This is a genomic window from Nocardioides sp. GXQ0305 (assembly GCF_050880345.1).
Taxonomy (GTDB): domain Bacteria; phylum Actinomycetota; class Actinomycetes; order Propionibacteriales; family Nocardioidaceae; genus Nocardioides.
On record NZ_JBNYXG010000007.1, the window covers coordinates 1 to 56693 of the forward strand.

General features: G+C 72.4%; 56 protein-coding genes (1 of these 56 running past the window's edge). 38 read left to right on the plus strand and 18 right to left on the minus strand.

Features of this window, described 5'->3' with window-relative positions; translation table 11 throughout:
• Window positions 1-211 precede the first annotated feature (211 nt).
• From ACQ1X7_RS16740 to secA, 10 genes are all read left to right on the plus strand, one after another.
• A complete protein-coding gene (locus ACQ1X7_RS16740) occupies window positions 212-1189 on the plus strand; it encodes a DUF808 domain-containing protein (RefSeq protein ID WP_432479365.1) in 978 nt (325 codons plus the stop codon).
• Window positions 1190-1276: 87 nt separating this feature from the next.
• Window positions 1277-2749: an adenosylhomocysteinase gene (ahcY, locus tag ACQ1X7_RS16745; RefSeq protein ID WP_432479366.1), complete on the plus strand. Its 1473-nt coding sequence runs from the start codon at window positions 1277-1279 to the stop codon at window positions 2747-2749.
• A 60-nt stretch (window positions 2750-2809) separates the two neighbouring features.
• The gene (mtrA, locus tag ACQ1X7_RS16750) at window positions 2810-3514 is read left to right on the plus strand and encodes an MtrAB system response regulator MtrA (protein WP_432479367.1); all 705 of its coding nucleotides are present in this window, start codon (window positions 2810-2812) and stop codon (window positions 3512-3514) included.
• Between the two features lie 8 nt (window positions 3515-3522).
• Window positions 3523-5151 carry an MtrAB system histidine kinase MtrB gene (mtrB, locus tag ACQ1X7_RS16755; RefSeq protein WP_432479368.1) on the plus strand — a complete coding sequence of 543 codons (1629 nt, stop codon included), beginning with the start codon at window positions 3523-3525 and terminating at the stop codon, window positions 5149-5151.
• A gap of 5 nt (window positions 5152-5156) precedes the next feature.
• A complete protein-coding gene (locus ACQ1X7_RS16760; protein WP_432479369.1) occupies window positions 5157-6899 on the plus strand; it encodes a GerMN domain-containing protein in 1743 nt (580 codons plus the stop codon).
• 64 nt (window positions 6900-6963) lie between these two features.
• Window positions 6964-7638 (plus strand): ComF family protein, encoded by a 675-nt coding sequence (locus ACQ1X7_RS16765; RefSeq protein ID WP_432479370.1) that lies wholly within the window; start codon window positions 6964-6966, stop codon window positions 7636-7638.
• A gap of 358 nt (window positions 7639-7996) precedes the next feature.
• Window positions 7997-8617 (plus strand): ribosome hibernation-promoting factor, HPF/YfiA family, encoded by a 621-nt coding sequence (hpf, locus tag ACQ1X7_RS16770; RefSeq protein WP_432479371.1) that lies wholly within the window; start codon window positions 7997-7999, stop codon window positions 8615-8617.
• Between the two features lie 68 nt (window positions 8618-8685).
• Window positions 8686-9366, plus strand: a complete 681-nt coding sequence (locus ACQ1X7_RS16775) for a response regulator (RefSeq protein WP_432479372.1) — start codon at window positions 8686-8688, stop codon at window positions 9364-9366.
• Window positions 9367-9531: 165 nt separating this feature from the next.
• Window positions 9532-10752, plus strand: coding sequence for a winged helix-turn-helix domain-containing protein (locus tag ACQ1X7_RS16780; protein ID WP_432479577.1), 1221 nt, complete (start codon window positions 9532-9534; stop codon window positions 10750-10752).
• A 352-nt stretch (window positions 10753-11104) separates the two neighbouring features.
• Complete coding sequence (secA, locus tag ACQ1X7_RS16785) at window positions 11105-13951, plus strand: preprotein translocase subunit SecA (RefSeq protein WP_432479373.1); 2847 nt, start codon at window positions 11105-11107, stop codon at window positions 13949-13951.
• A gap of 15 nt (window positions 13952-13966) precedes the next feature.
• On the opposite strand, the gene ACQ1X7_RS16790 is transcribed toward secA, so the two are convergent.
• Genes ACQ1X7_RS16790 through ACQ1X7_RS16800 form a run of 3 tightly spaced genes read right to left on the minus strand, consistent with a single transcriptional unit; the run spans window position 13967 to window position 16121 of the window.
• Complete coding sequence (locus ACQ1X7_RS16790) at window positions 13967-14923, minus strand: glycosyltransferase family 2 protein (protein ID WP_432479374.1); 957 nt, start codon at window positions 14921-14923, stop codon at window positions 13967-13969.
• Window positions 14924-14942: 19 nt separating this feature from the next.
• Window positions 14943-15431, minus strand: a complete 489-nt coding sequence (locus ACQ1X7_RS16795; protein ID WP_432479375.1) for an Rv3235 family protein — start codon at window positions 15429-15431, stop codon at window positions 14943-14945.
• Between the two features lie 15 nt (window positions 15432-15446).
• Window positions 15447-16121: a LysM peptidoglycan-binding domain-containing protein gene (locus ACQ1X7_RS16800; RefSeq protein WP_432479376.1), complete on the minus strand. Its 675-nt coding sequence runs from the start codon at window positions 16119-16121 to the stop codon at window positions 15447-15449.
• A 122-nt stretch (window positions 16122-16243) separates the two neighbouring features.
• Here ACQ1X7_RS16800 and ACQ1X7_RS16805 point away from each other — a divergent pair, with 122 nt between their 5' ends.
• Complete coding sequence (locus ACQ1X7_RS16805; RefSeq protein WP_432479377.1) at window positions 16244-16777, plus strand: hypothetical protein; 534 nt, start codon at window positions 16244-16246, stop codon at window positions 16775-16777.
• Window position 16778: 1 nt separating this feature from the next.
• Here ACQ1X7_RS16805 and ACQ1X7_RS16810 read toward each other — a convergent pair whose 3' ends face one another.
• Genes ACQ1X7_RS16810 through ACQ1X7_RS16830 form a run of 5 tightly spaced genes read right to left on the minus strand, consistent with a single transcriptional unit; the run spans window position 16779 to window position 21113 of the window.
• On the minus strand, window positions 16779-17114 hold the full coding sequence (locus tag ACQ1X7_RS16810) for a sec-independent translocase (RefSeq protein WP_432479378.1): 336 nt from the start codon (window positions 17112-17114) through the stop codon (window positions 16779-16781).
• A gap of 3 nt (window positions 17115-17117) precedes the next feature.
• Window positions 17118-18281 (minus strand): Mrp/NBP35 family ATP-binding protein, encoded by a 1164-nt coding sequence (locus ACQ1X7_RS16815; protein ID WP_432479379.1) that lies wholly within the window; start codon window positions 18279-18281, stop codon window positions 17118-17120.
• A 24-nt stretch (window positions 18282-18305) separates the two neighbouring features.
• Window positions 18306-19361 (minus strand): endonuclease/exonuclease/phosphatase family protein, encoded by a 1056-nt coding sequence (locus ACQ1X7_RS16820; protein ID WP_432479380.1) that lies wholly within the window; start codon window positions 19359-19361, stop codon window positions 18306-18308.
• On the minus strand, window positions 19358-19867 hold the full coding sequence (locus ACQ1X7_RS16825; protein WP_432479381.1) for a DUF1003 domain-containing protein: 510 nt from the start codon (window positions 19865-19867) through the stop codon (window positions 19358-19360). The genes ACQ1X7_RS16820 and ACQ1X7_RS16825 overlap by 4 nt, the downstream gene beginning before the upstream one ends.
• Window positions 19860-21113, minus strand: a complete 1254-nt coding sequence (locus ACQ1X7_RS16830) for a magnesium transporter MgtE N-terminal domain-containing protein (protein ID WP_432479382.1) — start codon at window positions 21111-21113, stop codon at window positions 19860-19862. The genes ACQ1X7_RS16825 and ACQ1X7_RS16830 overlap by 8 nt, the downstream gene beginning before the upstream one ends.
• 103 nt (window positions 21114-21216) lie before the next feature.
• Between ACQ1X7_RS16830 and ACQ1X7_RS16835 the strand changes: the two genes are divergently transcribed.
• From ACQ1X7_RS16835 to ACQ1X7_RS16855, 5 genes are all read left to right on the plus strand, one after another.
• Window positions 21217-21615: a hypothetical protein gene (locus ACQ1X7_RS16835; RefSeq protein ID WP_432479383.1), complete on the plus strand. Its 399-nt coding sequence runs from the start codon at window positions 21217-21219 to the stop codon at window positions 21613-21615.
• 72 nt (window positions 21616-21687) lie between these two features.
• Window positions 21688-23025, plus strand: a complete 1338-nt coding sequence (locus ACQ1X7_RS16840; RefSeq protein WP_432479384.1) for a phospholipase D-like domain-containing protein — start codon at window positions 21688-21690, stop codon at window positions 23023-23025.
• A 2-nt stretch (window positions 23026-23027) separates the two neighbouring features.
• A complete protein-coding gene (locus ACQ1X7_RS16845) occupies window positions 23028-24650 on the plus strand; it encodes a class I SAM-dependent methyltransferase (RefSeq protein ID WP_432479385.1) in 1623 nt (540 codons plus the stop codon).
• On the plus strand, window positions 24613-24798 hold the full coding sequence (locus ACQ1X7_RS16850) for a DUF6752 domain-containing protein (protein WP_432479386.1): 186 nt from the start codon (window positions 24613-24615) through the stop codon (window positions 24796-24798). The genes ACQ1X7_RS16845 and ACQ1X7_RS16850 overlap by 38 nt, the downstream gene beginning before the upstream one ends.
• Before the next feature lie 10 nt (window positions 24799-24808).
• On the plus strand, window positions 24809-25885 hold the full coding sequence (locus tag ACQ1X7_RS16855) for a hypothetical protein (protein ID WP_432479387.1): 1077 nt from the start codon (window positions 24809-24811) through the stop codon (window positions 25883-25885).
• 6 nt (window positions 25886-25891) lie between these two features.
• Here the strand turns inward: ACQ1X7_RS16855 and ACQ1X7_RS16860 are convergent, their stop codons facing one another.
• Window positions 25892-26956, minus strand: coding sequence for a glycosyltransferase family 2 protein (locus ACQ1X7_RS16860; protein ID WP_432479388.1), 1065 nt, complete (start codon window positions 26954-26956; stop codon window positions 25892-25894).
• Window positions 26957-27139: 183 nt separating this feature from the next.
• Here ACQ1X7_RS16860 and ACQ1X7_RS16865 point away from each other — a divergent pair, with 183 nt between their 5' ends.
• The 8 genes from ACQ1X7_RS16865 (at window position 27140) to ACQ1X7_RS16900 (ending at window position 37765) form a co-directional block, all read left to right on the plus strand.
• Window positions 27140-28153, plus strand: coding sequence for an endonuclease/exonuclease/phosphatase family protein (locus ACQ1X7_RS16865; protein ID WP_432479389.1), 1014 nt, complete (start codon window positions 27140-27142; stop codon window positions 28151-28153).
• On the plus strand, window positions 28131-30275 hold the full coding sequence (locus ACQ1X7_RS16870) for an acyltransferase family protein (RefSeq protein ID WP_432479390.1): 2145 nt from the start codon (window positions 28131-28133) through the stop codon (window positions 30273-30275). Before ACQ1X7_RS16865 ends, ACQ1X7_RS16870 begins: the two co-directional genes overlap by 23 nt.
• Window positions 30276-30421: 146 nt before the next feature.
• Entirely contained in the window at window positions 30422-31786 is a 1365-nt protein-coding gene (locus tag ACQ1X7_RS16875) for a hypothetical protein (RefSeq protein WP_432479391.1), read from the plus strand.
• 44 nt (window positions 31787-31830) lie between these two features.
• Window positions 31831-32964 (plus strand): hypothetical protein, encoded by a 1134-nt coding sequence (locus ACQ1X7_RS16880; protein ID WP_432479392.1) that lies wholly within the window; start codon window positions 31831-31833, stop codon window positions 32962-32964.
• Window positions 32965-33002: 38 nt separating this feature from the next.
• Complete coding sequence (locus ACQ1X7_RS16885; protein WP_432479393.1) at window positions 33003-34274, plus strand: hypothetical protein; 1272 nt, start codon at window positions 33003-33005, stop codon at window positions 34272-34274.
• Window positions 34275-34394: 120 nt separating this feature from the next.
• A complete protein-coding gene (locus ACQ1X7_RS16890) occupies window positions 34395-35588 on the plus strand; it encodes an acyl-CoA dehydrogenase family protein (protein WP_432479394.1) in 1194 nt (397 codons plus the stop codon).
• 1 nt (window position 35589) lies between these two features.
• Window positions 35590-36684: a hypothetical protein gene (locus ACQ1X7_RS16895; protein ID WP_432479395.1), complete on the plus strand. Its 1095-nt coding sequence runs from the start codon at window positions 35590-35592 to the stop codon at window positions 36682-36684.
• A 43-nt stretch (window positions 36685-36727) separates the two neighbouring features.
• Entirely contained in the window at window positions 36728-37765 is a 1038-nt protein-coding gene (locus tag ACQ1X7_RS16900) for a hypothetical protein (RefSeq protein ID WP_432479396.1), read from the plus strand.
• A 3-nt stretch (window positions 37766-37768) separates the two neighbouring features.
• Here ACQ1X7_RS16900 and ACQ1X7_RS16905 read toward each other — a convergent pair whose 3' ends face one another.
• Together ACQ1X7_RS16905 and ACQ1X7_RS16910 are read right to left on the minus strand one after the other, a co-directional pair.
• The gene (locus ACQ1X7_RS16905; RefSeq protein ID WP_432479397.1) at window positions 37769-38995 is read right to left on the minus strand and encodes a glycosyltransferase family 4 protein; all 1227 of its coding nucleotides are present in this window, start codon (window positions 38993-38995) and stop codon (window positions 37769-37771) included.
• Window positions 38992-40122: a hypothetical protein gene (locus ACQ1X7_RS16910; protein ID WP_432479398.1), complete on the minus strand. Its 1131-nt coding sequence runs from the start codon at window positions 40120-40122 to the stop codon at window positions 38992-38994. Before ACQ1X7_RS16910 ends, ACQ1X7_RS16905 begins: the two co-directional genes overlap by 4 nt.
• A gap of 110 nt (window positions 40123-40232) precedes the next feature.
• Here ACQ1X7_RS16910 and ACQ1X7_RS16915 point away from each other — a divergent pair, with 110 nt between their 5' ends.
• The 6 genes from ACQ1X7_RS16915 (at window position 40233) to ACQ1X7_RS16940 (ending at window position 44165) form a co-directional block, all read left to right on the plus strand.
• Entirely contained in the window at window positions 40233-41339 is a 1107-nt protein-coding gene (locus ACQ1X7_RS16915) for a sulfotransferase family protein (RefSeq protein ID WP_432479399.1), read from the plus strand.
• An 84-nt stretch (window positions 41340-41423) separates the two neighbouring features.
• Window positions 41424-42122 carry a sulfotransferase family 2 domain-containing protein gene (locus tag ACQ1X7_RS16920; RefSeq protein ID WP_432479400.1) on the plus strand — a complete coding sequence of 233 codons (699 nt, stop codon included), beginning with the start codon at window positions 41424-41426 and terminating at the stop codon, window positions 42120-42122.
• A gap of 73 nt (window positions 42123-42195) precedes the next feature.
• Entirely contained in the window at window positions 42196-42369 is a 174-nt protein-coding gene (locus tag ACQ1X7_RS16925) for a DUF5302 domain-containing protein (protein WP_432479401.1), read from the plus strand.
• A gap of 68 nt (window positions 42370-42437) precedes the next feature.
• Window positions 42438-42971 carry a MaoC family dehydratase gene (locus ACQ1X7_RS16930; protein WP_432479402.1) on the plus strand — a complete coding sequence of 178 codons (534 nt, stop codon included), beginning with the start codon at window positions 42438-42440 and terminating at the stop codon, window positions 42969-42971.
• Between the two features lie 7 nt (window positions 42972-42978).
• Window positions 42979-43539 (plus strand): histidine phosphatase family protein, encoded by a 561-nt coding sequence (locus ACQ1X7_RS16935; RefSeq protein ID WP_432479403.1) that lies wholly within the window; start codon window positions 42979-42981, stop codon window positions 43537-43539.
• On the plus strand, window positions 43527-44165 hold the full coding sequence (locus ACQ1X7_RS16940; RefSeq protein ID WP_432479404.1) for a DUF6758 family protein: 639 nt from the start codon (window positions 43527-43529) through the stop codon (window positions 44163-44165). Before ACQ1X7_RS16935 ends, ACQ1X7_RS16940 begins: the two co-directional genes overlap by 13 nt.
• Window positions 44166-44168: 3 nt before the next feature.
• Here ACQ1X7_RS16940 and ACQ1X7_RS16945 read toward each other — a convergent pair whose 3' ends face one another.
• Together ACQ1X7_RS16945 and ACQ1X7_RS16950 are read right to left on the minus strand one after the other, a co-directional pair.
• Entirely contained in the window at window positions 44169-44579 is a 411-nt protein-coding gene (locus ACQ1X7_RS16945) for a DUF1801 domain-containing protein (RefSeq protein ID WP_432479405.1), read from the minus strand.
• 148 nt (window positions 44580-44727) lie between these two features.
• Window positions 44728-46065, minus strand: coding sequence for an FG-GAP repeat domain-containing protein (locus ACQ1X7_RS16950; RefSeq protein ID WP_432479406.1), 1338 nt, complete (start codon window positions 46063-46065; stop codon window positions 44728-44730).
• 178 nt (window positions 46066-46243) lie between these two features.
• On the opposite strand from ACQ1X7_RS16950, the gene ACQ1X7_RS16955 reads away from it, so the two are divergent.
• From ACQ1X7_RS16955 to ACQ1X7_RS16975, 5 genes are all read left to right on the plus strand, one after another.
• Window positions 46244-46816 (plus strand): dihydrofolate reductase family protein, encoded by a 573-nt coding sequence (locus tag ACQ1X7_RS16955; RefSeq protein WP_432479407.1) that lies wholly within the window; start codon window positions 46244-46246, stop codon window positions 46814-46816.
• Window positions 46817-46928: 112 nt separating this feature from the next.
• Window positions 46929-47153: a hypothetical protein gene (locus tag ACQ1X7_RS16960; RefSeq protein WP_432479408.1), complete on the plus strand. Its 225-nt coding sequence runs from the start codon at window positions 46929-46931 to the stop codon at window positions 47151-47153.
• Between the two features lie 229 nt (window positions 47154-47382).
• On the plus strand, window positions 47383-48000 hold the full coding sequence (locus ACQ1X7_RS16965) for a MarC family protein (RefSeq protein WP_432479409.1): 618 nt from the start codon (window positions 47383-47385) through the stop codon (window positions 47998-48000).
• Between the two features lie 113 nt (window positions 48001-48113).
• A complete protein-coding gene (locus ACQ1X7_RS16970) occupies window positions 48114-48890 on the plus strand; it encodes a ParA family protein (protein WP_432479410.1) in 777 nt (258 codons plus the stop codon).
• 2 nt (window positions 48891-48892) lie between these two features.
• Window positions 48893-49573, plus strand: a complete 681-nt coding sequence (locus ACQ1X7_RS16975) for a L,D-transpeptidase (RefSeq protein WP_432479411.1) — start codon at window positions 48893-48895, stop codon at window positions 49571-49573.
• Between the two features lie 7 nt (window positions 49574-49580).
• On the opposite strand, the gene ACQ1X7_RS16980 is transcribed toward ACQ1X7_RS16975, so the two are convergent.
• Both ACQ1X7_RS16980 and ACQ1X7_RS16985 read right to left on the minus strand, forming a co-directional pair.
• The gene (locus tag ACQ1X7_RS16980; RefSeq protein WP_432479412.1) at window positions 49581-50648 is read right to left on the minus strand and encodes a hypothetical protein; all 1068 of its coding nucleotides are present in this window, start codon (window positions 50646-50648) and stop codon (window positions 49581-49583) included.
• A 14-nt stretch (window positions 50649-50662) separates the two neighbouring features.
• On the minus strand, window positions 50663-52099 hold the full coding sequence (locus tag ACQ1X7_RS16985) for a DEAD/DEAH box helicase (protein WP_432479413.1): 1437 nt from the start codon (window positions 52097-52099) through the stop codon (window positions 50663-50665).
• Window positions 52100-52273: 174 nt separating this feature from the next.
• On the opposite strand from ACQ1X7_RS16985, the gene ACQ1X7_RS16990 reads away from it, so the two are divergent.
• The gene (locus tag ACQ1X7_RS16990; protein ID WP_432479414.1) at window positions 52274-52987 is read left to right on the plus strand and encodes a ferritin-like fold-containing protein; all 714 of its coding nucleotides are present in this window, start codon (window positions 52274-52276) and stop codon (window positions 52985-52987) included.
• Between the two features lie 22 nt (window positions 52988-53009).
• Here the strand turns inward: ACQ1X7_RS16990 and ACQ1X7_RS16995 are convergent, their stop codons facing one another.
• From ACQ1X7_RS16995 to ACQ1X7_RS17005, 3 genes are all read right to left on the minus strand, one after another.
• Window positions 53010-53288, minus strand: a complete 279-nt coding sequence (locus tag ACQ1X7_RS16995; protein ID WP_432479415.1) for a GlsB/YeaQ/YmgE family stress response membrane protein — start codon at window positions 53286-53288, stop codon at window positions 53010-53012.
• Between the two features lie 132 nt (window positions 53289-53420).
• Window positions 53421-53642, minus strand: coding sequence for a DUF3107 domain-containing protein (locus ACQ1X7_RS17000; protein WP_432479416.1), 222 nt, complete (start codon window positions 53640-53642; stop codon window positions 53421-53423).
• Between the two features lie 29 nt (window positions 53643-53671).
• Window positions 53672-54298 (minus strand): TetR/AcrR family transcriptional regulator, encoded by a 627-nt coding sequence (locus ACQ1X7_RS17005; RefSeq protein ID WP_432479417.1) that lies wholly within the window; start codon window positions 54296-54298, stop codon window positions 53672-53674.
• 213 nt (window positions 54299-54511) lie between these two features.
• Between ACQ1X7_RS17005 and moeZ the strand changes: the two genes are divergently transcribed.
• Complete coding sequence (gene moeZ / locus ACQ1X7_RS17010; RefSeq protein ID WP_432479418.1) at window positions 54512-55711, plus strand: adenylyltransferase/sulfurtransferase MoeZ; 1200 nt, start codon at window positions 54512-54514, stop codon at window positions 55709-55711.
• 101 nt (window positions 55712-55812) lie between these two features.
• Window positions 55813-56693: the 5' portion of a hypothetical protein gene (locus tag ACQ1X7_RS17015; protein WP_432479419.1), read on the plus strand. It continues 25 nt past the right edge of the window; 881 of the gene's 906 nt are visible here — the first part of the coding sequence; its start codon is at window positions 55813-55815; the stop codon falls past the right edge of the window.

Here is a 56693-nt window from a genome sequence, read left to right on the forward strand (position 1 = left end):
ACCCCGGACGCGGTGTCCGGAAGCTCGACGGGAGCGGTGGTGGTCATGGACCCATTCAAGCCGCCACCACTGACACTGAGCCGCGCGTGGAAGCCGTACTCCACAGGGCCAGGACACGGGTGCCCCGGCACGCGCCAGACACCCTGCAGGTCCGTCCGGCACGCGACCCGTCGATAGGCTGACGACGACATCCACGAGACGCGGAGGACCGATGGCCGGCGGACTGTTCGCCCTGCTCGACGACGTGGCCGCACTGGCCCGGATCGCGGCGGCGTCGGTCGACGACGTGGGGGCGGCCGCGGGGCGCGCGAGCGCCAAGGCCGCGGGCGTGGTCGTCGACGACACGGCCGTGACGCCGCAGTACCTGCACGGGACGGCCGCCGAGCGCGAGCTGCCGATCATCCGGAGGATCGCGGTCGGCTCGCTGCGCAACAAGCTGCTGTTCATCCTGCCCGCGGCGCTGCTGCTGAGCGAGTTCCTCCCGGCGGCGTTGCCGGTGCTGCTGATCCTCGGCGGCACCTACCTCGCCTACGAGGGCGCGCACAAGGTCTGGGAGAAGGTCAGCGGCCACGGGAGCGAGGCCGGGGAGGAGATCGACCAGCAGGGTGAGCTGACGCCCGAGCACGAGCAGGTCACGGTCACCAAGGCGATCCGCACCGACTTCATCCTCTCCGCCGAGATCATGGTCATCGCGCTGAACGAGGTCGTCGACTCCTCACCGGACGCCGGGTTCCTGATGCGGGCGGTCATCCTGGTCGTCGTCGCGGTCCTGATCACCGTCCTCGTGTACGGCGTCGTCGCGCTGATCGTGAAGATGGACGACATCGGCCTCAGGCTCGCCGAGCGCCCCTCCCCGGGCTCGCAGCGGCTGGGCCGTGGGCTGGTCGCCGCGATGCCGAGGCTGCTGGCGGTCATCACGGTGATCGGCACCGCCGCGATGCTCTGGGTGGGGGGCCACATCCTGCTGGTGAGCGGCGACGAGCTCGGCTGGCACGCGCCGTACGAGCTGGTCCACCACTGGGAGGAGGCGGTCCACGACGCCGTCGCGGGCGTCGGCGCCGCGCTCGCGTGGCTGGTCAACACCCTGGCCTCGGCGGTGGTCGGGCTGGTGGTCGGTGCGGTGGCCGTGGCGGTGATGTCGGCGCTCCCGTTCGGCCACGGCAAGCAGGGCGCCGGCGAGGGCCACTGACCCGTCGTCGAGGATTCTTCGATCCCGCTCCCCCCGGCCTACTCTCGTGACCACGATCACGACGCACAGCACACCCGAGGGGACGACGTGGACTTCAAGGTTGCCGACCTGGACCTGGCCGAGTTCGGCCGCAAGGAGATCACCCTCGCCGAGCACGAGATGCCCGGCCTGATGGCGATGCGTGAGCGGTACGGCGCCGAGAAGCCGCTCGCCGGCGCCCGGATCGCCGGTTCGCTGCACATGACGGTGCAGACCGCCGTCCTGATCGAGACGCTGGTGGCCCTCGGCGCCGAGGTCCGCTGGGCGTCCTGCAACATCTTCTCCACCCAGGACCACGCCGCCGCCGCGGTCGCGGTCGGTCCCGACGGCACCGTCGACGCCCCCGCGGGCGTCCCGGTCTTCGCCTGGAAGGGCGAGACCCTCGAGGAGTACTGGTGGTGCACCCAGCAGATCCTCGACTGGAGCGGACACGAGCCGGACCACGGCCGTCACCCCCGTTCGGAGCTCGCGGAGCGAGGTCCGAACATGATCCTGGACGACGGCGGCGACGCCACGCTGCTGCTCCACCTCGGCGTCGAGGCCGAGAAGACCGGCACCGCCCCCGACCCGGCGACCGCCACCAGCCACGAGCAGCGCGTCATCTTCGGCGTCCTGCAGGAGTCGCTGGCCGCGAGCACCGACCGCTGGACCCGGATCGCCAACCAGGTCAAGGGCGTCACCGAGGAGACCACCACCGGCGTCCACCGCCTCTACGACATGATGAAGCTCGGCACCCTGCTGTTCCCGGCCATCAACGTCAACGACTCGGTCACCAAGTCGAAGTTCGACAACAAGTACGGCTGCCGCCACTCGCTCGTCGACGGCATCAACCGCGCCACCGACGTCCTCATCGGCGGCAAGGTCGCGGTCGTCTGCGGCTACGGCGACGTCGGCAAGGGCTGCGCGGAGTCGCTGCGCGGCCAGGGTGCCCGGGTCATCGTCACCGAGATCGACCCCATCTGCGCGCTGCAGGCCGCCATGGACGGCTACCAGGTGGCCACCCTCGAGGACGTCCTCGACACCGCCGACATCATCATCACCGCGACCGGCAACAAGGACGTCGTCACCGTCGACCAGATGACGCGGATGAAGCACCAGGCGATCGTCGGCAACATCGGGCACTTCGACAACGAGATCGACATGGCCGGCCTCGAGACCTACGACGGTGTCGAGCGGACCAACGTCAAGCCGCAGGTCGACGTCTGGACCTTCCCCGGAGGCAAGAAGATCATCGTGCTCTCCGAGGGCCGGCTGATGAACCTCGGCAACGCCACCGGCCACCCGAGCTTCGTGATGTCGAACAGCTTCACCAACCAGGTGCTGGCCCAGATCGAGCTCTTCACCAAGCCCGAGGACTACCCGGTCGGCGTCTACGTGCTGCCCAAGCACCTCGACGAGGAGGTCGCCCGGCTGCACCTCGACGCCCTCGGCGCCCGGCTGACCACGCTGACGGGTGACCAGGCTGACTACCTCGGCGTCCCGTCCGAGGGTCCCTTCAAGCCGGACACCTACCGCTACTGAGCGAGGGGGATCCCGTGGTTCGACCCGGGGTCCGCCCGCCGTTGCGGCACTATTGAACGCATGAGCAGCACTGCACCCGACGTCGCGCACCGCGGGCGGATCCTCGTGGTCGACGACGACGCGTCCCTCGCGGAGATGCTCACGATCGTGCTGCGCCAGGAGGGTTTCGAGAGCCAGATGTGCGGGCGCGGCGACGAGGCCCTGCCGCTGTTCCGCGACTACCGGCCCGACCTCGTCCTCCTCGACCTGATGCTGCCCGGCAAGGACGGCATCGACGTCTGCAAGGAGATCCGCGCCGAGTCCGGCGTCCCGATCGTGATGCTCACGGCGAAGGGCGACACCATCGACGTCGTGCTGGGCCTGGAGTCGGGCGCCGACGACTACATCGTCAAGCCGTTCAAGCCCAAGGAGCTCATCGCCCGCATCCGGGCGCGCGTACGTCGGTTCGACTCGCCGTCCCCCGAGGTGCTGTCGATCGGCGACCTCGACATCGACGTGGCCGGCCACAGCGTGACCCGTGACGGTCGCCCGATCGGCCTGACGCCCCTGGAGTTCGACCTGCTCGTCTGCCTGGCCCGCAAGCCGTGGCAGGTGTTCACCCGTGAGGTGCTGCTCGAGGAGGTGTGGGGCTACCGCCACGCCGCCGACACCCGGCTGGTCAACGTCCACGTGCAGCGGCTGCGTTCCAAGGTCGAGCACGACCCGGAGAACCCCGAGGTGGTCGTCACCGTCCGCGGCGTGGGCTACAAGGCCGGTTCGTCGTAGGGCGGGCCATGTCCCCACTTCGGCTCGACCGGTTGGCCGGTCAGCGTGCGACCGGGATGGTGCGGCACGCGTTGACCTTCTGGCGGCGTTCGATCCAGGCTCGGGTCGTCGCCAGCACCGTCCTGCTGTCGGCGCTCGTGGTCGGCATCGTCGGAGTGTTCCTGCTGCAGCAGACGCGCGACGGGCTGCTCGACCAGCGCGAGGTCACCGCGGTCGGCGAGGCCAACCGGGTCACGGCCGAGGCTCGTGAGCGGTTGGAGAGGGTGCCTGCGACCGAGACCGACGTGGACCTGCAGCTGCGTGAGCTGGTCGACCCGATCGTGCAGCTCGGCCGGACCCGTGACTTCGCGGTCGTCCTCAGCGGCCCGGCAGGCGACGCCACGATCGCCGACTCCGCCAAGTACACGCCGCGCCTCGACAAGAGCAGCGTCCCCGCCGACCTCGAGCAGCACTTCGACACCGCCGCCGGCACCGCGGCCGGCACCGCCTACACCTACACCGAGATCCGCCGGACCGGCACCGAGGGGAGCGCCGAGGCGGTCCCGGGGATCGTCGTCGGCTCCCAGGTGCGGCTGCCCGCCGACTCCCAGACCTACACGCTCTACTACTTGTTCCCGCTCACCGACGAGATCGGCACCATGCAGCTGGTGTCCCGCGCGATGCTGACCGCCGCCGGGTTGCTGCTCCTCCTTGTCGCCGGCCTGGCCTGGCTGGTGACCCGGCAGGTCGTGACGCCGGTCCGGATGGCGCGGCGGGTGGCCGAGCGGCTGGCCGCCGGCCAGCTGCAGGAGCGGCTGCGGGTCGAGGGCGAGGACGACCTCGCCCGCCTCGCGACGTCGTTCAACCAGATGGCCACCAGCCTGCAGCGGCAGATCCGGCAGCTCGAGGAGCTCTCGCGCGTGCAGCGCCGGTTCGTGTCCGACGTGTCCCACGAGCTGCGCACCCCGCTCACCACGGTCCGGATGGCGGGGGAGGTGCTCCACGACGCCCGCGGCGAGTTCGACCCGGCGACCGCGCGCGCGGCCGAGCTGCTGCAGAGCGAGCTCGAGCGGTTCGAGACGCTGCTGGTCGACCTGCTCGAGATCAGCCGCTTCGACGCGGGGGCGGCCGTGCTCGAGATCGACGATGTCGACCTGGTCGCGGTGGCCCACCGGATCGCCGACTCGACGGCCGCCCTCGCGGCCCAGAACGGCGTCGAGGTGCTGGTCGAGGCGACCGGCCCGAGCCACGCCGAGGCCGACGTACGGCGCGTGGAGCGGATCGTGCGCAACCTGGTGACCAACGCGATCGACCACGCCGAGAGCGGAGACATCGTGATCCGGGTCGCCGGCGACGACCACGCCGCGGCGATCGCGGTGCGCGACCACGGGGTGGGCCTCGGCGTCGGCGAGGCGGCCATGGTGTTCAACCGGTTCTGGCGCGCCGACCCCGCACGGGCGCGCACCAGCGGCGGCACCGGCCTCGGGCTGTCGATCGCCATGGAGGACACCCACCTGCACGGCGGCTGGTTGCAGGCGTGGGGCCGTCCGGGCGAGGGGGCCCAGTTCCGCCTGACGCTGCCGCGCCGCAACGGCGGGGTGCTCCGCCGCAGCCCGCTGCCCCTGGTGCCCGCCGACCAGTCGGTGGTGGCCCGGTGACGGCGATGACGAAGCGGCGCGGGCTCGCGCTGGTGCTCGCCTGCCTGGCGCCGGTGGTGTCGGGGTGCCTCGGCATCCCGGACGACGGGCCGGTCGTGGAGGCGCCGACCCGCGTCGACCCCAACGAGGAGCTGGGCTACTACAACGACCCCCCTCCGCCGACCCCCGGCGAGCAGCCTGCCGACATCGTGCGGGGCTTCCTGGACGCGCTCACCGCCATCCCGGTGCAGACCAACACCGCCGAGGAGTACCTCACCTCGACCGCGGCGTCGTCGTGGCAGCCGCAGCGCACCACGATCACGTACGGCGCCGCCTCGCTCCCCGAGGGCAGCAACCGGGTGAGCGTCGAGCTGAGCGGCGCCAACCACCTCGACAGCGGCGGCCGGTGGCTCGGTCCGCTGCCGGCGGACGAGCGCGTCCTGACCTACACCATGCAGCGGGAGGACGGTGAGTGGCGCATCGCCACCCTCCCGGACGCCCTGGTGGTGCCGGAGACCTGGTTCGGCCAGGCGTTCCGGCGGGTGTCCCTCTACTACCTCGACCCGAGCGCCCAGATCATGGTCCCCGAACCGGTCTTCCTGCCCCGGGGCGACCAGCTGACGACCGCCCTGGTCACCGAGCTGATCCAAGGGCCTGCCCGCGGGCTGCGGGGCGAGGTCGAGCAGAGCTTCATCCCGCCGGGCGTCGACGTGGAGCTGTCGGTGACCGTCTCCGAGGCCGGCATCGCCGACATCCGGCTGACCGGAGGCGTCGCGATGCCGAGCGAGCGGGACGCCGCCCTGATGGTCGCGCAGCTCACGTGGACCCTGTCCCAGGACTCCGCCCTCACCGGGTTGCGCATCTCGATCAACGGCGAGCCGGTGCTCCTCTCCGAGGGCGAACCGGTCTTCGCGATGGACCGTGGCCGGTTCTACGACCCGACCGGCTTCGACGCGACGTCCCAGCTCTTCGCGCTGCGCGAGGGGCGCCTGGTCGCCGGGGAGCCGGGCGACCTCGCACAGACCGACGGGCCGATGGGGGACCAGGACCTCGACGTGGGCGCGATCTCGGCCGACCTGACCGGCACCCGGGTCGCGGGCGTCCGGACCCGCGAGGACCGGATCCTGGTCACCGACGTCCGGGACCCCGAGGCGGCGGTCACCGAGGTGGTGCGCGGCGGCACCCGGTTGCTGCCTCCCGTGTGGGACTTCGCCGACCGGATGTGGATCGTCAACCGTCCGCCCGGGGATGCCGAGCTCTCGGTCCGCGCCGGCGGGCGAGTGCGTCCGGTCAGGGTCCCGGGGGTGAGCGGTGAGGAGGTCAGCCGGGTGCTGGTCTCCCGAGACGGCTCGCGGCTCGCCGCCGTGCTCGACCGGGGGGCCGATGACCGGATCGTCGTCAGCCGGATCCGGTACGACAGCCGGGGTCGGGTCGCGGGCGGCACCCGGGCTCGGGCGATCTCGTGGGAGGACCAGTCGCGCGCCGACGTGATCGACATCGGCTGGTCCTCGCCGACCTCGCTGGTCGTGCTGCACCGGCTCAGCGGCGACCTCACCCAGGTGGAGACGCTGCCCGTCGACGGCGCTCCGGCGGGCCTGACCGGGCTCTCGGTGACGCTGCAGGGACCGGTCCGCGGACTCGCCAGCTCGCCCCGGGAGACCGATCCGGTCCTGGTGCACACCCGGGACGGGCTGCTCGACGTGCGCAGCGGCTCCGAGGTGGTGCTCCCGGGGACCGGGGAGCTGGTCTCGCCGACGTACGTCGGCTAGGCGTCGTCCACAGGCCGCCCGTCCGGCCTTGCCCGCCGCGGCGCCGGGCTGCTCCGATCCCGGGGTGCGCGACGCCGTCCTCGACCTGCTGCTCGGCGGCAGCTGCGTCGCGTGCGGACGTCCGGGGCGGGCGTGGTGCGTCGGCTGTCGCCCGGCGCCGGGGCCGGCGTGGCCCGCCTGGCCCACCCCGGTCCCGCCGGGCCTGGCGCAGCCGTGGACCGCGGCCGACTACGACGGGGCGGTGCGCGCGGCGCTGCTCGCCCACAAGGAGCGCCACGTCACCGGGCTGGCCACCACGCTGGCTGAACTGCTCGCCGGCGCGGTGGCCGCCGCCGCACCCTCCCCGGTGCTGCTGGTGCCGGTGCCGAGCCGCCCGGGATCGGTCCGGGCGCGCGGGCACGACCCGCTGCTCACGGTCGTCCGGGCGGCGGCCGCCCTGCTCCCCGACGCGCGGGTCGCGCCGCTGCTCAGGTCGCGCGGCGGGGTGCGTGACCAGGCGGGTCTGACCGCCGAGGAGCGGGCCGCCAACCTCACCGGTTCGATGTGGTGCCCGACCGGCCGACTGCGGCGGTGGGCCGGTCACCCGGCCCGGGTCGTGGTGTGCGACGACGTCCTCACGACCGGCGCCACCGCCCGCGAGGCGCAGCGTGCGCTGGCGGCGTCCGGGCTGGTCGTCGACGGCATCGCGACCGTGGCAGCGACCCGTCGCCGGTGGCCCGGGACCGGCCGCCACGAATAGTGCGGACCACGCCTTTCGTCGCGGACGCCGGTGGTCTAGCGTCTCTGCATGGAGTCCGTCCGGGTCCGTGGTTGCGTCGGTACGACGCCCCGGGAGACCGGACCGTCGTACTGGCAAGCCGATGCCAGTCGCAGGCGAAACGGCCCACGTAACCCCGCCTCGTGCGGGGGATCACGGTGCGGCTTAGTCGTAAGTCCTGCCCCGGTCACGCCGTCAGACGCGGCGGGTCCCGGGAGAAGGCCAGTAGTGGCAGAGAAGCTGCGAGCGCCTCAGCAGGCGGGTGTGGGGACGAAGACCAGGTCGGCCGGGCGGACTCCTGCCCCCCAGAGGAAACCGTCGCCAGCCATCGGAGGATCACATGGACGTTGTCGTGACCGGACGGCACATCGAGCTCTCCGAGCGCTATCGCGAGCACGTCACTGACAAGCTCGCCCGCCTCGAGAAGCACGACCACCGCATCATGCGGGTCCAGGTCGAGGTCGAGACCGAGCGCAACCCCCGGCAGCACGACCGTGCCGTCCGCGTCGAGCTCACCGCTTTCTCCAAGGGCCCGGTGATCCGGGCCGAGGCCGCCGCCGAGGACAAGATGGGCGCCCTCGACCTCGCGGTCGACAAGATGGCCGCCCAGATGCGACGGGCGGCCGACCGGCGCCGCGTCCACCGCGGCCGGCCGCCGGCCTCGGTCGGCGAGGCTCTCGCCGGCATGGAGACGATCTCGCCGGACGCCGACGCCGCCGACACCGTCGAGGAGCGCCACGTCGGTCCGATCACGGTCACCGGCGACGGCCCCCTGGTGGTGCGCGAGAAGTCCCACGCCGCGCACCCGATGACCCTCGACCAGGCGCTCTACGAGATGGAGCTGGTCGGTCACGACTTCTACCTGTTCGTCGACAAGGAGAGCGAGCGGCCGTCGGTGGTCTACCGGCGCCGCGGCTACGACTACGGCGTCATCTCCCTCGACGTCGGCGGCGAGGGCTAGCCCACCTCGTCCGACACGGAGCGGCCGGAGCACCCGTCCCGGGACGCAGCCGTGACAGAATCCCTGCCGTGGAGGCGAACCCGACCGAGTCCGCGGAACCGATCCGGCTGCTGGTGGTCGACGACCAGGAGCTCTTCCGTCGCGGCCTGACGATGCTGCTCGCGAGCGAGGACGGCGTCGAGGTCGTCGGCGAGGCCGGTGACGGCGCCGAGGGGGTCCGGCTCGCCGAGTCGGTCGCGCCCGACGTGGTGCTCCTCGACGTACGCATGCCGAAGCTGTCGGGGATCGAGGCGTGCCAGGCCATCAAGCAGAGCGTGCCGTCGGCCAAGATCATCATGCTCACCGTGTCCGACGAGGAGGCCGACCTCTACGAGGCGGTCAAGAGCGGTGCGTCCGGCTACCTGCTCAAGGACTCCTCGATCGAGGAGGTCGCCCAGGCGGTCCGCGTGGTCGCCGACGGCCAGTCGCTGATCAGCCCGTCGATGGCGGTGAAGCTGATCGACGAGTTCAAGCAGATGTCGCGGCCCGAGAAGACCAACGTCCCGGGCTTGCGTCTCACCGAGCGCGAGCTCGAGGTGCTGCGCCACGTCGCCACCGGCATGAACAACCGCGAGATCGCCCGCAAGCTGGTGATCAGCGAGAACACCGTCAAGAACCACGTGCGCAACATCCTGGAGAAGCTGCAGCTCCACTCCCGCATGGAGGCCGTGATGTATGCCGTCCGCGAGAAGCTGCTTGATCTCCCGTAGCGGCGAAGCCGCTTCGGGAGATCGTCGGTGGTTGAGCGAGCGGCACGGCTGAGCGTGCGAGGCCGTGACCCGCGTGTCGAAACCCGGTCAGGCACATGCCCACCGCAACCACCGGGGCCGGTCGGTGACCACCTGTCGGCACCTCGTGGTTGAGTTCTGGCCGTGATGGAGCTGTCACGCGCCCAGGCCCGCCGGATCGCGCTCGCGGCCCAGGGGTTCCTCGACCCGGCCCACGCGACCCCGACGATGCGCACGCTCGACCGCACGCTCGCGCGCACCGGCGTGCTCCAGGTCGACTCGGTCAACGTGCTGGCCCGGGCCCACCTGATGCCGCTCTACTCGCGGATGGGCCCCTACGACCCCGCGCTGCTCGAGCGGGCGGCCTCCGGACGCGAGAAGCGTCGCCTGGTCGAGTACTGGGCCCACGTCCAGGCCCTGATGCCCGTCGACCTCTGGCCCCACATGCGGTTCCGGATGGAGGGCTACCGCGCCCAGCGCGGGAAGTGGGGGTTCACCGCCGACCCCACCCTCGAGCCCGCCGTCCTCGACGCGGTCAGGGAGCGGGGGCCGGTGACGGCGCGCGAGCTCGACGGCGACTTCAGCGGACCCCGCACCAAGGAGCACTGGGGCTGGAACTGGTCGGACGCCCGCAAGGTGCTCGACTACCTGTTCCTCGTCGGGGACGTGGCGATCGCGGGCCGGTCCAGCCAGTTCGAGGTCCGCTACGACGTCCCCGAGCGGGTGCTGCCCCGGGCGGTGCTCGACGCGCCGACCCCGACCCTCGACGAGTCCGCCCTCGAGCTGGTGCGCCGGGCGGCTCGCTCCCACGGCGTGGCGACCGGGGCGTGCCTGGCCGACTACTACCGGATGCGGTTCCAGCCGGCCACCGGTCCGGTCCCCGCCGCCAACGCCCGCGAGGCGATCGCGACCCTGGTCGGGACCGGTGAGCTCGAGCCGGTCCGCATCGAGGGATGGGGCAAGCCCGCCTACCTCCACGTCGACGCCCGCCGACCGCGCCGGGTCGCCGCCCGGACCCTGCTGAGCCCGTTCGACCCGTTGGTGTGGGAGCGTGCCCGCACCGAGGCCCTCTTCGACTTCCACTACCGGATCGAGATCTACGTCCCGAAGCCGCAGCGGACGTTCGGCTACTACGTGCTCCCCTTCCTGCTCGGCGACCGGATCGTCGCGCGGGTCGATCTCAAGGCCGACCGCGTGGGAGGCCGGCTGCTGGTCCAGGGCGCGTACGCCGAGCCGACCGCGCCGGTCGAGACCGCTCACGAGCTGGCCCAGGAGCTGCGGCGGCTCGCCGGCTGGCTCGGCCTCGACGACGTGGTGGTGGCCGACCGGGGTGACCTCGCCGCCCCGCTCTCCGTCCTCACCCGCTGAGCCCTCGCCGACCCGTCACCTGTGCACCTTGAGGACCCTGCGAGCCGTCACCTCTGCAGGTTGATAGACGCCCCAGCCGTCACTCCTGCAGGTGGGTGACACGCCCAGCCGTCAATGCGGAAGGCCCTGCTCTCGACTCGCCATTCCGCAAGCTGCCACGGTGGCGAACGCGACCGTGCCGAACCTGCACGGGTGACGGATCACAGGCTCGCGAACCTGCACGAGTGACGGGTCACGTGCTGTGCGAGCTGCCCGAGTGGCGGGTCGCCGGGGCGGGGATCCGCGCGGGTGCTCTGTAGCATGGCGGATGGCCCACCGGCCCATCGACCTCTCATCTCAGGAGTCCCACCCAGTGCCCGCCATCATCGACAAGATCCTCCGCATCGGCGAGGGCAAGATCATCCGCCAGCTGGAGTCGGTCGCCCAGGCCGTCAACGCCATCGAGGACGACTTCACCGCGATGAGCGACGACGAGCTTCGCGGCATGACCGACGAGCTCCGCAGGCGGCTGGGCGAGGGGGAGACGCTCGACGACGTGATGCCGGAGGCGTTCGCGACGGTCCGGGAGGCCTCGCGCCGGGTGATCGGCCAGCGGCACTACGACGTCCAGCTGATGGGCGGCGCGGCGCTCCACCTCGGCAACATCGCCGAGATGAAGACCGGTGAGGGCAAGACCCTGGTCGCGACGCTGCCGTCGTACCTCAACGCGCTCGAGGGCAAGGGCGTCCACATCGTCACCGTCAACGACTACCTGGCGCGCTACCACGCCGAGTGGATGGGCCGGATCCACCACTTCCTCGGGCTGACCACCGGCGTGATCCTGCCGTCGATGAAGCCCGACGAGCGGCGCGAGGCCTACGCCTGCGACATCACCTACGGCACCAACAACGAGCTGGGCTTCGACTACCTGCGCGACAACATGGCCGGCTCCCTCGAGGAGTGCGTGCAGCGCGGGCACAACTTCGCCATCGTCGACGAGGTCGACTCGATCCTGATCGACGAGGCCCGGACCCCGCTGATCATCAGCGGCCCCACCCAGGACGAGGTGCGCTGGTACGGCGAGTTCGCCAAGATCGCCCGCACCCTGACCCTGGACACCGACTACGAGGTCGACGAGAAGAAGCGCACCATCTCGGTCCTCGAGCCCGGCATCACCAAGGTCGAGGACCACCTCGGCATCGACAACCTCTACGACTCGGTCAACACGCCGCTCATCTCGTTCATGAACAACTCCATCAAGGCCAAGGAGCTGTTCCGCAACGACAAGGAGTACGTCGTCATGGAGGGCGAGGTGCTCATCGTCGACGAGCACACAGGCCGCATCCTCTCCGGACGCCGCTACAACGACGGCCTGCACCAGGCGATCGAGGCCAAGGAGGGGGTCCAGATCCGCGAGGAGTACCAGACCCTCGCCACGATCACGCTACAGAACTACTTCCGGCTCTACGAGAAGCTCTCCGGCATGACCGGCACGGCGATGACCGAGGCCAGCGAGTTCGACAAGATCTACGGGCTCGGCGTGGTGCCCATCCCGACCAACAAGCCGATGATCCGTGCCGACCAGGCCGACCTCGTCTACCGCACCGAGGAGGCCAAGTACGACGCGGTCGTCCAGGACATCGCCGAGCGCAACGCCACCGGCCAGCCGATCCTCGTCGGCACCGTCTCGGTGGAGAAGTCCGAGCACCTGTCCCAGAAGCTCCGCAAGCGCGGCGTCGCCCACACCGTCCTCAACGCCAAGCAGCACGCCGACGAGGCCAAGGTCGTCGCGCTGGCCGGCCACAAGGGGGCGGTCACCGTCGCGACCAACATGGCCGGACGCGGTACCGACATCATGCTCGGCGGGTCGGTCGACTTCCTCGCCGACGCCGAGCTGCGCAAGCAGGGCCTCGACCCCGTCGAGCAGCCCGAGGACTACGACGCCGCCTGGCCCGCGATGGTCGAGAAGATCACCGCGCAGGTCGCCGCCGAGCACGACGACGTCAAGGCGCTCGGCGGGCTCTACGTCGTCGGCACCGAGCGCCACGAGTCGCGCCGCATCGACAACCAGCTGCGCGGCCGCTCCGGCCGCCAGGGAGACCCCGGCGAGTCACGGTTCTACCTCTCGCTGCAGGACGAGCTGATGCGCCTGTTCAAGTCGGAGTGGGTCGACCGGATCCTGCAGGTCATGAAGATCCCGGACGACGTCCCGATCGAGAACAAGCGGGTCACGAACGCGATCGCCAACGCCCAGGGACAGGTGGAGTCGCAGAACTTCGAGTCCCGCAAGAACGTGCTCAAGTACGACGACGTCATGGACCGGCAGCGCAAGGTCATCTACGCGGAGCGCCGCGAGGTGCTCGAGGGCGCCGACCTCGAGCAGCAGGTCCGCGGCTTCCTCGACGACGTCGTCGAGGGCTACGTCGCGACCACCACCCAGGACCTGCCCGAGGAGTGGGACCTCGACGGCCTCTGGAGCGCGCTGGGCCAGCTCTACCCGGTCGGGGTCTCCGAGAAGACCTACGTCGACGAGCGTGGTGGCCGCGAGGGGCTGTCCCGCGAGGAGCTGGTCGAGACCCTGCAGAAGGACGCCCAGGCGGCCTACGACCGCCGGGCTGCCGAGGTGACCGAGGAGGTCATGCGCGAGCTGGAGCGTCGGGTCGTGCTCTCGGTGCTCGACCGCAAGTGGCGCGAGCACCTCTACGAGATGGACTACCTGCGTGAGGGCATCTACCTGCGTGCGTACTCCCAGCGCGACCCGCTGGTCGAGTACCAGCGCGAGGGCTTCGACATGTTCGCCGCGATGATGAACGGCATCAAGGAGGAGGCCGTCGGCTTCCTGTTCAACCTCGAGGTCACCGTCGAGGAGGACGACGACGCCGAGGTCGAGGCCGAGGAGGTGGCCGAGCCGCTGCTCGCCGAGATGCCCACCGCGTCGGCGTCGGCGGCCGCGGCCCGCGAGGCGGCCCCCCACATCCGCGCGCGCGGGCTCGAGGGGGTGCGCCAGCCGCAGCAGCTCACCTACTCCGGCCCCGACGAGGGCGTCGGCGAGGTGGGGGAGGACAACGCTGCGGTCCGGACCACCGTGACGAATGCCGACGATCCCTACGCCGGGGTCGGCCGCAACGCCGAGTGTCCCTGCGGCTCGGGGAAGAAGTTCAAGAAGTGCCACGGCGCGCCCGGCGGTCCCACCGGCCTCACGGCGCGGTCCAACGGCTGAGGCCCTGCAGGGGACTCAGAACGCGTCGCGGTAGCGCTCGGGCAGCACCCGCAGGGGTGTCTTGTCGAGCGCCGTGGTCTGGTTGCCGCGAGGCCGCCAGGTGCCGTTGGCGCGCTTCGAGACCACGGCGCGGGCTCCGACCTCCTCGACGTCGAGGACCGGCACCGGGTCGCTCTCCCCGGCGGGGCTGGTCCAGGACGCCAGCTTGCGCCTCAGCTGGTCGGGGCGCTTGGCCCAGAAGCTCCGCGGGCTTCCGCGCCCTTCCTCCTCCCGGACCCGGTGGCGAAGCTCGGCGACCCGCGAGAGCGTCGGTTCGTCGGACCACTTGAGGTGGAGCAGGAGCAGGTCCGGGTCGACCGCGAAGGGCGCATGGATGGCGTGGAAGGCGGGCTCCCAGGGCACGGGCACGCGCTTGACCAGCGGCTTGCACATCCCGGGAGCGAACTTGACGTAGCGGCGCTGCTGCAGGAGCGGGCGGCACGGGTCGAGCGGCGGCTCGGAGCCCACGTGGTGCATCACCTCCAGGGCCAGGGGCGCGATGATCGGGACGTCGGAGCGGTGGGCGAGGTAGTCGCGGAGTCCGGCGTACTTGCCGGGGTCGGCGACCAGGAACTCGTCGACGTCGGTGAACACCACCACGTCGTTGCAGGCCAAGAGGGCCCCCGCCATGCCGTTGACCATCCGGGCCCGCGTCTTGGCCCACCGCTGCTTCCACGGCTCGGGCGGCAGGCGGTAGAGCGTGCACGGAAGGTCGTCGGTGGAGCCGTCGACGCTGTTGTCGTCGAGCACGATCAGGCTCCCCAGCCCGAGCTCCCGACCGTAGTAGTCGACCCAGCGCGGCAGCATCTCCGACTCGTCCCGCACCATGGTCATCACCACGATCCGGGGAGCACCGGGGGATGCCGACTCCTCACCGGCGTGAGTGCGCCGCGACGCTCCCGACGGCCGGACCGAGCTCCCGTCTGTCCCCATGGGCGCAGGCTAACCCGGGCTAGGCGAACTCCAGGGCAACGGCGAGCCACCGGTCCTGCCGTTTCTCGAACCGGATGGCGACCGCCCGTGACCGGTGGCCGTGGCGGGCGCGGACACTGACCTCGGCCACCCGGTCGGAGAGCCAGCAGGCATGCACGCTCTCGACGTGGGGACGGACCTGCTGCACCCGGCCCGAGTGGACGTCGCGGGCCGCGGCCACCCTGACCAGCTGGGCCCGCCTCGCGAGGTCCTGGTAGACCTCGGGGGTCGTCCACCGGAGCAGCTGGCTCACCGGACGGTCACCGCCGGCGATCTCGACCGCGGCCTGCGCGAACCGGTGGGCCCAGGCCTCGACCTTCCGGCGCTCCCGGAGGCCGAGGGCGTGCACGGTCGCGAGCGGTGGCGGCCAGGCGTCGTCCGGGCGGGTGGCGAGGTCGAGCGCCAGCGTGCCCTGCACCGAGGCGACCGGCGCGGGCGGGGGCAGCGGGACGACCTTCTCGTGGAACATGACGGCTCCTCTCGTTCAGGTGGTCGGCGGGACGGCCGGCGACGGCGGGAGTCGCAGCCGCTGCCCGGGAAGGATCAGGTCGGGGTCGTCGCCGACGACCTCGCGGTTGGCCGCGTGGATCACCCGCCACCGCTCGTCGACCGCGGCGAGCGGCGCGCGGTCGGGGAGGTCGGCCGCGGCCAGGTCCCAGAGGGTGTCGCCACGCTGCACCCGCACGGTGGGCGAGCGCCGCCCCGCCTCGCCGGCGGCCGCTGCGGGCGTGGAACTCGGCGACGGTTCCGGAGGCCTGGTCGCGTGGGTCGTGGGGCGGTCGGGAAGCGGGAGACCCGCGAGGGGCGAGGGCAACGACCCGGCATGGGCGGGAGAGGCCAGGCTCCCCAGCAGCCCGACGCCGCACGCCGCGAGCACCACCCGGCGCAGCAGGGGCGGGACGGCACCACGCGGGCACGTCGTCCCGGACACCGCCTCCCGGACGACCAGGCCGACGAGGAGCCACAGCCAGGTCGCGGCGAGGAGCGCCGCCACCTCGCAGCCGATGACCAGCCAGGCGTCGAAGGGCCGCGAGGCGGCCGGGACCCCGCCGGCCGCCACGAGGTCGGGGACCAGCCATCCGGCCAGCGCGGCCAGGGTGAGGGTCGCGCCGCCCCACACGAGCAGGCCGCGAAGCCGTGGGCCAGGGTCCCGAGCCATCCCGAACCTTCCGTTTGCGTCTGTTTGCCTCAGTCAACGCCTCTTTCGTGGGATCGGCAAGCGCTCCTCCACAGGGCCGCCGACGGCCGCCGCCCGAGCGGCGATGTGGCAGGCTCGCCGGCGTGGCCTGGGAGGAGAACCTGTTCGCGGTGCTCGACGACCTCGAGCAGCAGGCCGAGGCGCTCTACGACGCCGAACGCGTGGCCGAGCTCGCCGACCGGAGCCGGGCGGAGTACGGCGCGGTCACCTTCGCCAGCAGGCTGATGGCCTCGGTGGGGTCCGAGGTCGTCCTCGGCATCGCCGGGGTCGGACGGGTTCCCGGTGAGCTGCAGCGGCTCGGTACCGGCTGGGCGCTGCTGCGGGGCGTGTCGGGCGACTGGGTGGTCCACCTCGGCGCGGTCGAGGAGGTGCTCGGCGCCTCCGCCCGGTCGGTGCCCGAGGTCGCCTGGTCACCCCTCACCCGGCTCGGGCTGGGGTCCGCGCTCAGGCGTCTCAGCGAGGCGGGGGAGCGGTGCCTGGTGCACCTGCGCTCGGGAGCCCGCCTCGAGGGCGCCGTGCTCCGTGTGGGTGCCGACTTCGCGGAGGTCGAGGCCGCCCCCGGAGGGGTGCGGCTCGTCGCGTTCGGGGCGCTCGCAGCCGTCCAGAGCCGCGAGTGACTCAGGTCGCCTCCGCGTCGTACGGCGGGAGCTCGCCCTCGCCGAGGGGGCGGGTCCCCGGGCGTCGCGGCCTGGTGTCCTCCTCCTCGGCCTCCTCCATCGCCTCCACGATGTGGCGGCGCACGATGGTGCGGGGGTCGAGGTCGCGCAGCTCGAGGTCGGCGTACGCCGGCCCGAGCTCGGTGCGCAGGTCGTCGCGGGTCGAGCGGGCGAACTGGCGCATCCGGTGGAGGAACCGGCCGGCCTGCTTGGCGAACTCCGGGAGCTTCTCGGGGCCGAACACGAGCACTGCGAGCAGCGCGATGACCGCCATCTCGGGAAGTCCGACGCCGAACACGGGTCAGAACTTACTGGTCGGTGTCAGTCCCAGCTGCATGCCGGCCAGACCGCGGCCGCGGCCCCCGAGGGTCCCGGCGACCTCGCGCAGCACCGTCGCCGCGGGCGAGGTCGGGTCCGCCTCGACGATCGGCTTGCCGTCGTCGCCACCCTCGCGCAGCCGGGTGTCGAGAGGCACCTGTCCCAGGACGGGCACGTCGTAGCCGAAGCGCTGGGACAGCGTGCGGGCGACACGCTCGCCGCCACCGCTGCCGAAGACCTCGATCCGGTGGTCGCGCCCCTCCTCGGTGCAGTGGGGGCACGCGAGGTAGCTCATGTTCTCGACGACGCCGACCACCCGCTGGTGCATCATCGAGGCCATCGTGCCCGCGCGCTCGGCTACCTCGGCCGCGGCCTCCTGGGGGGTCGTCACGACCACCACCTCGGCGCCCGGGAGGTGCTGGCCGAGCGAGATCGCCACGTCGCCGGTGCCGGGCGGGAGGTCGAGCAGCAGCACGTCGAGGTCGCCCCAGTAGACGTCGGAGAGCATCTGCACCAGCGCCCGGTCGAGCATCGGCCCGCGCCAGGCGACGACCTGGTCACGCCGGGGCTTGAGCATGCCGATCGAGATCACCGACACCCCCGACGCGGTCGGGACAGGCATGATCAGCTCGTCGACCTGGGTCGGACGCTGGTCGGCGACGCCGAGCATCGCGGGCACGCTGTGGCCGTAGATGTCAGCGTCCACGATCCCGACCTTGAGACCCTGGGCGGCCATGCCGAGCGCGAGGTTGACGGTGACCGACGACTTGCCGACACCGCCCTTGCCGCTGGCGACCGCGAACACCTTGGTGAGCGAGCCGGGCTGCGAGAACGGGATCTCGCGCTGGGCCTGGCCGCCCCGCAGCTGCTCCTGGAGACCGCTGCGCTGCTCGGCCGTCATCACCCCGAGCGTGAGGTCGACGTCGGTGACCCCGTCGAGCGCGCTCACCGCGGCCGTCACGTCGCGGTTGATGGTGTCCTTGAGCGGGCAACCGGCCACGGTGAGCAGGACGGTCACCCGGACGGTGCCGTCGTCGCCGACCTCGACCGCGTCGACCATGCCGAGATCGGTGATCGGGCGCTTGATCTCGGGATCGTTGACCGTGGCCAGGGCGGCCATGACCTGCTCGGTGGTGGGGCTGCTCATGATGTCCCAGCGTAATGAACAGGTCTAGCGCGCGCCGCCGGCACCCCTTCCGGCACGGTTCCCCGGACCGGAGCCGCCTGCCGACCCGTCCTTCTCGGGCACGCAGACCTCGTCGCCGGACACCGTGAGCAGGTAACGGGCCCGCACCGCCCGGTGGTCGGACACGACCTGGCCGAGCACGGCGATCGACCCCACCCGGAGGCCGGGCGAGTGGTAGAGGTGGTCGATCCGGCGCCGAGGACTGCCGGCCGGTGCCGTCGGGCCCGGGCCGCGGCCTGCGTCCTCCCAGCTGTCGGTCAGCAGCCGCCTCACCCTGGCGGCCGCCGTGGAGGTCGGTACGGTGTTGAGGTCGCCCCCCAGGACGGCCGGGTGGGGCGTCGCCGCGACCGGCCGGCGCAGCGCGCCCGCCTGGCGCAGCCGCAGGCGGGCGGCGAGGTGCTCGAGGTGGGTGTTGAAGACGCTCACCCGGACGCCGTCGACGTCGAGGTCGGTACGCAGCAGGCCCCGGCCCTTGGCTCCCGGCGCCCCGGGCAGCCGGACGTTGCGCCGGGAGAGGATCGGGTAGCGCGAGAGCGTGGCGGTCCCGGACACCGCCCGACCCCGGAGGTCGACGTTCAGGCCGTAGGCCACCTCCATGCCGGTGCGGGCCGCCAGCACCCGCGGCATGTCCGAGTAGCGGCTGCGGCCCCGGAACCGGTCGACCTCCTGGAGCAGCGCGACGTCGACGTCGGCCGCCCGGAGGAACGAGGCGAGCCGGTCGAGGTCGAACCCGCCGCGTCCCTGGGCGCCATGGGTGTTGAGCGTCAGCACCCGCAGCGCCACCCGCTCGGTGGGAGCCTGGCAGGGGGTGGCGGTCGCCTCGGGCTGCCCGGACGGGTCCGTCCGCGACGGGGACGGCCGTGGCGGCGAGGGCTCCGGCGTGACCGCAGGGACCGGCGCCGAGGACGTCGCGGTCCCGGTGGGGGAGCCCACCTCAGCGTCGGGCCGGGTCAGCGCGACCAGGGCCACCCCGGAGCCCGCGGCGACGAGCACGACCACCAGCACCAGGGTCCGGAGCACCTCGGAGGGAGGCCGCCTCACTCCTCGTCGGCCCTCGGGTCCGGGGACCGCTTCTCGTCGAGCTCGGCCAGCAGCGCGCGCAGCTCAGAGCGCACGTAGTCGCGGGTGGCGACCTCGCCGATCGCCATCCGGAGCGACGCGACCTCACGGGCCAGGAACTCCATGTCGGCGTGGGCGCGGGCGTTGGCCTGCCGGTCACGCTCGGCGATGACCCGGTCGCGGTCCTCCTGGCGGTTCTGGGCCAGGAGGATGAGGGGAGCGGCGTACGACGCCTGCAGGCTCAGCATCAGGGTCAGGAAGATGAACGGGTACAGGTCCCACGCCAGGTCCTCGGGCGCGAGCCAGTTCCACACCAGCCAGATGCCCACGAACAGGGTCATGTAGAGCAGGAACCGGGCCGTGCCCATGAACCGCGCGAACTGCTCGGCGAACGAGCCGAAGGCATCGGCGTCGTAGCTGGGCCGGCGCACCAGCGGTCGGCGCACGTCGGTGGGCGTGTCGAGGCGGTTGCGGCGCGGCTCAGCCATAGGTGCCCTCCTGCTCCTGGTCGCGCCAGTTCTCGGGGAGCATGTGGTCGAGCAGGTCGTCGACGGTCACCGCCCCCAGCAGCCGCCCGCTGTCGTCGACGACCGGCGCCGCGACCAGGTTGTAGGTCGCGAGGTAGGAGGCGACCTGGTCGATGGTCGCGTCGGGCCGCAGTGCGTCGAGCGCGCTGTCGACGGCGGCCGCCGCCAGCGACGAGGGGGGCTCCCGGAGCAGCCGCTGGACGTGGGCGCAGCCGAGGAGCTTGCCGGTGGGGGTCTCCAGCGGCTGCCGGCACACGTAGACCATCGCCGCCAGTGACACCGGCAGGTCGGGGTGGCGGACGTGGGCGAGGGCGTCGGCCACGGTCGCGTCCGGCCCGAGGATCACCGGCTCGGGCGTCATCATGCCGCCCGCGGTCTCCTCGGCGTACGACATCAGCCGTCGGACGTCCTCGGCGTCCTCGGACTCCATCAGCTCCAGCAGCCGGGCGGCCGTCTCGGGCGGCAGGTCGGCGATCAGGTCGGCCGCGTCGTCGGCCGACATCTCCTCGAGCACGTCGGCGGCCCGCTCGGCCTCGAGGTGGCCGAGGATCTCGACCTGGTCCTCCTCGGGCAGCTCCTCGATCACGTCGGCCAGCCGCTCGTCGGTCATCGCGGCCACCACGGCGGTACGCCGTGCCTGCGGCAGGTCGTGGATCACGTTGGCCGCGTCGGCCGGCTTCATCTCCGCCAGCTGAGCGATCAGGTGGGTGGCGCCCTGCGCGGCCTCCTGCCGGGTGAGGCCGTCCACCCCGCGCCACTCCACGACGTGGGTCTGCCCGCGCCGCCGGAAGGTGCTGCCGGGCTCCTGGACCGCCACCCGGGACAGCACCCAGTCGCGGTCACGCGCCTGCTCCATGCCGACGTCGTAGACGGTGCCGGTGACGCCCGTCTCGGTGATGGTGACGGTGTGGTCGAGCATCTGTCCGACCACGAGGGTCTCGGTGGGTCGCTGCTCGAAGCGGCGCATGTTGATCAGGCCCGTGGTGGTGACGTGCCCGCTCTCGATGCTGGTGACCCGGGTCATGGGGACGAAGATCCGGCGCCGCCCGAACACCTCGGCGACCATGCCGAGGACCCTCGGCTGGCTGACCTCCGAGCGCACCGCCGCCACCAGGTCGCGCACCTTGCCGACCTGGTCGCCCTGGGGGTCGAAGATGGGCAGGCCGACCATCCGGGCGATGTAGACGCGGACGGGGGCGGTGCTCACGGCCCGAGGCTACCGGCCGGGCCGGACACGAGACCTGCGTCCCGCCAGCGCGTCGGGCGGCGACAACGCGGTTCGTTCGGGGGTCCGGCCTTATACTCGCGGCATGCTTCGGGTCAGTGGTCTGCGAGTGCGCACGACGGCGTGCGCCCTCCTGACCGCAGTGGCTCTCGCCTCCTGCGGCCAGCAGGACGGCGGGGAGACCGCCGAGGGTCCGTCGGCCTCCGAGTCGTCCTCGTCACCTGCGGGTGAGGGGCCGCCCGGTGCGCCGGAGTGCGCGGACGTCTGGCAGGAGGGCGGGGACATCCCGCGCGCCTACCAGGGGTGCGTCGACGAGACGGGGGCCTATGTCGAGCGGGACGTGCTGGGTTGCTCCTCGGGGCAGCGCATGGTCCGCTACGCAGATCACTTCTGGGGCGTCCTCGGGGGCACGGTCAACGAAGCGGACGGGTCACTCGACGAGGACCGCGACTACCGCGAGTCGATGAGGAACTGCTCGGCCTGACCCCGTCGGGCCCTCGGGGCCCGCACCATCTCCCCGCACAACAGCCATAACCCCGTGATCGAAGGGATTCCCATGCTTGTCAGGACGCTCGCCCTGACCCTCGCCGCCACCGCACTGCTGGTGCCCTCGGGGACCGCTCCGGCGGCGGCCACGCCCGACCACTTCACGCCGAAGCCCGGGGTGACCTTCAACAACCCCACGAACCCCGGCGCCCGCCGGAAGATCTTCCGGCGGGTGATGCGGTCGATCAACTCGGTCCCGCGGGGCGAGAACATCGACATCTTCTCGTGGAACTTCATGACCTCCGCCGGCAAGGACGCGCTGCTGCGCGCCCAGCGCCGCGGCGTACGCGTGCGGCTGATCATGGACGACCGCAACGTCAAGCAGGTCAGCAACCCGCCCTTCCGCGCCCTGCGCTCGGGGCTCAAGCGGTACAACCGGAACCACCCACGCAAGCGCAACAGCTGGGCCCGGCTCTGCCAGGGCACCTGCCGCAGCGGCGGGGGCTCGGCGCACTCGAAGTACTTCCTGTTCTCCGACGCGGGGCGCACCAAGCGCGTCGTGATGCAGGGCTCGGCCAACTTCACCGAGGCGTCCACCAACAACCAGTGGAACGACATCTACACCCACACCCGGAACCGTCAGGTGTGGAAGTTCTACACGAACATCTTCAACGAGGCCGCCAAGGACCGGAAGGTCCGGCGTCCCTACCGCGACAAGAGGGTGGCGAACTTCCGGCTGATCGCGTTCCCCAACAAGGGCAAGCGCACGCGCGACCCCGTGATGCAGATGCTCAACCGCACGAACTGCCGGGGCGCGACCAACACGGCGAGCCACCGCACGAAGATCCAGATCGCGCCCGACGTGATCCGGCAGAAGCGCGGCATGAACCTCGCCCGCAAGCTCCGCACGATGTGGAACAACGGCTGCAACATCCGGATCGGCTACACGGTCGTCGGAATCGACATCGGTCGGTTCCTGCGGAACCCTGCGGGACGCGGCAACGGGGTCCCGATGAAGCACCTCGTCCAGGACTTCAACTGCGACCGCGAGTTCGACCGCTACTTCCACATGAAGTCCATGACGATCCGTGGCAACTACAACGGTGACCGCTCCGGCTACGCCCTGCTCAACGGGTCGGCCAACTGGTCCGGGCTGGGCAAGATCAGCGACGAGAACGTCGGCATCTACCGCAGCCGCCAGCGGGTGAAGCGTTACGAGAGCCACCTCGACTACTGGTACGAGAACTTCCCGCACCGGCGGTGCCGCTCGGACTCGAACGCGCGGTCGACCGGCGGCGAGATCGACGGCGACCGGCTGATCTTCGGGACCGACGAGAACGCCGTCTACGAGGACGGCGAGTCGGTCACCGACGGTGAGGTCGACCCGTTTGCCTCGATGGAAGAGTGAGGGTGGCGCCGAGGCCACGGATCGGACGGGTCGACGACGGCGGGCTGATGCTGCTCGCCGTCGACGACCGCCCGGTCGACGTGTGCCTCGACGGCCGGCGGATCTGGACGTTCTGGACCCTGCGTGACACCGACCGGGTGGGGCCCGTCCCGGGCCCGCTCCGGCGGATCGCCTGGCCCCGGCCCCTGGTCCGGTTCCTCCACGGCCGCACCCGGCTGACCCTGCGCGACCCGGGATCCGAGCTGGTGTTCCTCGACCGCGAGGTCTCGCTCGGGGAGGGCGAGGGCCGCATCGACGTCCGGAACCAGCAGGGCGTCGAGCTCGGCTTCGACAAGTCCGGCAAGCTGGTGCCCACCTTCGCGGGTCGCCCCGAGCGCGACATCTCGGCGCTGCTCGACGCGACCGAGGCGGTCCTGGCGGCACTGCAGGAGGCCGGTCTCGAGCCGTTCCTCGCCTACGGCACGCTGCTGGGCGCGGTGCGGGAAGGACAGGTGCTCGGTCACGACTCCGACGCCGACCTCGGCTACGTCAGCCGCTACACCACGCCCGTCGACGTCGCCCGCGAGTCGTTCCGGGTGCAGCGCCGGCTCGCCGAGCGCGGCTGGTCGACCACCCGCTACAGCGGTGCCGCGTTCAAGGTGCTGGTCACCCCCGAGCCCGGGGTGCAGATCGGTCTCGACGTCTTCGGGGGGTTCCTCGACGCCGGTCGGCTCTACCTGATGGGCGAGATCGGCAGTCCCTTCGAGGACTCCTGGATCCACCCGCTCGGCAGCTGCGAGCTCGGTGGTCGTCCGATGCCGGTCCCGGCCCGCCCGGAGAAGCTGCTCGAGGCGACGTACGGCCCGGGGTGGCGGGTGCCCGACCCGGCGTTCAAGTTCACCACGCCGCCGCGGACGGTGCGGGCGCTCGAGGACTGGTTCCGCGGGACCCAGCCTGGGATCCGGCTCTGGGAGCGCCGCGCGAGCGTCGGCGCGGCCCATGGCTTCCGCGATCCATCCCTGCTGGCGAGGCGGGCGGCCGCGCTGGCGGCCGAACGCGGCGCCGACGTGCTCGACGTCGGCGCGGGGCGCGGCGCCGACAGCCTGTGGCTGGCCCAGCAGGGCGTGCGGGTGACCGCCTACGACTACGTTCCGCGGGCGCTGCGCCACGCCGAGCGGCGGGCCCACACCGACGGCCACCGCCTGGAGGTGCGCCACCTCAACCTCACCGAGTGGCGCTCGGTGCTCGCCGAGGGGGCACGCCTCGCCCACGACCCGCGGCCGCGGGTCGTGCTGGCGCGCCACGTCCTCGACGCGACGTCCGGCGTCGGACGCGAGGCCTTCGTGCGGCTGTGCGCGATGGCCATGAGGGCCCGCGGCGGGCTGCTGCTCGCGGACCTGCACCTGAGCGACGAGGCCGACGGGGCGCCGGAGCCGCCCGAGTGGATGGTGGGTCAGGTCGACCTCGCGTCGCTGACTAGGCTGCTCGAGCGGGCCGGGGCGACCCGGATCGAGGTGAAGCGGCTGGAGCAGCGCAGCCGGCCGACGGTGAGACTGGTGGGAGAGTGGACTGATGCAGAGCAGGGACGTGCCGCGACCGTGGTCGACGATGGGGGCGGTACGCCGGCTGGAGCAGCGGGTCGCTGACCTCGAGGCCGACATGACGGAGATGCGCCGGCAGCACCTGCGCCTGGCCGAGCTGGCCGACGTCGTGCAGGAGCTGCTCATCCCTCTCGCGTCGCGCGACGAGGCGGCCGTCGACGACGCTCTCGAGCGGTTCCGGAAGTCCCTGTGAGGACCCGCTAGTGGTCGAGCGGGTCTTCGTCCACATCGGGTTGCCGAAGACCGCGACGTCGTACCTGCAGACGATCCTGTGGTCCTCGCGGGACGCGTTGCGCAGCCGCGGCGTGGTGGTCCCCGGCGAGGAGCGCCGCGACCACCTGTGGGCCTCCCGCACCGTCCGTGAGGACCACCACCAGGACCGGGCGCCCGAGCGGCACCGCACCGCCTGGTCGCGGATCTGCGCCGAGCTGGCGGAGACCCCCGGCACCGGGCTGCTGAGCCACGAGTTCTTCGCCGCCGCCTCGGCGAAGCAGGCCGGCGCGATGGTCGCGGCGCTGCCGACCGACGACGTGCACGTGGTGGTGACCGCGCGCGAGCCGTTGGGACTGTTCACCGCCAGCTGGCAGGAGAGCCTGAAGAACGGGTCGACGACCCCGATGGCCGACTACGCCCGCGGCGAGTCGCGGCGGTCCACCGCGATCTGGAACTGGCGCACCCTCGACCTCCGGCTGGTGCTCGAGCGCTGGTCACGCGCCGTCCCTCCCGAGCGGATCCACGTGGTCGTGCTCGACCCGGAGGCTCCGCGCGACGACGTGTGGCACCGGTTCGCCGGCGTGGTGGGGTTCCCGCCCGACGGGATCGACCTCTCGGCGTCCTTCCCGAACACCTCGATGGGGGTCGTCGAGGCCGAGACCCTGCGCCGGGTCAACGGCTCGCTGGAGGGCTTCGGGTCGGCGTTCGACCGCGGGGTGTGGATCCGGACCTTCTTGGCGGACGAGCGGCTGGTGCCGCGGGGTGGCGAGCGGTTCTGGCCCGAGCCGGACCAGGTCGACGACTGCCGGCAGCGTGCGGAGGCGGCGATCGACCACCTCGGCTCGGCCCCCTACGACGTGGTGGGCGACGTCGAGCACCTGCGCGTGCCCACCGACCTCGAGCCGCGACGCTCGACCACGTCGGTCACGGACTCGGAGGTCGCCGGGGTCGCGGTCGACCTCGTGGCGACCCTGATGGGCGACGTACGCCGACTGCGCCGGGCGGCGTCCCGGCGCCCGACCCGGCCACGGTGGCGCTCGTGGCTGGGCCGGTTGCGCCGCCGCTGAGGGTGCTCAGTCGCGCGCGGCCATCCGGCGCAGCCGGCGCACCCCCCTGCGTGCCGCTGCGGGCAGGTCCGGAGCGGAGCGGGGCGCGTCGGCCACGTAGTACGGCCGCTTCGCGGCCGCGCGCAGCTCCTCGACCCGGGCGGCCAGGGCGTCGGCACCACCGGCCGGCAGGTCCCGTGGCGTCGACCCGCCCTGCTCGGGGTCGACCTCCTCGAGCAGGCCCAGCTCGTCGAGCAGGTCGACGTCGTCCAGGGTGGTGAGCTCGTAGACCTTGTGCAGGTACTTCTCGCGGACCTCTTCGGACAGGTCCTTGTCCACGAGGGTCTTCAGCGCCCGGGCCGTCGGGGCACGGGAGGCCCGGTAGCGGGCGTGACCCGCCCGCGCCAGGGCGCTCCACTTCCGCACGAACGCCTCTCCCGAGACCGCGTCGTAGTGCAGCAGACGCAGCACCTCTGCCGAGTGGCGTGGCTGCGGCACCCCGTCGGGCGAGACTGCGTCGTGCAGGGTGAGGCCGAGCCCCGAACCGGGACGCACCCCGGACTTGCCCATGACGTGCCCGTGGAAGTACGCCTGGTTGGTCGGCGACTCCAGCACGCCCAGCACCCGCAGCAGGTTGAGGTCGTCCCGGTCGAGCAGGCGCTTGAACCGGGTCGGGCGCTCCTCCGGCCGCAGCTGGCTGACCGCCTCCAGCGGGGGCAGCCACACCGCGTCCACGTCGTCCGGTACGGCGGCCAGGGCGGCGGGGTCGAGCAGGGCCACCTCGTCGCCGTCGAGGTGGAACAGCCACTCTGCCCAGTCGAACGGCTCGAGCACGGCCCGCGCCCAGTTGGCGTTGACCCGCTGCCGCACGTTGAGCCCCGACGGGCGGTCGCCACCCCACCAGCCCTTGCCGGTGCGCAGGTAGGTGACCCGGTCGTGGGACTCCAGGAAGTCGGCGACCTCCTGCTGACCCGGCTCTCGCGGGGAGTCCAGGAACACGAACATGTGGTCGACGCCCGAGGCGAGGTTGGCGGCCACGAAGAAGCGGACGTTGTCCGGCGAGTCCTGGAGGGTGGTCGCCGTGAACAGCATGGCGATCACCCTAGCGAGCACGTGCGCGGTGCCGGCTGCCCCGACAGGTCGGGGGACGGCGCGTCGCTGTGTTAGTTTCGCGCGGTGCCCGCCCCCGTCCATCGAGCCCCGAAAAGTGCTGCCCTCAAGCGGCTCTCCGTGGTGGTCGGATCGATGGTCGTCCTAGCGCTCGGAGCCCCCGTCGTGGCCAGCGTGATGGAGCCGGAGGTCACGACCGCCCGCGACCCGCAGCCACCGGCGTCGTCGGTCGAGCGGGCGACCGAGGCAGCTGCGTCGGAAGCCACCATCCTGTCGCCGGCCGGCTCCCCGGACCGGCTGCTGCGGCTGCAGCGGGCCAGGGAGCTCGCACGGCAGGAGGCGGAGGAGGCCCGCGAGCGCCGCGAGGCGCGTCGGGAGCGGCTGCGTGAGCTCGCCGAGAAGCGGGCTGCGCGCCGCGAGGCCGCCCGTGAGCGCCGCGAGAGCGCGCCGTTCTCGCTCCGCATCGGCTCGTTCAACGTCCTCGGCAGCCAGCACACCGCGCCCGGTGGCTCGCGCCAGAAGTACCCGCCCGCGTCGACCCGTACGGCGGGCGCCGCCGGCGTGATCGGCTCCCACGGCGTGGACGTCCTCGGCACCCAGGAGCTCCAGGCCGACCAGCTGCGCGACCTGCAGAACCGCACCGGCATGGCCGCCTGGCCCGGATTCGGCTGGGGAGACAAGGAGACCGACAACTCGATCCTCTACGACCCGGGTGTCGTCGAGGTCGTGAGCGGCAGCTCGTTCACCATTCCCTTCATGGGAACGCCACGACCACAGCCGATCGTCCGCTTCCGCCACGAGGCCACCGGCCGGGAGTTCTACGTCGTCAACACCCACCCGTCCGCCGGCGGCGGCTCCTACTTGGCCGAGCGCCGGCAGGGTCAGGCCGCGCTGGTCAACGTGGTCAACGACCTCGAGTCGGAGGGGGTGCCGATCCTGGTCACCGGCGACATGAACGACCGCGAGGAGTTCTACTGCCGCGTGATGCCCGCTGCCGGGCTGGTCGCCTCCAACGGCGGCAGCTACGGGAGCGGGTGCCAGCCCCCGCCGAGCCCGCTGCCGGTCGACTGGGTCGTCGGCACCGGCGCCTCCTGGAGCGAGTACCGCCGCGACACCACCCCCACGGACCGACGGATCAGTGACCACTTCTTCATCAGTGCCCTCGCCTCCTTCAGCTGACCCGACCCGACGGGGTCCCCTCGGGTTTCGACCCGACATCCAGGGGGTCCGCGCGGTCGCGGTGCTGTTGGTGATCGCGCACCACATCGCACCGTCGTTCCTCACCGGCGGCTACCTCGGCGTCGACGTGTTCTTCGTCGTCTCCGGCTACATCATCACCGCGCTGCTGCTGCGGGAGGCCGACCGCGACGGCCGGGTCTCCCTTGCCGGCTTCTATGCCCGACGCGCGCGCCGGATCCTGCCGGCAGCCACGCTGGTCACCCTCGTCACGGCGCTCGGGTCGTTGCTGACCCTGTCGCTGCTGCGCACCCAGACGGTGCTGGTCGACGCGGTCTGGTCGGCCGGCTTCGCGGCCAACATCCGGTTCGCCCTCACCGGCACCGACTACTTCGCCCAGGGCCAGCCGCCCTCCCCGCTGCGCCACTACTGGTCGCTCGCGGTCGAGGAGCAGTTCTACCTGCTCTGGCCGCTCCTGCTGGTGCTGTGCCTGCTCTGGGTACGCCGGCAGGGTGGCGGCGCGCGGGACCTCCGACGGGTCGCGGGGGTGCTGCTCGCGGTGGTGGTCGTCGGCTCGCTCGCCTGGTCGGTCTGGGCGACGTACTCCTCCCCGACGACCGCCTACTACTCGACCTTCACCCGGGCCCACGAGCTCGCCATCGGCGCGGCCTGCGCGCTGCTGCCGCGGACGCTCCGGCTGCCGGGCACGGCCCGGGAGGGTCTGGCGCTCGTCGGCATCGTCGGCATCGGGGCGACTGCGATGCTCTACACGCTCGGCACCGACTTCCCGGGCGTCGCGGCGCTCGTGCCCGTGCTCGCGACCGCTGCGCTGGTGGTCGCGGGGGAGGGGGCCGGCGACCGGCCGGCGACGGTGACCAGGCTGCTGGGGAGCGCCCCGCTGGTGTGGGTGGGTGACCTGTCCTACTCGCTCTACCTGTGGCACTGGCCGGTCATCGTGCTGGTGCGGAGCAACCTCGGGCCCGAACGCTTCGGCAGCATCCCGGTCCGGCTGGCCACCCTCGCCGTCGTCGTGCTGCTCAGCTGGGCGACCTACCGGTTCGTCGAGACACCGTTCCGCACCGGACGGCGGTGGCAGCGGGTGCCGCGGGCACTGACGATCTATCCCGTCTCGGTCGCGGCCGTGGTGGTGACGGTCGTGGCCAGCACCCAGGTGATGAGCTTCCGGCTGGGGGAGTTCTCGGGCCAGCCCCCGATCAGCACCGCCGACTACGACCGGTCCGCGGTGGGCACCGACCGCTACGTCTCGTTGGTGCGGGCGTCCGTGCTCGCCGCCCGGGAGGGGCGTGCCGTGCCGAGTCGCCTGACGCCGGGACTGCTCGACCTGCGGTCCCAGACCGCGCCCCTGGGTGACTGCGACTACCGGACCGGCACCACGAAGCTGTGCCCGATCGGTGACACCGACGCCGAGCGCTCCATCGTGGTGCTCGGGGACAGCCACGCCCGGGCACTCTCGCCGGCCATCGACGAGATCGGCCAGAGCTCCGGTCACCGGGTCTACGTCCTGGTCTACAGCGGATGCATGGCGACCAGCCTCACCCAGATCCAGCGGTCCACCGACCGGCCGTGGGCGGAGTGCGAGTCGTTCAAGGACTGGGCCGAGCAGACCATCGCAGAGCTCGCGCCCGAGCTGGTCGTCGTCTCGACGTCGGCGGGCCGGGTGCAGGACCCGGAGACGGGCGTGACGCTGGCGGGCAGCCCCGAGCTGAAGCGCTACCGCGAGGTGCTCCGGCTGGGCTGGCGCGACCTGTTCGAGCAGCTCGACGAGGTGGCCGGCGAGGTCGCCGTCGTCGGCAACACGCCGAAGCTGCCTCGCGAGACCGGCGTCTGCCTGAGCCTGGGGCACCCCGATCTGGGTGACTGCGCGTTCGAGCCCGGGAGGTTCATCCGCCGTGAGGCCCTGACCTCGTTCGCCGCGGCTCGTGACGCCGGTGTCGAGGTGGTCGACGCCGAGCGCTGGTTCTGTGCCGACGGCCTGTGTCCGTCGGTCGTGGGGGAGTACATCACCATGCGCGACTCCGAGCACATGACGCCCGACTACGCCCGCTGGCTGGCTCCGGCCGTGGCCGAGGCGCTGGGCCTGCCGCGGCCGTCGCGCACCGACTGACGACCCTCCAGGGGGCGCATGGACCGGCCCGGGAACTACACGTCTGTAGTTCTCCGGAACCGATTGCGTGTGACTCGAGGGGGTGGTGTGATTCCTGTGATTTGGCGTCCCGCCCCCCTTTCTTCCCCGTCCCGAGGAGCCCCCCGATGCCGACCACGGTGCCTGCCCGGTCACGTCGTCCGATGCCCGTGCGCAGGGTCGCCGGTGCTCTGCTCGTGGGCGTCCTGGCCGCGACCGCGTCGCCCGTCACTTCGCCCGTCCAGGCCGCCTCGAGCACCGAGGCGGGCGCCACCTCGACGGACAGCGACCTGACGGTGATCCACGCCAACATCCTGTCCCGGCTCTCGGTCAAGCGGTTCCAGGCCGACGTGCGCGAGGTGCTCGCCAAGAAGCCCGACATCGTCACCTACAACGAGGTGCCGGTCCGCCAGGACGCGGTCCTCGCACCCACGGGTTACGACATCCACCGGAAGTTCCAGAACCGGTACACCCAGGCGACGGCGGTGGCCTGGCGGACCGACCGCTGGACCCTGGTCGACAGCGGCACGTCCCGGGTCTCCAACTACCGCAAGGTGCCCGAGGGCCGGAACATCAAGCTCGGGCTGCGCTACGCCAACTGGGTCACGCTGCGCGACACCGACGGCCGCCAGCTCTCCGTCGTCGCCGCGCACGTCGCGCCGCTGGACGACGACATGCCGGACCTGCTGCGTCCCTCGGTCCGCCGGATCGGCGAGCTGGTCACCAGGCTCGCGCCGGCCGGGCCGGTGCTCGTCGGTGGTGACTTCAACGTCCACTACACCAGCGGTCGCTACCCGGAGGACCTCTTCGACGCCGCGAGGATGGTGCCGACGTACGACGCCCTAGGCGACCACTTCGCGACGGGCGACCACCACGGCGCGACCATCGACTACCTGTTCAAGCGCGGTCCGCTGTCCGTCGACGCGCACTCCAGGTTCGAGCTGAACTCCGACCACGACGCCGTGCGTGCCGACCTATCCTGGAAGGCGGACGCGCCGAAGGTCACCCAGCAGTTCGTGAGCGACCCTGCCGGCAGCCCGGAGGCGAAGCGGGTGGTGGTCGCCGAGATCCGCGAGGGCCTGCGTGCGGCCGGCCAGGGGACGTCGGTCGAGCTGGTGTCGTCCGGGTTCGGCCCGTACCGGCTCTACCGTCCCGTGCGCCAGGCGATCTCCCGCGGCGTCGAGGTGCGCCTCACGACCCGGAGCGCGAAGCTCACCGAGCGCGAGCGCAACGTGGCCCGGCTGATCCGCGAGGAGGGGGCCTCCGGGAGCGCCGTCGTGAGGTGCCGCGACGCGTGCGAGCGGGCGTGGCGTCGTTCCGGCATGGCGCGCGGCTTCCTGCTGATGCGCGACGACGAGGGTCGCGCCGTGCAGCGCATGGACGTCAACCGCTACCTGAACCCGTCGATGCTCGAGCGCCGCACGCGGCTCACCGTGCGCACCGGTGCGACGGGACTCTCCCGTGGTGAGGAGATGCTCGACTCGCTCAGCTGAGGCCGGGTTTGCCGGGCCGATCCGGGATGGCGTAGGAACAGCCCATGCCCGAGTCGCGCCGCGTCTACCTCCACCTCGGACTGCAGAAGACGGGCACCTCCTACCTGCAGGGCGTGATGCGCCACAACCGACGCCTGTTGGCCGACCGCGGCCTCGACCTGGTGCCGGAGGGCAGGCGCGACTCGTTCGAGCTCATGCTGCTGGTCCGGGGCCGCTACAACCCGCAGCGTGACCCTGACTCGGTGGCCGGTGCCCTCGAGCGCTTCAGCGCACAGCTGGCCCGTGCACCGGGTTCGCGCGCCCTGGTCAGCCAGGAGTCCCTGGCCGCAGCGCGTCGGGCCCAGGTCGGGCGCCTGGTCGAGGCGTGCGGGGACCGCGAGGTGCACGTCGTCCTCACGGTGCGCGACCTGGCACGGCAGGTGCCGTCGTCGTGGCAGCAGGAGCTCAAGGCGGGCCGGACGGTGGGCTACGGCCGCTGGCTGGAGCGTCTGCAGGAGGCGCAGCGGGCCGGACGGGGCGGACACCCGTGGATCCAGCTGGACCCTCCGGCCGTGCTGGCGCGCTGGGCTCGGCTGGTCCCCGCCGAGCGGATTCACGTCGTCACGGTGCCGCCTCCGGGGAGCGCGCCCACCCTGCTGCTGGAGCGCTACTGCCGCGTCCTCGGCGTCCGGGCCGACGAGCTGGCGCCGGCGCCCGGACGGGGCAACACCAGCCTGGGCCGGGTCCAGGCCGAGCTCCTGCGGCAGGTCAACCTGGGGCTGCCCGACGACCTGCGGCGGCGCCAGGTGTACGGCGACGTCGGCAAGCGCTGGTTCGCGGCGCAGGTGCTGCGGCACCAGGAGGCGGACCGGATCCTGGTGCCCGAGCGGCTCCGGCCGTGGTGCGAGACGGTCACCGCCGGCCAGGTGGCCGCGCTGGAAGAGGCCGGGTACCACGTCGAGGGCTCTCTCGACGACCTCACGTGCCTCGACACCGCCTTCGGGGCGGACGCCGACGCGACCGCCTCGGACGCCGAGCTCTCGGCCGCGGCGGTGGAGGCGTTGGTCCGGGTCGTCTCCCAGCGCGCGAACGCCCGTGGTCGCCGCGCACGGGCGGCGCGCGGGCGCAGCCTCGTCGCCCGCGCCCGCCGGGCGCTCGCGCGACGAGGGGACTCAGCGCAGGAGTCCGACGACCTCTAGGCTGTGGTCGAGTCGACCGGGGGCGTGAGGAGGACGGCGTGAGCGAGGCGCGTGACCCGTCGCTCGGGTCATCGGGCACCCCGCCGGCCGCCGGCCCGCAGCGGCTGTACTTCCACGTCGGGCTCCCGAAGAGCGGCTCCACCTTCCTGCAGACGGTGCTCGGGAACCATCGCGCCGAGCTGAAGGACGCGGGCCACGTCTACCCGTACGTGCGGCAGGAGGGGATGTTCCACGCGGCGGTCGAGATGGCCGGCAGCCCGGAGCGGTGGGGCCTGGTCCCCGAGGACATCGCGGGTACCTTCGCCCACCTGCTGCGGCGCGGCCGCAGGCTCGGCGGCGTCGTCCTGATCAGCCACGAGATCTTCGGGTCCGCGACGCGGGACCAGATCGCCCGGATGGCGCCGCTGCTCGACGACTTCGAGGTGCACCTCGTGCTCACCGTCCGTGACCTGGGGCGCACCGCCACGGCCGAGTGGCAGGAGCGGGTCAAGAACGGCCACACCCGCTCGTTCGCGGGATTCATCGACGACCTGATGTCGCGCCTGCCGGAGGACCTCGGCGACACCTCGGCCTTCTGGCGGACCCAGAACCTGCGCAACGTGCTCGACCGCTGGCAGGCGCTGGTCCCCGCGCAGCGGATCCACATCGTCACCTGCCCGCCGAGTGGCACCGACCCGGACCTGTTGTGGCGGAGGTTCGCCGAGGCCGTCGAGCTGCGGCCCGACGTCGTCGACCTGACGACGGTGCCGCCGCGCAACGAGTCGCTGGGCACCGCCCAGATCGCGTTCCTGCGCCGCGTCGTGCGTGCCCTCGACGGACGACTGGAGCAGCCGTGGTTCGCACGGGTCGCCAAGCGCTGGTTCGCCCAGACCCTGCTCGGTGCTGCCAGCGGCTCCGCGAAGCCGGTGACCCCGGCCCCGGTGGCGAAGCGGCTCGCCGAGGTGTCGGCCGCGTGGATCGAGATGATCCGGGCCGGCGACTTCCAGGTCCACGGCGACCTCGACGAGCTCCTGCCCGACATCGCCGACGACACCGTGCCCCACCCCGACGACGCGACCGACGCCGACATGCTCGCCGGCCTCCCGGGCGTGGTCGCCGAGATGCTGCTGCGCACCGCACAGCTCCAGCGCGAGCTCGCCGGTGCCCGCGGTCGCAACGACGAGCTCGCGTCCTCGAAGGCGAGGCTCGAGTCCCAGGTGGCGCAGCTCACCGCCGAGCTCGAGGAGCGGACCGGGCGCCGCCACCGGTGGGCGCCGTTCCGCGTCGTACGTGCACGGTCACCGCAGCCGGTGGCCCGTCAGGAGCCGTGACGGCGGGGTCCGACGCGCGCCGGGGGGCGTGCTGAGCGTCACAGTCCAGCGCCGCTCAGCGGTGCCCGCCGCCGGTAGGCTGCCCGATGATCCCGCGCGGGTCAGACGAAGGGAGTCAGCATGGGTCGGCTGTGCCAGACCGACGGCCTCACCGAGGACCAGACCGAGATCCTGAAGGCCGTCCGGACCTTCGTCGAGGAGAAGATCCTCCCGGTGGCGACGGAGCTCGAGCACGCCGACGAGTACCCGCAGGAGATCGTGGACGGGCTCAAGGAGCTCGGCATCTTCGGGCTGATGATCCCCGAGGAGTACGACGGCCTCGGTGAGTCGCTGCTGACCTACGCGCTCTGCGTCGAGGAGATCGCGCGGGGTTGGATGAGCGTCTCGGGCGTCATCAACACCCACTTCATCGTGGCCTACATGCTGATGCGCCACGGCACCGAGGAGCAGAAGCAGCGGTACCTGCCGCGGATGGCCACCGGCGAGGTCCGAGGCGCCTTCTCCATGTCCGAGCCCGGACTGGGCTCCGACGTCTCCGCCGTGAAGACCAAGGCCCTGCGGACCGACGAGGGCTACGAGGTCACCGGGCAGAAGATGTGGCTGACCAACGGCGGGACCTCCACCCTGGTGGCGCTGCTCGCGAAGACCGACGAGGGCGCCGACTCGGTCTACCGGAACATGACGACCTTCCTGGTCGAGAAGGAGCCCGGCTTCGGCGAGGTCGCCCAAGGCGTCACGATCCCCGGCAAGCTCGACAAGATGGGCTACAAGGGGGTCGACACCACCGAGATGGTGCTCGAGGGCCACCGGATCGCGGCCGACCAGGTGCTCGGCGAGGCGCCCGGCCAGGGCTTCTACCAGATGATGGACGGCGTCGAGGTGGGCCGGGTCAACGTCGCGGCGCGCGCCTGCGGGATCGCCAACCGGGCCTTCGAGCTCGGCATCGCCTACGCCCAGCAGCGCGAGACCTTCGGCAAGCCGATCGCGCAGCACCAGGCGATCCTGTTCCGGCTCGCGGAGATGGCGACCAAGGTCGAGACCGCCCACGCGATGATGGTCCGCGCGGCCCGGATGAAGGACGCGGGCGAGCGCAACGACGTCGAGGCCGGCATGGCCAAGCTGCTCGCCTCGGAGTACTGCAACGAGGTGGTCGAGGCGTCGTTCCGGATCCACGGCGGCTACGGCTACTCCAGGGAGTACGAGATCGAGCGGCTCTACCGCGAGTCCGCGTTCATGCTCATCGGCGAGGGCACCTCCGACATCCAGAAGATGATCATCGGCCGTCGGCTCCTCGAGGACTACGGACTGCGCTGAGGTGGCCGACCGGGTCGTCCTGCACATCGGGACCATGAAGTCCGGCACCACCTACCTGCAGGCGGTGCTCACGAGCGGGGCCCTCGACGCGGTCGGCGGCTTCTACCCCGGCGGCCGGTTCGAGGAGCAGTCCGTGGCCGTGCGCCGGATGCTGCGACCCGAGCACGAGCGCGACCGGACGCCCTGGCTCGCCCTCGTCGACGAGGTGCACGCGAGGCCGGGGGTCGCCGTGTTCTCCCAGGAGTTCCTGAGCTTCGCCCGGCGGCGACGGGTGCGACAGATCGTGGAGCCCTTCGGGACGACCCCGATCGACGTGGTGCTCACGGTGCGCGACCAGCGCACCGCCATCCCGTCGCAGTGGCAGAGCTTCACCCGCAACCGTGGCACCGACGACCTCGCGACCTACGTCCGTCGGCTGAGCGGCCCGGGTGGGCGCCGCACCTCCAAGGCGCTGATGAGCTTTCGACGTGCCCAGGACGTCCCCCAGATCCTCCGGCGCTGGACGAGCCCCGAGGCCGTCAGGTCCGTGTCGGTGGTGGTGCTCCCGCCTCCCGGGTCTGCCCCGGCCGAGCTGTGGCGGCGGTTCTGCGACGCTGCCGGCCTCGAGGTCCACGACCCACCCGATGCCGCCGTGCCCGCGAACGAGTCCCTCGGCTACGCCTCGTGCGACGCGCTGCGCCGGGTCAACGCCCACCTCCTGGACCTCGACCGGGACTCCTACCGTCGGGCCCGGGACCTGGTGCTCGGGGGTCTGCTGCCGCTGCGTGCGGCCGAGGGGCGGCCCGAGCTCGACCGGGACGGCCTCGCACTGGCCGCCGACCTCAACCGGGCCGTCGTCGAGGCGATCTCGTCGCCGGGCGTCCGGGTCGTGGGTTCCCTCGACGACCTGCCGGTCGACCCCCCGGCGGAGGGCCCGGCGACCATCGCCGCACCCGACGAGGGGGAGGTGCTCCGAGCGCTCGAGGCCGCGTGGGCCGCTGCCCTTCCCCGGCAGGCGCCGCCGTCGGGCGGGGTGGAGGAGGTGGCGGACCGGCTCGGCCGCAGCCTGGCCCAGCGCTTCGGGCCGGCTCCCCGGCAGGAGCCTGCGGGGACGTGAGGCCGGCGCGGCCCGGCCGACGGGGCCGGGTAGCGTGCCGCCCATGAGGGGTGAGCGGCCGGTCGTCACGCTGCACGTGGGAACCCCCAAGAGCGGGACCACGTCACTCCAGAACATCCTCGCCAGGAACCGGACGCTGCTGCAGGAGCACGGCTACCTCTACCCGGGCGAGCGGTCCGGACACTTCCTCGAGGCCCTCGACCTGCGCGACTCGGGGTTCCGCGGCCACCGGTTCGAGGGCGCCGAGGGTGCCTGGGACCGGCTGGTCGAGGCGGTGCTGGCCCACGACGGTCCGGCCCTGCTGTCCCACGAGGTGCTCGGCGGCTCCACCCGCAAGCCCATCAAGCGTGGCGTGCAGTCGTTCCCGGGACGTGAGGTCCACGTCGTGGTCACCTGCCGCGACCTGGCCCGCCAGCTCCCCGCGGTCTGGCAGGAGGGCGTCAAGAACGGCGACACCGTGACCTACACGGACTTCCTGCGGACCACGCTGGGAGAGTGGAAGGGCGTCGGCACCGGCACCGGGATGTGGCGGGGCCAGGACCTGTCAGGGCTGGGGGACCGCTGGGCGGCCCACCTCGATCCGTCCCGCGTCCACTTCGTGACGGTGCCGCCGTCCGGGTCCGGCAGCGACGTGCTGTGGCAGCGCTTCCGGGAGGCGACGGGGTTGCCGGAGGCCGACTACGCCGTTCCCGACGCGCCACGCAACCCCTCGATGGGCACGGTCGAGACCGAGCTGCTCCGCCGCATCGTCGAGCGGCTCCCCGACGACGTGCCGCGTCCGACGTTCACCCGCCAGGTCAAGCGCCGGCTGGCCCAGCGCAGGCTGGTCAACCACCGGGCCGGTGGCTCGCTCGGCGTTCCCGAGCCGTTCCGTCCCGCCGTGGAGGAGATCTCCGCCGAGATCGTCGAGGGCCTCCGCGCCGGTGGCTTCACGGTCCACGGGGACCTCGCGGACCTCACTCCGGCGTTCCGCGACGACAGCACCGCCCCCGACGAGGTGTCCGACGGGCAGCTGCTCGACCGCGCCCTGGAGGTGCTGGCGCCGCTGGTGCTGCGCGACCAGCCCGACAAGCGAGGCTGACCCTCAGGCCTCCCGCGCTGCGAGGACCTCCTCGGCGAGCCCGACCCAGCGGTCGGCGATCGCACCGGCCTCGTAGGCGCGAGCGGTCTCCAGTGCCTCGGCCCCCAGCCGGCGGCGCAGCTCCGGGTCGTCCATCAGCGTGCGCAGCGCCTCGGTGAGGCCCGCGATGTCACCCTCGGGCACCAGCAGCCCGTTGCGGCCGTCGTCGATCAGCTGGCGCGGCCCCTCGGGAATGTCGTAGGACACGGGCGGAACGCCCTTGCTGAGCGCCTCCAGCAGCACCATCGGGAGGCCCTCGTAGCGCGACGACATCGCGTAGACCGACGCGTTGGCCAGCTCGCTCTCCAGCTCCCGGGTCACGCCGCCCAGCAGGATCCGGTCGCCGACGTCCGCCTTCGCGACCTGGGCGTTGAGCCGGTCCCAGTTCTGCCCGTCGCCGAAGATCCGCAGCTGCCAGTCCGGATGACTCCTCGCCAGCGGGATGTAGGCCTTCACGAGACGCTCGAAGCCCTTCTGGGCGGTCAGCCGGCCGGCGGCGATCACGACCGGCGTGGTGAGCGGAGCCGGGTCGCCCACCACGAACGGCGTGGGGTTGGGGATCACCCCGGTACGCACCCCGGGGTCGTCGACGTAGTCACGCCACCGCTCGAGGTCGGCCTCGGTGAGCGTGAGCAGCGCGTCGATCGGACGTACGCCGCCGACGCCGCGGGCCAGGTCGCGCAGCGCCGCCCGCAACGGCTCGGGCCGGGGCAGGAACGACAGGTGCTCCTGGTGGAGCAGCACCGAGCCGGGGGCCGACCAGCGGCTCGCCGCGACGGCGAACTCCGGTCGGGTGCTCACCACCACGCCGGGCGGGGCGTCGGCGAGGTGCTCACGGAGCCGGTCGTCGACGTACGCCGAGAACGTCTTGCGGGCCTGTCCGTCGGCGACCAGGTCCGACGGGCTCCGCAGCAGCTCCCGGACGGTGGCGGCGGGCCGGGGGTCCCGGGGGAGCCGGAGCGGCCGCTCGGGGTGGTCGGGGTCGTGGCGGTCCTGCATCGCGACCAGCCCGACCGCGGGGTCGAGGTCGAACTTCGGCTCGGCGGAGGACCGGTTCAGGGTCAGGATCCGCACCTGGTGCCCGCGCCGGACCAGGGTGTTGGCCGTGGTGAAGACGGTGCGGGCGATGCCCCCGGCGGCGTACGCCGAGGGCACCATGAACGTCCAACGGGTCGTGGTGGTCCCGGTCACGGCTCTGTCGGCTCCTCGTCGGTGTCGTCGTCCCCGTCGTCCCCGTCGTCCCCGTCGTCTCCGTCGTCCGGGTCGGTGCCCGGCCGCTCCGAGCTGCGCATCCGCGCCGCCAGCAGCCCGACCGCGAGGGCCCGGCTGGCCTCCACCAGCTCGGCCTCGGTCACGTCGTCGGGGTGCCGCGCACCGTCGCGGTCGGTGCCGCCGAGCAGCTCGTCGAGGTCACCCGTGACCGGGCACCCGAGGTCACGCAGGTCGGCCACGCTCCGGGCCTCGCGCTCGGCCAGCTCGTCGCGCAGCTGCGGCCCGACGCCGATCGGGTCGCCCGGCACGCCGGCGAGGACCTGGCGCACCACGGCGTTGCGCAGCCAGCGTGAGTGGCTGCGGACGTGCTGGTCGTGACGGTCGATCTCGTCGCGGAGCGCCGGGCCGAACTCCTGCAGCAGCCGGGCGGCCTGCACCGACAGCGACTCGTTCGCCAGTCGGGGCGGTACGTCGGTGAGGCCGCTCGCCAGGCCGACGGTCTCGCAGAACCGGTCCCAGAGCTGGGAGGAGCTGGTGGGCTGCTCGGGCATGGTGATCAGGTGGACCCGGTCGGGCCCGACCACCTCGGCCCAGCGGCGTGCCACCCGTGCCGGGTCGACGACGTCCCAGGTCCACTTGTTGCGGGGGTCGTCGAGCCCGGCCACGAAGTCGCCCAGGCTGGTGCCGCGGCCGACCTTGAGGCTCTCCTGCCAGCCGGCGGGCACCAGTCGGACCAGGTTGCGGGTGGTGATGACGACGTGCACGCGCTCGCCACCGAGCTGCTCGACCGCGCCGGCCGCCTGCTCGGGGCCGGCCGCGAGGTACCACTCGTTGCTCAGCACGACGGTGCCGTCGAACCTCTCCGCCTCCCGGCAGAAGCGCGTCCAGACCTTGAGCTTGCGCCCCCCGCGGCGACGCCCGGACGCTGCCTCGAGGTGGCCGCCCTTGCGCACCAGGATCGAGGCGCGGTTGTGGTCGAAGGGGGCCCGGCCGGGGAACGAGAGCCCGTGGTCCCTCAGCGCCTCCCGCTGTGCCCAGAGCCCGGCCTGCAGGTAGGTGGTGCCGGACTTGGGCGTGCCGACGTGCACGAAGACGCGCTCAGCCAAACCGGGCTCCTCACTCAGGACGGGCTCAGTCTAGGGTTGCGCTGCGGGCCACCCCGACCCCGCCCCACGGGTCGCCCGCGCGTGCCCACCGACCGGAAAGGCGACCGCTGATGACGACCACCGACGGGTCCGCACCGTCGTCGACGACCCCCCGGGTGGTGGTCGTCGCGGGCTCCGGCCGCAGCGGCACGAGCACGATCGCGGGCGTCCTGAAGACCGTCGGACTGGTGATCCCGCCGCCGGAGGTCCCCGGGAACCGCACCAACCCTCGGGGCTTCTTCGAGCCGCGGTGGGCGGTGGACCTCCAGACCAGGTTGCTGCGCCGTTCGCAGGTCTTCCTCACCGACGCACGTCCGGCCGCCTTCGACCTCACCGAGGGGGTGTCCGACGACGGGGAGGTCCGGGCCGAGGTGGCGGCCTGGCTGCGCGAGCACCTCGCCGACGGCCGCGACCTCGTCGTCAAGGACCCGCGCAACAGCTGGTTCCTGCCCCTGTGGCAGCGGGCGGCGGCCGAGGCAGGCGGCGAGGCGGCCTTCCTCACCATGCTGCGCCACCCCGCAGAGGTCGTCGGCAGCAAGGACAAGTACTACAAGAGCACCAGCGCGGGCGAGACGCCGCGCCACGCCCAGACCACGCGGGTGGCGAGCTGGCTCAACGTCGCGCTCTTCACCGAGGCCACGACCCGCGACGCGCCCCGCAGCTTCGTGCCCTACAACGACCTCCTCGACGACTGGCGGTCGGTCGTCCGCCGGGTCGTGGACGAGCTCGACCTGACCACCGGCCGTGACGTCGACGACGCGGCCGCGGCCGAGGTCGACGCCTTCGTCGACCCCGGCCTGCGTCGGGTCCGCACCGGCTGGGACGACATCGACTGCCCGACCGACGTGCGGGAGATGGCCCAGGACGTGTGGGACCAGCTGGGCGTGCTCGCCGCCAGTGGCGGCTTCGACGACCCGGCCCAGCAGCGGCTCGACGAGGTGCGTGAGCGCTACACCGCCCTGTACGCCGACGCCGAGGCCCTCGCGCAGTCCTCCGCCGAGGACGCCCGGCGAGCGGGGGTGAAGCAGGGTCGACGCGCCCTGCTCAAGGAGCAGCGCCGGGCAGCGCGCCAGTCGGGAGGGGCGGTCGCCGGTTCCGCGGACGCGGACCACGCGGGCGCCGTACGTCGCGCTCGCTCGGCCGTCCGAAGGGTCTCCCGCCGGTTGCGTCGTCCGTGACCACGGGCCGGTGTTAGATTCGCCGACCGTGGCGAGGAATCGTGCCGACACCCAGCGGCCGGTGCCGGCAGCAGGCGCGGCCCGGTGACCGACTCGACGGTGTTCAAGTCGCCTTCGGGGCACCCGAAGGCGCTGACGCGCGCCTCCAGGGTCGAGCTCGAGCGGCGGGTGGAGCTGCTGCGCGAGACCGGCAACCTCTCGTCCCGGGTGCACAACCTGACCATCAACGACGCCGACCGCTGGGTCTGGTTCCGCAACGCCAAGGTCGGGACCCGCACCATCCAGGCCTTCTTCGACGAGCAGTACCCCGATGGGCTGATGGTGCTCTCGGAGGTGCCCTACCCGACGGCCGCCTTCTCGGACTACTTCAAGTTCGGCTTCGTCCGGCACCCGCTCGACCGGTTCATCTCGGCGTGGCAGAACAAGGTGTGCGACACCAACCACTTCCGGTTCGCCGCCGCCAGGCGCGAGCGGATGCAGACGATCGAGACCTTCGCGGAGTGGGTGGCCGGGCACGACGTGGACGACCTGGCGACCACCGACCGTCACATCGTGCGGCAGACCCGCCTCCTCGACCTCAACCAGATCGACTTCGTCGGCCGGATGGAGACCTTCGCCGCCGACTTCGGCGCCGTGTGCGACCGGATCGGGCTGCAGTGGACCGAGCCCGAGCGGCGCAACCGCTCCGCGCCCAGCGGCGTCACGCGCAGCAGTGCCTCGCAGGAGCTGCGCTCGATCGTCGAGGAGACCTACCGCCTCGACTACCAGGTGTTCGGCTACTGACCCGACTATCCGGTCGACCTCGTCCGGGGTGGATGGCACAGTGAGCACTCCATCCACCTCGGAGGAGGAGACCGTGGCGAACGAGGACCTGAAGGCCAAGATGCGTGAGGCGCTCGACAGGAAGGCGTCGCAGTCGAAGGGGGTCGACCAGGACCAGCCGCTGCACGAGAAGGCCCACGGTCCCGAGGTCGAGGGCGGCGCGGCGCCCAAGGTGCACCGCCGGAAGGCGGGCGGGGGAGGCTCCTGACCGGCTCGTGAGCAAGCCCACGCGTGAGCGGGTGTCGGCCGGGGGGTGACTCCGGCAGGATGTCCGGCATGCAGTTCGGGCGCAGCTACGAGGAGTTCGAGGTCGGCGCGACGTACCGGCACTGGCCGGGCAAGACGGTCACCGAGTACGACGACCACCTGTTCTGCCTCCTGACCATGAACCACCACCCGCTCCACCTCGACGCGCACTACGCCGAGGAGACGACCCAGTTCGGCCGGAACGTCGTCGTCGGCAACTACGTGTACTCGGTCGTGCTCGGCATGTCGGTGCCCGACATCTCGGGCAAGGCGATCGCCAACCTCGAGATCGAGTCGCTGCGCCATGTGGCGCCGACGTTCCACGGCGACACCCTCTACGGCGAGACCCGGGTCCTCGACAAGTGGGAGTCGACCAGCAAGGACGACCGGGGCGTGGTCCACGTGGAGACCATCGGCTACAACCAGGACGGCACGGTCGTCTGCATCTTCCGGCGCAAGGTGATGGTGCCGAAGCAGAGCTACCTCGACGCGCGTGGCGGGGAGCAGCCCGGCCGCCCGGTGCCCCGGCCCGACAAGAACTGGCCGGGCCCGCAGGAGGACTGACCAGGGCATGGGCGAGGACGTGGAGGTGTGGCTGGTCCGGCACGGCGAGACCGAGTGGAGCCGTGACCACCGGCACACCTCGACCACCGACCTCGAGCTCACCCCCGACGGGGAGGCCGTCGCCCGGGCGCTGGCGCCGCGCCTCGACCGCCCCTTCGACCTGGTGCTCACCAGCCCGCGTCGACGGGCCTGGGTCACCGCCGAGCTCGCAGGCCACCCGGAGGCCGAGGTCGACGCCGACCTGGTCGAGTGGGACTACGGCGCCTACGAGGGCATCACGACCACCCGGATCCGGGAGACGGTGCCCGGGTGGACGGTGTGGACCCATCCGACGCCCGGCGGCGAGGACGCCGCCCAGGTGACCCAGCGGCTCGACCGGGCCGTCGCCCGGATCCGCGGCCACCGGAGCGTCCTGGTCTTCGGGCACGGCCACGCCCTGCGTGCCCTGGCGGCGCGGTGGGTCGGCCTGCCCGTCACGGAGGGACGGCTGCTCCGGCTGGACACCGCGACCGTGTCGGTGCTCGGCTACGAGCGCGACCAGCCGGTGGTGCTGCGGTGGAACGCCTGACCCGCGGCTGCCCGCGCTGCCGGGAGCCGCTCGACCAGCCCGGCGGGCCCGACTGCGCCCGCCACGGGTCCGGCGCGGTGCTGTGGCACCCGCGCGAGCCGTCGTACGCCGCCTTCGTCGAGCACCTCGCCGCGGCGCGCGACTTCCCGACCTACCTCCCGTGGCCGATGGCGCCGGGCTGGGCGGTGTCCGACTTCGCCGTGGTGACCGAGGGCTCGGGCGTGCCGGTGGCCACCCTGACCTGTGTCTCCGGCACCACCGAGCTCGACGGACCGGTCGACGTGCTGCTGGTGGCGGAGGAGCCCGGCGTCGGGCTCGGGGCGCGCTGCGCCGGGCTGCCCGGCGGCGACCCCGGTCACGAGATGGGGGACCAGCAGCCGGTCGTGCGGGTCCGGATCGGCAGCCTCGCCTCGTCGCTGTGGACCGTGTCGACGAGCGGGGCTGCGTCCGCGGAGCTGGATCGTTCGGTGCTGGCGGGTGAGGCTGCGGGCCGGTGGCTCTGGGTGGTGCTGCGGCCGGCGTCCGCCGTCCTGCTCATGCGCGACGACTGGATCCTCCGCGACGTCTCGGGCGGTGGCCCCCTGATGGTCGAGATGCCGTTCGCCGGCCCGGGACCGGACTGGTAGGAGTCAGCCCCCGGCGGCCCGGCGGGCCTTGATCCGCCGCCACCCACCCGCGCGGTTGTCGGCGATGACCTGCTCGAGCATCGCCTGCAGCGGACGGGCCGGGACGGGCTCGCCCTCGTGCACCGCGACGGTGCGGGCAGTGGTGTTGTCGTGGCCGCCGGTGATGATGCCCTGGGGATCCGGCACGATCCCGCCGTCGTACAGGAAGACGTTGACGTGGGTCTTCGCGGCCAGCAAGGCGCACACGTTCCCCTCGAGGACGAAGTACGGCTGGGTGGTGCGCTTGATCGTCTCCTGCACGTCGGGATCGGCGGCGTGCACGAGTCCGCGCACCTCCCGACAGATGTCCTGCTGCCACTCCGGCAGCGCCTCGATCCAGGCGTCGACCCGCGGGTCGCGGTGGTGGTCGGTCATCGGTGTCCTCCCTGCTCGAGGTGACCGACTCCGCGGCCGCGGCGGAATCATCGGCTGCACCGCCGGCGCGGGCCCGTGCCGGGTGAGGTCCTGAGGTGACCTCCCGGGTCACCGCCGGCACCGTGTCCGGAGGCGCCGGCATCTCGTCCTACCCGACGCGCGAGTCCAGGATGACCAGCTGCCGGTAGCCGAGGTGGCGCCGCTCGGGGTTGGGAGTGAGTCGGCCGTTGCTGATGGTCCACGCCGCGCGTTGTCCCTTGTACTCCGGGATCGCGGTGCAGGTGTCGCCGTTGCCGTTGCGGCGATTCCTCCTCGGCGGCTGCGGCACCGGCAACGCCCTGAAGGTCCGGCCGGTGCCGCGGTTGACGAGCATCCAGTCCCGCCGCTGGATCCGGTCGGTGGGGGAGGCCAGCCGCTGGACGACCAGGAGGTCCGTCGCGTTGTCGCCGTTGGCGCGACCACTGCAGAAGCTGGAGCCGGCGTTCAGGGGGAAGCGGTAGTCGACCTCCGGGAAGTGCGGCGACTGCCGCCGGTTGAGGCGCACCAGCAGCGCTCCGTCGGAGACGAGCACGAGGTCGCGCCACCGGTCGCCGTTCAGCCTGACGAGTCCGGCGTCCCTCCACCGCCGGGTCGGCAGGCCCTCGCTCTCCGCCACCTGCTCGTAGGACACCGGGCCCGCCCGGTCGGACCGGTTCCGGTAGAGGCGGAAGGACGTGGAGCACGACAGGAAGTCCTGGCGGCCGTCGCGGTCGAAGTCACCGGTCGCCGAGCACCCGGTGTCCTGCACGGAGGGAAGCCCGGCGGTGCGAACCTGGTCGAACCGTCGGCCCCGGTTGATGTAGATGTGATCCCTGCTCGGGTGACGGACCGGGAAGGCGTTCCCGACGAACAGGCTCGGCCGCCCGTTGCCACGGATGTCGAGGATGGACGTCGTCCGGCCTCGCCCCGACGGGTCCACGGCGCCCCACCTCCGGACGACGTTCCGGAAGCCGCCGCCCGCCCGCTGGATCAGCAGCTCGTTGCTCTTGTCGGAGAGCGTGCCCACGTTGGCGCCCCTCACGCAGTACAGGTCGGGGCGGCCGTCGGGCGGTCTGCGGGCCGGCCCGGCGAAGTCGGCCACCGCACAGTTGTGCCGGTCGGTCCTCGGCAGGGAGCGGTCGAACCTGAAGCCCCGGCGGCGGTTGCCCAGCCAGATCTCCCACGGCTGGGTGTGGAACGAGAGGAGGACGTCGGGGTTGCCGTCACGGTTCTTGTCGAAGACCAGGCTGTCGCCCCACGTGTCGGCGAAGGCGCCCAGGCCCCGTCGCCGGGGGTCCACGCGGAGGGTGATGTCACGCACCCGCGCGGGGGCGAGGCGCGACGAGCTCACCTCGGCGGCGTCGGTGGTCGAGGAGGCACCGGGCGGGGCGCCCCGGGCCGACAGCCCGGCACCGAGGCCGGCGACCAGTGAGACGGCGAGTCCGGGTGCGAGCACGGAACGCTTCATGATTCCCCCGATGGCGTCCGGGACACGACCCCCTTTCCGGGGCACGGGCTCAGCCGTGCGGGTCGTGCTCTCGACCGTGCATCGTATCGACGGACACACGGGCGTGAACACCCGTTCGCCGGCGCCGGGTGCGAGGTCACGCTGGCGAGGCCACGGAGCGCGCACTAGTGTCCGCGGCGTGGCGACGCTGATCTACTCGGCCATCTGCTCCCTCGACCTGTACATCAACGACGCAGGCGGCTCGTTCGAGTGGGCGGCACCGGACGAGCAGGTGCACGCGTTCGTCAACGAGCAGCAACGGCCGGTCGGCACCTACCTGCTCGGCCGGGGCACGTACGACACGCTCAAGGTCTGGGACACCTTCGGCTCCGATCCCGAGGAGTCGGACGCGGTCCGCGAGTTCGCCTCGATCTGGAGGTCGGCCGACAAGGTCGTCTACTCCGCGACCCTCGGTGACGTCGAGACCGCGAGGACCCGGATCGAGCGTGACTTCGACCCGGTCGTGGTCCGGGCGATGGTCGATGCCGCGGAGCGCGACGTCTCGGTCGGCGGCGCGAGGCTCGGCGCGACGGCCCTCCGCGCCGGCATCGTCGGCCGGGTCGAGCTCTACCTCACCCCGGTCGTGGTCGGGGGTGGCACGCGCGCCCTGCCGGACGACGTCCGGCTCGGGCTCGAGCTGCTCGCCACCGAGCGCTTCGACCACGGCGTGGTCTACCTCAGCTACGCGCTCCGGGGCTCCCGGGCCGACTGAGGGCGACCGGGCGGTCCCGATCTACGGCATCTGCCTGATCCGCCGGGGCGGGCCTTACGGGGATCGTCGAGGGCATCGGCAGATCGCCGACCAGGAGTCCCAGGAGGAAGCCATGAGGCCCTCGACCACCCCCGAGCTCACCGCCGCCGTCCTCGTGGCCGACCACGAAGCCCGGCTCCGTGGCGCCGAGGAACGCAGGCGCGCAGCAGAGGCGAGCCGCGAGGCTCGCAGCGTCCGCCGGGAGGCGCGTCGGAGTCGGCTGGCGGCCCTCCTCGCCGTACCGCGGCGCCGAGCCCGACGGCGCCCCGGGCACCGCGTCCACAGCTCGATCGCCTGACCGCCGCACCACTTCCGAAGGAGGGCCGGTCGTGCACACCTCGCTCCCGCCGGCCAGCTCACGCACCGTGACGTTCGCCAAGGCCTACCGTGCGGCGGAGCTCGGCCGCGCCCGTGAGCCGCGACCCGCCGGCCACCGGCGCCGACGGGCGAGGCGTGGCCGGTAGCCCGACGACCGCCGGACCCCCGGCCGTGAGAGCACGACCGGGCGGAGCACCTAGGCTGCGGCCGTGGGTGATCTGCTCAACACCGTGCTGCTCGTCGAGGTGTTCGTCACCCTCTTCGTGATCATGGACCCGGTCGGCACCGTGCCGATCTTCCTCTCGCTCACCGGCGGTCGCTCCGCGGCCAGTGCCCGCCGGGCCGCCTGGCAGGCGGTCACGGTGTCGTTCCTCGTGATCAGCCTGTTCGCGTTCTTCGGCCAGCAGATCCTCGAGTACCTCCACATCTCGCTGCCGGCGCTGCAGGGTGCCGGCGGGCTGCTCCTCCTGCTCGTGGCGCTGGAGCTGCTCACCGACAACGAGCAGGAGCCCGCCGCCGCAGCCGGCGCGAACGTCGCGCTGGTCCCGCTCGGCACCCCCCTGCTCGCGGGGCCGGGCGCGATCGTCGCGGTCATGCTGTTCGTCCAGCAGATCGGCGACGTCGCCGACTTCGTCGCGGTCTCCCTGGGCGTGGTCCTGGTCCACGTCAGCCTGTGGGCGGCGATGCGCTACTCGCTGCCCATCCTCCGCGTGATCCGGGAGTCCGGCGTGCTGCTGATCACCCGGATCGCGGGCCTGCTGCTCTCGGCCATCGCGGTGCAGCTGGTCGCCGACTCGGTGCGGGCGTTCATCGCCGGCGAGGGCTAGCCACGGCCCTTGGTCTGGAAGCGCTGCAGCGCGGTCGGTGACGACGACATGCGGCCCGTCGAACCGGTGTGGTCCCTGATCCGGCAACCGGCTCCGGCATGATGGGCACCACCATGACCACCACCCTCGCCGTCGCCAACCAGAAGGGCGGCGTCGCCAAGACCACCTCGGTCGCGTCGATCGGCGCCGCGCTGGCCGAGCTGGGCCAACGGGTGCTGCTGGTCGACCTGGATCCCCAGGCCTGCCTGACGTTCTCGCTCGGCATCGACCCTGAGGACCTCGAGGTGTCGATCCACCAGGTCCTGACGAAGGGCCTCTCCCCGGTGGAGACCATCCTCGAGACCGACGACGGCGTCGACCTGCTCCCCGCGACCATCGAGCTGGCGCGGGCCGAGGCGGACCTGCTCACCCGGACGGGGCGTGAGCACGCCGTCAAGGCCGCCCTGGAGCTGCTCGACGACGACGACGTCCACTACGACTGGGTGCTGCTCGACTGCCCGCCCTCGCTCGGAGTGCTGACGGTCGCGGCCCTCACCGCGGCGGACGGCGTGCTGATCCCGCTGCAGTGCGAGACGCTCTCCCACCGGGGCGTCGGCCAGCTCCTCGACACCGTCCACGACGTCCGCCGGTTCACCAACCGTGGGCTCGTCGTCTGGGGCGTGCTGCCGACGCTCTACGACGGCCGCACCAACCACGCCCGCGCGGTGCTCGAGACGATCTCCGACACCTACCAGCTCGACGTCGTCGAGCCACCGATCCCGAAGACGATCAAGTTCGCCGAGGCGCCGGCAGCCGGGCGCTCGATCCTGCGCACCAGCCGCAGCAGCAAGGGCGCGAAGGCCTACCGCGACGTGGCCGCCCACCTCCTGGCGCGCACGGGGAGGGGCTGACCGTGTCCGGACGCCGGCGCGCCGAGGTCCGCCCGCGCTACGGCCGGATCGGGGCGGCCCTGTCGTCGATGGGGGTCACCGCCGTCGCCGTGCTGGGCGGGACCGGCATGCTCCCGTCGGCGGCCGGCGAACCCGCCGGCTCCGACGGCGCCATCACGACCTCGGCCTCCGAGCCCCGGACCCCGGCGCCGGCCCCGAAGCCGCGGGAGCGCGACCGCGGCGAGCGTGACGTCGACGCACCGCCGTCGACGCCCGGCGAGCGGGTGGTGACCTCCGAGCTGCTGCCCTCCGACTCGGGGACGGGTCGGCGGGTCGTGTTCAGCGAGGACCGGCAGCGGGTGTGGCTGGTCGGTGCCGACGAGCAGGTACGGCGTACCTATCCCGTGTCCGGGAGCATCCACGACAACCTGGACCTCGGCACCTACTCGGTCTACTCGCGCAGCGAGAACGCCGTGGGCATCGACGACTCCGGCACCATGCGCTGGTTCGTCCGGTTCACCCAGGGAGACTCCGGCGCGGCGATCGGGTTCCACGACATCCCGGTCGACGAGGGGGAGCGGGTGCAGACCGTCGGCGAGCTCGGGACACCCACCTCGCACGGCTGCATCCGGCAGCGCACGGCCGACGCTCGCGCGATGTGGGACTTCGCGCCGCTCGGGACCACGGTCGTCGTCGTCCCCTGACGCCTCGTCAGCCCTGCCCCGTACGCCGCCGCTGCCGGTGGGTGGTGACCGCGAAGTTGGCGAAGGTGGCCACGGCGGCGGCGGCGACCTCGGCCTCGTCGACCGGGGGGAGCGGTTCCGCGTCGGCGTCGCCCGGGAGCAGGTCCGAGGTCTCCCCGTGGATCCGGATCCCGCTCTCGCGCAGCCACCGCGCCTGCTCCTCGGCTGCCTCGGCGACCCACGGCAGGTGCTCCGGCGGCAGCTTGATCCGGGCACTCGCGCTGCGGGGGAGCGCCCCCTTGACCAACGGCCAGCGGACCGCGGGCTGGTAGGCCTCCTCGTAGCGGGGGAGCCGGTCCCCCAGGGCGAGGTTGATCCGTCGGTAGACCTCAGCCTCCACCATCCCCCAGGAGGCGTTCACGTCGCGCTCGGGCCACGACATGGTGGCCGGGTCGAAGCCGACGACCGCCCCGAAGGTCCGGTAGAGGCCCTCGGGCTCGCGAGAGCGGGGCGGCGTCACGACGACGTCGAGCCGCTCGGCGCCGAGGACCGAGCTCCAGCGCTCGCACATCGCGACCGCGTCCTGCCGGGTCCAGAAGTGGCGGCCCCACCGGCCCTTCCGGTCGCGGACCCGCTCCAGGAACGTGGGGTAGTCGAGCGTGATCCGGTGCTTGAGGAACTGCTGCCACTCCGAGGGGATGGTCGTGGCCAGGCCCCGCAGCGTGATCACCACGCGCGGCTCGAAGCCGGCGTCCTCGAACACCGTGCGCAGCACCGCGATCCGCTCGGGATCGGCCTCGCACAGGTCCTCGCAGGTCAGCAGGGCACGTTCACCGCTGACCTTCCGCAGCCGCCGGGCGAGCCGGTCGAGGGCCGCGGGCCGGACCGGGTCGACGAAGCCCGAGGCGGTCAGCCACCCGAGCGGGCGCAGCACCAGCTCGACGTGCTCGTGGCGGTTGGTCAGGGGCAGCCCGATGCCCTGCTGGTCGAGCTGGTCGGCCGAGCCGAACAGCCCGCGCTGCAGCGCCGAGGTCCCGGTCTTGCTGGCGCCGACGTGGACGTACAGCGGGCGGGGCGTCGTACCGGTGGTGCTCACAGGCGAGGAGCAGCTCAGCCGGCGGCGGAGCCCGACGAACGGCGACGCCGACGCCGCCGGTTCCGGTTGCCGGAGGAGCCCTGCTGGTCGCCGTCGGTCGCCCCGTCGGCCCCTGTCGAGGCGTTGCCGGCCTTCTCGGCACCGGACCCGGAGTCTCCGTCGACCGGTCGGCCGGAGCGAGTACGGCGACGGTTGCGGTTGCGGCTGCGCGGCGGCCGGTCCGAGGAGCGCTCGGAGCGCTCCTGGCGGGGTGCCGGCGGCGCGGGGTCGGCGATCCGCCCCTTGGTGCCCGGAGCGATGCCCTGGTCGTGGAAGAGGTGCTCGGAGGTGGAGTAGGTCTCCTGCGGCTCGTCGAACGGCAGGTCGAGCGCCTTGTTGATCATCTTCCAGCGGTGGATGTCGGCCCAGTCGACGAAGGTGATCGCGATGCCCGACGCACCGGCACGACCGGTGCGGCCGATCCGGTGGACGTAGGTCTTGTCGTCCTCGGGGCAGCTGTAGTTGACGACGTGGGAGACGCCCTGGACGTCGATGCCGCGGGCGGCCACGTCGGTGCAGACCAGCACCTGGATCTTGTCGTCGCGGAACTTGCCGAGCGCCTTCTCGCGCGCCACCTGGGCCATGTCGCCGTGGAGCGGCGAGGCCCGGAAGCCGCGCTCGAGGAGGTCCTCGGCGATCCGCTGGGCCTGCCGCTTGGTGCGGGTGAAGACGATCATCTTGTCGGCGCCCTCGGCCTGCAGCACCTTGCCGATGATCTCGGGCTTGTCGAGGTCGTGGGCCTGGTAGATGAACTGCGCGGTCGCGGGGACCGTCGCGTTCTCGTAGGACGACTCGGCCCGGATGTTCATCGGGTGGCGCATGTGGACGCGCGCCAGCGAGACGATCGCGGCCGGCATGGTCGCGGAGAACAGCATCGTCTGCCGGGTCTCCGGGGTCTTGCTGATCAGGTTGACCACGTCGGGCAGGAAACCGAGGTCGAGCATCTCGTCGGCCTCGTCGAGCACCAGCGCGTGGACGTGGGACAGGTCGAGGGCACGGCGGTTGGCCAGGTCGAGCAGCCGGCCCGGCGTACCGACGACGATGTCGACGCCGCTCGCGAGCGCCTCGAGCTGCGGCTCGTAGCCGACGCCGCCGTAGACGGTGAGCACGCGCATGCCGCGGTCCTGGCCGGCGAGCGCGAGGTCGCCGGACACCTGGAGGGCCAGCTCGCGGGTCGGCGCCACGATGAGCGCCTGCGGCTTGCCGGCCGGGAGCTCGGAGTAGTCGGGGTCCTTGGGGGCGACCGAGCGCTGCAGCACCGGGATGCCGAAGGCCAGCGTCTTGCCGGTGCCGGTGCGGGCCTGGCCGATCAGGTCGGTGCCCATCAGCGCGATCTGGAGGGTCATCTCCTGGATCGCGAAGGGGGTGGTGATGCCGGCGCGCTCGAGCGGGTCACAAATCTCGGGGAGCACCCCGAGGTCTCGGAAGGTAGTCAGTGTTCTGTTCGCTTTCGGTGAGTGGAGTTTCAGCATCCAGCGGCTGACGTCTCACACCCAGCCGCGCACATACGGATCCCGCCGGGTGGCGGGCTCGGGCGCCGTACGAGGTGGCGCTCGGTGACCCCAGCCTATCGCTACGCTGCGAACATGACGGAATCCCGGGGGACGGGCGCGCCCGGCGGTGAGTCGGCCGCCTTCGAGGACGACGACTACCGCCACGCCGTCGTCGACCTGCTGGGGGCGATCGCGTACGGCGAGCTGACGGCGTTCGACCGGCTCTCCGCCGACGCCCGGCTCGCCCCCTCGCTCGAGGACAAGATCGCGATCAGCCAGATGGCCTGCGTCGAGCTGGGGCACCTGGTCCAGCTGCGCGACCGGATCACCGAGCTGGGCAGCGATCCCTCGGTGGCGATGGCGCCGTTCCGCCAGGCCCTCGACCTGTTCCACGCCCACACCGCCCCCGCGGACTGGTGGGAGGGGCTGGTCAAGGCGTACGTCGGCGACGGGCTGGCCGCCGACTTCTACCGGGAGATCGCCGCCTACCTCGACACCCGGACCCGGGACCTGATCGTGTCGTCGCTGGAGGACGCGGGCCACTCCGACTTCGTCGTCGACCGGGTCAAGGCGGCCATCGCCGACGACCCGCGGCTCGCCGGCCGGCTCGCCCTGTGGGGACGCCGGCTGATGGGGGAGGCGCTCACCCAGGCGCAACGGGTCGCCGCCGAGCGTGACGCGCTGTCGGCACTGCTGGCGGGGGGCGTCGACCGACCCGCCCTCGACCTGGCCGCCATCGGCCGCCTGTTCACCCGGATCACCGAGCGGCACGCCGAGCGGATGGCGGCGCTGGGGCTCGACGCCTGAGCCCCGCCTCCGCCCGACGGCGTCAGGCCTTCGCGCGGCTCCGTCCGGTGACGGTCGCGGCGAGCATCACGAGCACCGCGGCGGTGAGCACGGTGACCAGACCCTGGATCCAGTCCAGCCCCCGGCTGCCGTCGCCCCCGAACGCGCGGTAGATGACGTCGCCGAGCCACATGCCGCCGATGCCGCAGATGATGGTGAGCCAGAAGGGGATGTTGTCGCGGTTGCCGGGGGCGACGAACTTGCCGAGCAGTCCGACGACGGTGCCGACGATGAGGTAGAAGAGGATGGTTCCGAGGTCCACGGGCCACACCTTTCTCGATGCGCCCCGGTGCAGCTCCCTCGTGCGCCGGGCACGCGGCCCCGGTGTCCCGGCGCCTGGTTCGAGGATCCTCCCGCGACCTGCCCGGTTCAAGCACCGGAGCGTCGCGTCGCGTCAGCTGCGGAAGCCCACCTGGCCGGTGACGCCGCCGCCGACCTCGACGTAGGCGAGCTTGGTGGCGGGGACCAGCACCAGCCGTCCCTTGGTGTCGCGCAGGGTCAGCAGCCCCTCGCCGGTGACGGCCGCGTCCACCTTCTGCTCGACGGTCTCCACGGACTCGTCGGTCTCCAGCACCAGCTCGCGGGTCGAGTGCTGGACGCCGATCTTGATCTCCACAGGTGCTCCTCGTCGTACGGGGTCGTCAGTCAGTGCTCGTCGGTGAGCGGGTAGCCACGGATGCCGCGCCACGCGAGCCCCGAGACCAGGCCGACGGCGTCGTCCTGGCTGATGCCCGCAGCGTCCGTCACCCAGAACCGCGCACTGACCTGGGCCATTCCGACCAGGGACACGGCGAGCAGCCGGGAGGCCTCGCCGGGCAGGCCGGTGTCGTCGTGGATGACGTCGGCGATCATCGCCGCGCACTGGTTGGTCACCCGGTCGATCGCCTCGCGCACGGCGGGCTCGTTGGTCAGGTCGGACTCGAAGACCAGCCGGAACGCCCCGTCGTCGCCTGCCATGTAGTCGTAGAAGGCGTGCATCGCGGCGGTGACCCGCTGCTTGTTGTCCTGGGTGGAGTCGAGCGCGCGCCGGCAGTTGTCGATGATCGCGTCGCACGAGGTGTCGAGCAGCGCGAGGTAGAGGTCGAGCTTGCCCGGGAAGTGCTGGTAGAGCACCGGCTTCGAGACGCCCGCCCGCTCGGCGATGTCGTCCATCGCCGCGGCGTGGTAGCCCTGGGCGACGAACACCTCGAGGGCGGAGTCGAGCAGCTGCGCCCGCCTCTCCTTGCGGGGCAGGCGGGCGCCGCGCACGCGGGCGTCGCCGGGGAGGGTCACGGGTGCTCCTTCTTGCTCCGGGCCGGTGCCGGCCGGGGCCGAGCCTATCTCCCGCCGCTGGTCCCCCCTGCGAGGGCACTCCGTCACGGACCGGGACGACGGTCCGGATCGCGGGACAGGCGTGGCGCCCCGACCCGCGGTGGGGAACATGGTCGGTGTCCGGGTTGTTGCGCCGACGACAGCCTGAGCCACCGTCCGAGGAGAGAAGCCACCGTGTCGTACGCCCCGCTCGTGGAGCCCGCTGACGAGCTCACCATCGACGAGGTACGCCGCTACAGCCGCCACCTGATCATCCCCGACGTCGGGATGTCGGGCCAGAAGCGGCTGAAGAACGCGAAGGTCCTGGTGATCGGCGCCGGAGGGCTCGGCAGCCCCGCGCTGCTCTACCTCGCCGCCGCCGGGGTCGGCACCCTGGGAATCGCGGAGTTCGACGAGGTCGACGAGTCCAACCTGCAGCGACAGGTGATCCACGGCCAGTCCGACATCGGGAAGTCCAAGGCGCTCTCGGCCCGGGAGGCGATCGCCGAGACCAACCCCTACGTCGAGGTGGTGCTCCACGAGGAGCGGCTCGACAACGACAACGTGATGCAGGTGTTCGAGGGCTACGACCTCATCGTCGACGGCACCGACAACTTCGCCACGCGGTACATGGTCAACGACGCGGCGTACTTCCTCGGCATCCCCTACGTGTGGGGCTCCATCTACCGGTTCGACGGCCAGGCCTCGGTCTTCGCGCCGACGCTCGACGAGAACGCCCCGTGCTACCGGTGCCTCTACCCCGAGCCGCCCCCGCCGGGCATGGTCCCCAGCTGCGCCGAGGGCGGGGTGCTCGGCGTGCTGTGCGCCAGCGTCGGCTCGATCCAGGTGAACGAGGCGATCAAGCTGCTCACCGGCATCGGCGACCCCGCGATCGGGCAGCTGGTCATCTACGACGCCCTCGAGCTCGAGTGGCGCAAGCTGAAGGTGCGCAAGGACCCCAACTGCGCGCTCTGCGGGGAGAACCCGACGGTCACCGGGCTGATCGACTACGAGACCTTCTGCGGCGCGGTGTCCGACGAGGCCGCCGACGCGGCCGCGGGCTCCACGATCTCGGTCGTCGACCTCGAGCAGATGCTGAAGGAGCGCGAGGAGGGCTCGCGTGACTTCGTGCTGGTGGACGTCCGCGAGCAGAACGAGTACGAGATCAACCAGATCCCCGGCGCCGTGCTGATCCCCAAGGGCGAGTTCCTCAACGGCCACGCCTTCGAGCAGCTCTCGCAGGACGTCCCGGTCGTGCTCCACTGCAAGACCGGTGTCCGCTCGGCCGAGGCCCTGGCCGTGCTCAAGGGCGCCGGCTACTCCGACGCGGTGCACGTCGGCGGCGGCGTCGCCGCGTGGGTCAACCAGATCGACCCGTCGCAACCCAGCTACTGAACCCCGACTGGGGTTACCGCGGCGTAACCCCCGTCACTCCCGCTCGTTGGACCCTCCGTCATGATCACGCCGGCCCCGCCCGGCCGAGAGGGAGGGAACGCATGCGTCCTGCTCACAGCCCACGTCCGGGGGCCATTCCCCGCCGTCGACGCGTCGCCGGCGCGGCCGCCGTCCTCGCCAGTGCGGCGCTCGGGACCGCACTGTCGACGGCAGCTCCCGCCGGCGCGGCCTCCGTCGCCGCCGACTGGGCGCCCGCCGACACCGCCGAGATCACCCCGGGCGTCCAGATGTACACCGACGGGGCCCAGTGCACCGGCAACTTCGTCTACCGCGACGGCGCCGGCACCACCTACGTCGGGTACGCCGCGCACTGCGCCGGCACCGGCGCCGCGACCGACACCAACGGCTGTGACGCCCAGTCCCTCCCGCTCGGCACCCGGGTGACCTTCAACCGCGGCGGCTCGCTGGTCTCCGGCGGCACCGAGGTCGGCCAGGGCACGCTGGCGTACTCCTCCTGGCTCACGATGCAGCAGCGCAACGAGTCCGACGCCGACGCCTGCGCCTACAACGACCTGGCGCTGGTGGAGGTCGACGCCGACGACGTCGCCAAGGTCAACCCGTCCCTCCCGTTCTGGGGCGGTCCGGTGGCCCTGAACACCGACGAGAGCGCGGCCGGGGAGGCCGTCTACTCCTTCGGCAACTCCAGCCTCCGCGGGGGTGTCGAGCAGCTCTCGCCCAAGCGCGGCGCCAGCCTCGGGGCCGAGGGCAACGGCTGGAGCCACCCGGTCTACACCGTGACGCCCGGCGTGCCCGGTGACTCCGGCTCGGCGTTCCTCGACGCCGAGGGCAACGCGCTCGGCACGCTGTCGACCCTCGCCCTCGCGCCGCTCGCGGGCTCCAACGGTGTGGGCGACCTCGAGCGCGAGCTCGGCTACGCCCAGCAGCACGGCGGCATCGCCGGCCTGGAGCTGGTGCCCGGCAC

Coding starts and splice junctions, on each gene's coding strand:
- ACQ1X7_RS16900 (WP_432479396.1), top strand. CDS start 36,728: ATGAGGGGTGAGCGGCCGGTCGTCACGCTGCACGTGGGAACCCCCAAG.
- ACQ1X7_RS16950 (WP_432479406.1), bottom strand. CDS start 46,065: ATGAAGCGTTCCGTGCTCGCACCCGGACTCGCCGTCTCACTGGTCGCC.
- ACQ1X7_RS16915 (WP_432479399.1), top strand. CDS start 40,233: ATGACGACCACCGACGGGTCCGCACCGTCGTCGACGACCCCCCGGGTG.
- ACQ1X7_RS16935 (WP_432479403.1), top strand. CDS start 42,979: ATGGGCGAGGACGTGGAGGTGTGGCTGGTCCGGCACGGCGAGACCGAG.
- ACQ1X7_RS16990 (WP_432479414.1), top strand. CDS start 52,274: ATGACGGAATCCCGGGGGACGGGCGCGCCCGGCGGTGAGTCGGCCGCC.
- hpf (WP_432479371.1), top strand. CDS start 7,997: ATGGACGTTGTCGTGACCGGACGGCACATCGAGCTCTCCGAGCGCTAT.
- ACQ1X7_RS16875 (WP_432479391.1), top strand. CDS start 30,422: ATGCCGACCACGGTGCCTGCCCGGTCACGTCGTCCGATGCCCGTGCGC.
- ACQ1X7_RS16815 (WP_432479379.1), bottom strand. CDS start 18,281: ATGAGCAGCCCCACCACCGAGCAGGTCATGGCCGCCCTGGCCACGGTC.
- ACQ1X7_RS16840 (WP_432479384.1), top strand. CDS start 21,688: ATGCTTGTCAGGACGCTCGCCCTGACCCTCGCCGCCACCGCACTGCTG.
- ACQ1X7_RS16890 (WP_432479394.1), top strand. CDS start 34,395: ATGGGTCGGCTGTGCCAGACCGACGGCCTCACCGAGGACCAGACCGAG.
- ACQ1X7_RS16825 (WP_432479381.1), bottom strand. CDS start 19,867: ATGGCTGAGCCGCGCCGCAACCGCCTCGACACGCCCACCGACGTGCGC.
- ACQ1X7_RS16800 (WP_432479376.1), bottom strand. CDS start 16,121: ATGGCTCGGGACCCTGGCCCACGGCTTCGCGGCCTGCTCGTGTGGGGC.
- ACQ1X7_RS16960 (WP_432479408.1), top strand. CDS start 46,929: ATGAGGCCCTCGACCACCCCCGAGCTCACCGCCGCCGTCCTCGTGGCC.
- ACQ1X7_RS16970 (WP_432479410.1), top strand. CDS start 48,114: ATGACCACCACCCTCGCCGTCGCCAACCAGAAGGGCGGCGTCGCCAAG.
- ACQ1X7_RS16930 (WP_432479402.1), top strand. CDS start 42,438: ATGCAGTTCGGGCGCAGCTACGAGGAGTTCGAGGTCGGCGCGACGTAC.
- ACQ1X7_RS16795 (WP_432479375.1), bottom strand. CDS start 15,431: ATGTTCCACGAGAAGGTCGTCCCGCTGCCCCCGCCCGCGCCGGTCGCC.
- ACQ1X7_RS16790 (WP_432479374.1), bottom strand. CDS start 14,923: ATGGGGACAGACGGGAGCTCGGTCCGGCCGTCGGGAGCGTCGCGGCGC.
- ACQ1X7_RS16780 (WP_432479577.1), top strand. CDS start 9,532: ATGGAGCTGTCACGCGCCCAGGCCCGCCGGATCGCGCTCGCGGCCCAG.
- mtrB (WP_432479368.1), top strand. CDS start 3,523: ATGTCCCCACTTCGGCTCGACCGGTTGGCCGGTCAGCGTGCGACCGGG.
- ACQ1X7_RS16945 (WP_432479405.1), bottom strand. CDS start 44,579: ATGACCGACCACCACCGCGACCCGCGGGTCGACGCCTGGATCGAGGCG.
- ACQ1X7_RS16740 (WP_432479365.1), top strand. CDS start 212: ATGGCCGGCGGACTGTTCGCCCTGCTCGACGACGTGGCCGCACTGGCC.
- mtrA (WP_432479367.1), top strand. CDS start 2,810: ATGAGCAGCACTGCACCCGACGTCGCGCACCGCGGGCGGATCCTCGTG.
- ACQ1X7_RS16760 (WP_432479369.1), top strand. CDS start 5,157: ATGACGAAGCGGCGCGGGCTCGCGCTGGTGCTCGCCTGCCTGGCGCCG.
- ACQ1X7_RS16850 (WP_432479386.1), top strand. CDS start 24,613: ATGGGGGCGGTACGCCGGCTGGAGCAGCGGGTCGCTGACCTCGAGGCC.
- ACQ1X7_RS16860 (WP_432479388.1), bottom strand. CDS start 26,956: ATGCTGTTCACGGCGACCACCCTCCAGGACTCGCCGGACAACGTCCGC.
- ACQ1X7_RS16835 (WP_432479383.1), top strand. CDS start 21,217: ATGCTTCGGGTCAGTGGTCTGCGAGTGCGCACGACGGCGTGCGCCCTC.
- ACQ1X7_RS16880 (WP_432479392.1), top strand. CDS start 31,831: ATGCCCGAGTCGCGCCGCGTCTACCTCCACCTCGGACTGCAGAAGACG.